The sequence below is a fragment of the Pantoea sp. CFCC18177 genome (genome assembly GCF_059412425.1).
The window spans coordinates 1-55,386 of record NZ_JBNBPL010000012.1 but is presented as its reverse complement, the minus strand read 5'-3'; the positions used below and the strand labels follow the sequence as shown (position 1 = coordinate 55,386).

General features: G+C 49.4%; 63 protein-coding genes and 1 pseudogene (1 of these 64 only partly in view). 36 read left to right on the top strand and 28 right to left on the bottom strand.

Annotated elements, in window-relative coordinates; genetic code table 11:
* On the bottom strand, positions 1-469 hold the start of the coding sequence (locus ACPUC8_RS14080; protein WP_494926573.1) for a glutathione-independent formaldehyde dehydrogenase. It extends 665 nt beyond the left edge of the window; the window shows 469 of its 1,134 coding nt (coding positions 1-469); the start codon lies at positions 467-469; the stop codon falls past the left edge of the window.
* Between the two features lie 209 nt (positions 470-678).
* Between ACPUC8_RS14080 and ACPUC8_RS14075 the strand changes: the two genes are divergently transcribed.
* From ACPUC8_RS14075 to ACPUC8_RS14065, 3 genes are all read left to right on the top strand, one after another.
* On the top strand, positions 679-849 hold the full coding sequence (locus ACPUC8_RS14075) for a con-10 family general stress protein (RefSeq protein WP_494926572.1): 171 nt from the start codon (positions 679-681) through the stop codon (positions 847-849).
* A 339-nt stretch (positions 850-1,188) separates the two neighbouring features.
* Positions 1,189-1,386, top strand: a complete 198-nt coding sequence (locus ACPUC8_RS14070; protein WP_494926571.1) for a hypothetical protein — start codon at positions 1,189-1,191, stop codon at positions 1,384-1,386.
* Complete coding sequence (locus ACPUC8_RS14065; protein WP_494926570.1) at positions 1,386-2,156, top strand: hypothetical protein; 771 nt, start codon at positions 1,386-1,388, stop codon at positions 2,154-2,156. The genes ACPUC8_RS14070 and ACPUC8_RS14065 overlap by 1 nt, the downstream gene beginning before the upstream one ends.
* Before the next feature lie 240 nt (positions 2,157-2,396).
* Here ACPUC8_RS14065 and ACPUC8_RS14060 read toward each other — a convergent pair whose 3' ends face one another.
* Together ACPUC8_RS14060 and ACPUC8_RS14055 are read right to left on the bottom strand one after the other, a co-directional pair.
* Positions 2,397-4,181 (bottom strand): thiamine pyrophosphate-requiring protein, encoded by a 1,785-nt coding sequence (locus tag ACPUC8_RS14060; RefSeq protein WP_494926569.1) that lies wholly within the window; start codon positions 4,179-4,181, stop codon positions 2,397-2,399.
* A 60-nt stretch (positions 4,182-4,241) separates the two neighbouring features.
* Positions 4,242-6,608 (bottom strand): phosphoketolase family protein, encoded by a 2,367-nt coding sequence (locus ACPUC8_RS14055; protein WP_494926568.1) that lies wholly within the window; start codon positions 6,606-6,608, stop codon positions 4,242-4,244.
* 441 nt (positions 6,609-7,049) lie between these two features.
* Here ACPUC8_RS14055 and ACPUC8_RS14050 point away from each other — a divergent pair, with 441 nt between their 5' ends.
* The 3 genes from ACPUC8_RS14050 to ACPUC8_RS14040 all read left to right on the top strand — a co-directional run bounded on the left by ACPUC8_RS14050 (position 7,050) and on the right by ACPUC8_RS14040 (position 9,741).
* Positions 7,050-7,232 carry a con-10 family general stress protein gene (locus tag ACPUC8_RS14050; protein WP_494926567.1) on the top strand — a complete coding sequence of 61 codons (183 nt, stop codon included), beginning with the start codon at positions 7,050-7,052 and terminating at the stop codon, positions 7,230-7,232.
* Between the two features lie 757 nt (positions 7,233-7,989).
* On the top strand, positions 7,990-9,375 hold the full coding sequence (locus tag ACPUC8_RS14045) for an MFS transporter (RefSeq protein WP_494926566.1): 1,386 nt from the start codon (positions 7,990-7,992) through the stop codon (positions 9,373-9,375).
* Positions 9,376-9,543: 168 nt separating this feature from the next.
* Complete coding sequence (locus ACPUC8_RS14040) at positions 9,544-9,741, top strand: hypothetical protein (RefSeq protein WP_494926565.1); 198 nt, start codon at positions 9,544-9,546, stop codon at positions 9,739-9,741.
* A gap of 120 nt (positions 9,742-9,861) precedes the next feature.
* Here the strand turns inward: ACPUC8_RS14040 and ACPUC8_RS14035 are convergent, their stop codons facing one another.
* Both ACPUC8_RS14035 and ACPUC8_RS14030 read right to left on the bottom strand, forming a co-directional pair.
* The gene (locus ACPUC8_RS14035; RefSeq protein ID WP_494926564.1) at positions 9,862-10,557 is read right to left on the bottom strand and encodes a pyrroline-5-carboxylate reductase family protein; all 696 of its coding nucleotides are present in this window, start codon (positions 10,555-10,557) and stop codon (positions 9,862-9,864) included.
* Between the two features lie 89 nt (positions 10,558-10,646).
* Positions 10,647-11,051, bottom strand: a complete 405-nt coding sequence (locus tag ACPUC8_RS14030) for a cupin domain-containing protein (protein WP_494926563.1) — start codon at positions 11,049-11,051, stop codon at positions 10,647-10,649.
* 246 nt (positions 11,052-11,297) lie between these two features.
* On the opposite strand from ACPUC8_RS14030, the pseudogene ACPUC8_RS14025 reads away from it, so the two are divergent.
* A pseudogene (locus ACPUC8_RS14025) lies at positions 11,298-11,630 on the top strand (glycine betaine/L-proline transporter ProP); the annotation flags it as partial.
* A 50-nt stretch (positions 11,631-11,680) separates the two neighbouring features.
* On the opposite strand, the gene ACPUC8_RS14020 reads toward ACPUC8_RS14025, so the two are convergent.
* The 7 genes from ACPUC8_RS14020 to ACPUC8_RS13990 all read right to left on the bottom strand — a co-directional run bounded on the left by ACPUC8_RS14020 (position 11,681) and on the right by ACPUC8_RS13990 (position 18,440).
* Positions 11,681-12,205 (bottom strand): type 1 glutamine amidotransferase domain-containing protein, encoded by a 525-nt coding sequence (locus tag ACPUC8_RS14020; RefSeq protein WP_436339581.1) that lies wholly within the window; start codon positions 12,203-12,205, stop codon positions 11,681-11,683.
* A gap of 827 nt (positions 12,206-13,032) precedes the next feature.
* Positions 13,033-13,293, bottom strand: coding sequence for a hypothetical protein (locus ACPUC8_RS14015; protein WP_436339580.1), 261 nt, complete (start codon positions 13,291-13,293; stop codon positions 13,033-13,035).
* Between the two features lie 141 nt (positions 13,294-13,434).
* Entirely contained in the window at positions 13,435-13,575 is a 141-nt protein-coding gene (locus tag ACPUC8_RS14010; protein WP_494926562.1) for a hypothetical protein, read from the bottom strand.
* Positions 13,576-13,632: 57 nt separating this feature from the next.
* Entirely contained in the window at positions 13,633-14,589 is a 957-nt protein-coding gene (locus ACPUC8_RS14005) for an L-dopachrome tautomerase-related protein (protein ID WP_494926561.1), read from the bottom strand.
* Positions 14,590-14,635: 46 nt separating this feature from the next.
* Positions 14,636-15,529 (bottom strand): SDR family oxidoreductase, encoded by an 894-nt coding sequence (locus ACPUC8_RS14000; protein WP_494926560.1) that lies wholly within the window; start codon positions 15,527-15,529, stop codon positions 14,636-14,638.
* A gap of 220 nt (positions 15,530-15,749) precedes the next feature.
* A complete protein-coding gene (locus ACPUC8_RS13995) occupies positions 15,750-16,910 on the bottom strand; it encodes a diguanylate phosphodiesterase (protein ID WP_436339572.1) in 1,161 nt (386 codons plus the stop codon).
* Positions 16,911-17,459: 549 nt separating this feature from the next.
* Entirely contained in the window at positions 17,460-18,440 is a 981-nt protein-coding gene (locus ACPUC8_RS13990) for a hypothetical protein (RefSeq protein ID WP_494926559.1), read from the bottom strand.
* Between the two features lie 522 nt (positions 18,441-18,962).
* On the opposite strand from ACPUC8_RS13990, the gene chaB reads away from it, so the two are divergent.
* On the top strand, positions 18,963-19,196 hold the full coding sequence (gene chaB, locus ACPUC8_RS13985) for a putative cation transport regulator ChaB (protein ID WP_494926558.1): 234 nt from the start codon (positions 18,963-18,965) through the stop codon (positions 19,194-19,196).
* Positions 19,197-19,319: 123 nt separating this feature from the next.
* Here chaB and ACPUC8_RS13980 read toward each other — a convergent pair whose 3' ends face one another.
* Positions 19,320-19,820, bottom strand: a complete 501-nt coding sequence (locus tag ACPUC8_RS13980) for an Lrp/AsnC family transcriptional regulator (protein WP_494926557.1) — start codon at positions 19,818-19,820, stop codon at positions 19,320-19,322.
* A gap of 83 nt (positions 19,821-19,903) precedes the next feature.
* On the opposite strand from ACPUC8_RS13980, the gene ACPUC8_RS13975 reads away from it, so the two are divergent.
* Both ACPUC8_RS13975 and ACPUC8_RS13970 read left to right on the top strand, forming a co-directional pair.
* Positions 19,904-21,079: an MFS transporter gene (locus tag ACPUC8_RS13975; protein WP_494926649.1), complete on the top strand. Its 1,176-nt coding sequence runs from the start codon at positions 19,904-19,906 to the stop codon at positions 21,077-21,079.
* Positions 21,080-21,439: 360 nt separating this feature from the next.
* Positions 21,440-21,649: a CsbD family protein gene (locus ACPUC8_RS13970; RefSeq protein WP_494926556.1), complete on the top strand. Its 210-nt coding sequence runs from the start codon at positions 21,440-21,442 to the stop codon at positions 21,647-21,649.
* Positions 21,650-21,807: 158 nt separating this feature from the next.
* Here ACPUC8_RS13970 and uraH read toward each other — a convergent pair whose 3' ends face one another.
* A complete protein-coding gene (uraH, locus tag ACPUC8_RS13965) occupies positions 21,808-22,221 on the bottom strand; it encodes a hydroxyisourate hydrolase (RefSeq protein ID WP_494926555.1) in 414 nt (137 codons plus the stop codon).
* 393 nt (positions 22,222-22,614) lie between these two features.
* A complete protein-coding gene (locus ACPUC8_RS13960; protein WP_494926554.1) occupies positions 22,615-23,565 on the bottom strand; it encodes a bifunctional helix-turn-helix transcriptional regulator/GNAT family N-acetyltransferase in 951 nt (316 codons plus the stop codon).
* A gap of 771 nt (positions 23,566-24,336) precedes the next feature.
* Between ACPUC8_RS13960 and ACPUC8_RS13955 the strand changes: the two genes are divergently transcribed.
* Complete coding sequence (locus ACPUC8_RS13955) at positions 24,337-24,519, top strand: con-10 family general stress protein (RefSeq protein WP_072034433.1); 183 nt, start codon at positions 24,337-24,339, stop codon at positions 24,517-24,519.
* A 202-nt stretch (positions 24,520-24,721) separates the two neighbouring features.
* On the opposite strand, the gene ACPUC8_RS13950 is transcribed toward ACPUC8_RS13955, so the two are convergent.
* A complete protein-coding gene (locus ACPUC8_RS13950) occupies positions 24,722-26,683 on the bottom strand; it encodes a DnaT-like ssDNA-binding domain-containing protein (protein WP_494926553.1) in 1,962 nt (653 codons plus the stop codon).
* Between the two features lie 88 nt (positions 26,684-26,771).
* A complete protein-coding gene (locus ACPUC8_RS13945; protein WP_494926552.1) occupies positions 26,772-27,110 on the bottom strand; it encodes a hypothetical protein in 339 nt (112 codons plus the stop codon).
* 422 nt (positions 27,111-27,532) lie between these two features.
* Between ACPUC8_RS13945 and ACPUC8_RS13940 the strand changes: the two genes are divergently transcribed.
* The 3 genes from ACPUC8_RS13940 to ACPUC8_RS13930 all read left to right on the top strand — a co-directional run bounded on the left by ACPUC8_RS13940 (position 27,533) and on the right by ACPUC8_RS13930 (position 29,329).
* Entirely contained in the window at positions 27,533-28,174 is a 642-nt protein-coding gene (locus tag ACPUC8_RS13940) for a LexA family protein (protein ID WP_494926551.1), read from the top strand.
* 344 nt (positions 28,175-28,518) lie between these two features.
* Positions 28,519-28,731, top strand: a complete 213-nt coding sequence (locus tag ACPUC8_RS13935) for a hypothetical protein (RefSeq protein ID WP_494926550.1) — start codon at positions 28,519-28,521, stop codon at positions 28,729-28,731.
* A 337-nt stretch (positions 28,732-29,068) separates the two neighbouring features.
* Positions 29,069-29,329, top strand: coding sequence for a hypothetical protein (locus ACPUC8_RS13930; protein WP_494926549.1), 261 nt, complete (start codon positions 29,069-29,071; stop codon positions 29,327-29,329).
* A 203-nt stretch (positions 29,330-29,532) separates the two neighbouring features.
* Here ACPUC8_RS13930 and ACPUC8_RS13925 read toward each other — a convergent pair whose 3' ends face one another.
* On the bottom strand, positions 29,533-29,844 hold the full coding sequence (locus tag ACPUC8_RS13925) for a hypothetical protein (RefSeq protein ID WP_494926548.1): 312 nt from the start codon (positions 29,842-29,844) through the stop codon (positions 29,533-29,535).
* Positions 29,845-30,187: 343 nt separating this feature from the next.
* On the opposite strand from ACPUC8_RS13925, the gene ACPUC8_RS13920 reads away from it, so the two are divergent.
* Together ACPUC8_RS13920 and ACPUC8_RS13915 are read left to right on the top strand one after the other, a co-directional pair.
* Entirely contained in the window at positions 30,188-30,523 is a 336-nt protein-coding gene (locus tag ACPUC8_RS13920; RefSeq protein ID WP_494926547.1) for a ParE family toxin-like protein, read from the top strand.
* A gap of 16 nt (positions 30,524-30,539) precedes the next feature.
* Entirely contained in the window at positions 30,540-31,187 is a 648-nt protein-coding gene (locus tag ACPUC8_RS13915; protein ID WP_494926546.1) for a pentapeptide repeat-containing protein, read from the top strand.
* Between the two features lie 54 nt (positions 31,188-31,241).
* Here ACPUC8_RS13915 and ACPUC8_RS13910 read toward each other — a convergent pair whose 3' ends face one another.
* A complete protein-coding gene (locus ACPUC8_RS13910; protein WP_494926545.1) occupies positions 31,242-31,565 on the bottom strand; it encodes a hypothetical protein in 324 nt (107 codons plus the stop codon).
* Between the two features lie 10 nt (positions 31,566-31,575).
* Here ACPUC8_RS13910 and ACPUC8_RS13905 point away from each other — a divergent pair, with 10 nt between their 5' ends.
* From ACPUC8_RS13905 to ACPUC8_RS13870, 8 genes are all read left to right on the top strand, one after another.
* Complete coding sequence (locus tag ACPUC8_RS13905) at positions 31,576-32,034, top strand: pentapeptide repeat-containing protein (protein ID WP_494926544.1); 459 nt, start codon at positions 31,576-31,578, stop codon at positions 32,032-32,034.
* 91 nt (positions 32,035-32,125) lie between these two features.
* Positions 32,126-32,311: a hypothetical protein gene (locus tag ACPUC8_RS13900; protein ID WP_494926543.1), complete on the top strand. Its 186-nt coding sequence runs from the start codon at positions 32,126-32,128 to the stop codon at positions 32,309-32,311.
* Positions 32,308-32,601 carry a host nuclease inhibitor GamL gene (gene gamL, locus ACPUC8_RS13895; RefSeq protein WP_494926542.1) on the top strand — a complete coding sequence of 98 codons (294 nt, stop codon included), beginning with the start codon at positions 32,308-32,310 and terminating at the stop codon, positions 32,599-32,601. The genes ACPUC8_RS13900 and gamL overlap by 4 nt, the downstream gene beginning before the upstream one ends.
* Complete coding sequence (locus ACPUC8_RS13890; protein ID WP_494926541.1) at positions 32,592-33,413, top strand: PD-(D/E)XK nuclease-like domain-containing protein; 822 nt, start codon at positions 32,592-32,594, stop codon at positions 33,411-33,413. The genes gamL and ACPUC8_RS13890 overlap by 10 nt, the downstream gene beginning before the upstream one ends.
* Positions 33,414-33,415: 2 nt before the next feature.
* Complete coding sequence (locus ACPUC8_RS13885) at positions 33,416-34,501, top strand: RecT family recombinase (protein WP_494926540.1); 1,086 nt, start codon at positions 33,416-33,418, stop codon at positions 34,499-34,501.
* A gap of 4 nt (positions 34,502-34,505) precedes the next feature.
* Positions 34,506-34,745 (top strand): ANR family transcriptional regulator, encoded by a 240-nt coding sequence (locus ACPUC8_RS13880; RefSeq protein ID WP_494926539.1) that lies wholly within the window; start codon positions 34,506-34,508, stop codon positions 34,743-34,745.
* Between the two features lie 202 nt (positions 34,746-34,947).
* Entirely contained in the window at positions 34,948-35,256 is a 309-nt protein-coding gene (locus ACPUC8_RS13875) for a hypothetical protein (protein ID WP_494926538.1), read from the top strand.
* Positions 35,257-35,472: 216 nt separating this feature from the next.
* Positions 35,473-36,162 carry a YadA-like family protein gene (locus ACPUC8_RS13870; protein ID WP_494926537.1) on the top strand — a complete coding sequence of 230 codons (690 nt, stop codon included), beginning with the start codon at positions 35,473-35,475 and terminating at the stop codon, positions 36,160-36,162.
* 278 nt (positions 36,163-36,440) lie between these two features.
* On the opposite strand, the gene ACPUC8_RS13865 is transcribed toward ACPUC8_RS13870, so the two are convergent.
* Both ACPUC8_RS13865 and ACPUC8_RS13860 read right to left on the bottom strand, forming a co-directional pair.
* A complete protein-coding gene (locus tag ACPUC8_RS13865; protein WP_494926536.1) occupies positions 36,441-36,635 on the bottom strand; it encodes a YrhK family protein in 195 nt (64 codons plus the stop codon).
* Positions 36,636-36,648: 13 nt separating this feature from the next.
* Complete coding sequence (locus ACPUC8_RS13860) at positions 36,649-37,323, bottom strand: SOS response-associated peptidase family protein (RefSeq protein WP_494926535.1); 675 nt, start codon at positions 37,321-37,323, stop codon at positions 36,649-36,651.
* A 309-nt stretch (positions 37,324-37,632) separates the two neighbouring features.
* On the opposite strand from ACPUC8_RS13860, the gene xisR reads away from it, so the two are divergent.
* The 3 genes from xisR to ydfG all read left to right on the top strand — a co-directional run bounded on the left by xisR (position 37,633) and on the right by ydfG (position 39,936).
* The gene (xisR, locus tag ACPUC8_RS13855; protein ID WP_494926534.1) at positions 37,633-37,848 is read left to right on the top strand and encodes an excisionase family protein; all 216 of its coding nucleotides are present in this window, start codon (positions 37,633-37,635) and stop codon (positions 37,846-37,848) included.
* A gap of 2 nt (positions 37,849-37,850) precedes the next feature.
* Positions 37,851-39,089, top strand: coding sequence for an Arm DNA-binding domain-containing protein (locus ACPUC8_RS13850; RefSeq protein ID WP_494926648.1), 1,239 nt, complete (start codon positions 37,851-37,853; stop codon positions 39,087-39,089).
* Between the two features lie 100 nt (positions 39,090-39,189).
* A complete protein-coding gene (ydfG, locus tag ACPUC8_RS13845) occupies positions 39,190-39,936 on the top strand; it encodes a bifunctional NADP-dependent 3-hydroxy acid dehydrogenase/3-hydroxypropionate dehydrogenase YdfG (protein ID WP_039336147.1) in 747 nt (248 codons plus the stop codon).
* Between the two features lie 30 nt (positions 39,937-39,966).
* On the opposite strand, the gene ACPUC8_RS13840 is transcribed toward ydfG, so the two are convergent.
* Complete coding sequence (locus ACPUC8_RS13840; protein ID WP_197063370.1) at positions 39,967-40,296, bottom strand: YnfA family protein; 330 nt, start codon at positions 40,294-40,296, stop codon at positions 39,967-39,969.
* A 130-nt stretch (positions 40,297-40,426) separates the two neighbouring features.
* Between ACPUC8_RS13840 and ACPUC8_RS13835 the strand changes: the two genes are divergently transcribed.
* Both ACPUC8_RS13835 and ACPUC8_RS13830 read left to right on the top strand, forming a co-directional pair.
* Positions 40,427-40,762: a DUF1283 family protein gene (locus ACPUC8_RS13835; RefSeq protein ID WP_494926533.1), complete on the top strand. Its 336-nt coding sequence runs from the start codon at positions 40,427-40,429 to the stop codon at positions 40,760-40,762.
* A gap of 52 nt (positions 40,763-40,814) precedes the next feature.
* Positions 40,815-41,111 carry a DUF1161 domain-containing protein gene (locus tag ACPUC8_RS13830; RefSeq protein ID WP_058973638.1) on the top strand — a complete coding sequence of 99 codons (297 nt, stop codon included), beginning with the start codon at positions 40,815-40,817 and terminating at the stop codon, positions 41,109-41,111.
* Between the two features lie 31 nt (positions 41,112-41,142).
* On the opposite strand, the gene ACPUC8_RS13825 is transcribed toward ACPUC8_RS13830, so the two are convergent.
* On the bottom strand, positions 41,143-42,603 hold the full coding sequence (locus tag ACPUC8_RS13825; RefSeq protein ID WP_058973639.1) for an MDR family MFS transporter: 1,461 nt from the start codon (positions 42,601-42,603) through the stop codon (positions 41,143-41,145).
* Positions 42,604-42,987: 384 nt separating this feature from the next.
* Between ACPUC8_RS13825 and ACPUC8_RS13820 the strand changes: the two genes are divergently transcribed.
* From ACPUC8_RS13820 to osmV, 4 genes are read left to right on the top strand one after another with little or no spacing between them, the layout of a single operon-like run.
* Complete coding sequence (locus ACPUC8_RS13820; RefSeq protein ID WP_039336141.1) at positions 42,988-43,704, top strand: ABC transporter permease; 717 nt, start codon at positions 42,988-42,990, stop codon at positions 43,702-43,704.
* Between the two features lie 25 nt (positions 43,705-43,729).
* Positions 43,730-44,647 carry a glycine betaine ABC transporter substrate-binding protein gene (locus ACPUC8_RS13815; RefSeq protein ID WP_197063371.1) on the top strand — a complete coding sequence of 306 codons (918 nt, stop codon included), beginning with the start codon at positions 43,730-43,732 and terminating at the stop codon, positions 44,645-44,647.
* Between the two features lie 9 nt (positions 44,648-44,656).
* Positions 44,657-45,304: an osmoprotectant ABC transporter permease OsmW gene (gene osmW, locus ACPUC8_RS13810; RefSeq protein WP_039336137.1), complete on the top strand. Its 648-nt coding sequence runs from the start codon at positions 44,657-44,659 to the stop codon at positions 45,302-45,304.
* The gene (osmV, locus tag ACPUC8_RS13805) at positions 45,304-46,449 is read left to right on the top strand and encodes an osmoprotectant ABC transporter ATP-binding protein OsmV (protein ID WP_039336135.1); all 1,146 of its coding nucleotides are present in this window, start codon (positions 45,304-45,306) and stop codon (positions 46,447-46,449) included. Before osmW ends, osmV begins: the two co-directional genes overlap by 1 nt.
* Before the next feature lie 92 nt (positions 46,450-46,541).
* On the opposite strand, the gene ACPUC8_RS13800 is transcribed toward osmV, so the two are convergent.
* From ACPUC8_RS13800 to ACPUC8_RS13785, 4 genes are all read right to left on the bottom strand, one after another.
* Positions 46,542-47,912, bottom strand: a complete 1,371-nt coding sequence (locus ACPUC8_RS13800) for a nucleobase:cation symporter-2 family protein (RefSeq protein WP_039336133.1) — start codon at positions 47,910-47,912, stop codon at positions 46,542-46,544.
* A gap of 175 nt (positions 47,913-48,087) precedes the next feature.
* Complete coding sequence (bioD, locus tag ACPUC8_RS13795) at positions 48,088-48,792, bottom strand: dethiobiotin synthase (RefSeq protein WP_039336131.1); 705 nt, start codon at positions 48,790-48,792, stop codon at positions 48,088-48,090.
* 105 nt (positions 48,793-48,897) lie between these two features.
* Positions 48,898-50,115: a sugar metabolism global transcriptional regulator Mlc gene (gene mlc, locus ACPUC8_RS13790; protein ID WP_039336129.1), complete on the bottom strand. Its 1,218-nt coding sequence runs from the start codon at positions 50,113-50,115 to the stop codon at positions 48,898-48,900.
* A gap of 135 nt (positions 50,116-50,250) precedes the next feature.
* Positions 50,251-51,147 (bottom strand): LysR family transcriptional regulator, encoded by an 897-nt coding sequence (locus tag ACPUC8_RS13785; protein ID WP_039336126.1) that lies wholly within the window; start codon positions 51,145-51,147, stop codon positions 50,251-50,253.
* A gap of 94 nt (positions 51,148-51,241) precedes the next feature.
* Here ACPUC8_RS13785 and ynfM point away from each other — a divergent pair, with 94 nt between their 5' ends.
* From ynfM to ACPUC8_RS13770, 3 genes are all read left to right on the top strand, one after another.
* Positions 51,242-52,498 carry a multidrug efflux MFS transporter YnfM/SxtP(Kp) gene (gene ynfM, locus ACPUC8_RS13780; protein ID WP_039336124.1) on the top strand — a complete coding sequence of 419 codons (1,257 nt, stop codon included), beginning with the start codon at positions 51,242-51,244 and terminating at the stop codon, positions 52,496-52,498.
* A gap of 166 nt (positions 52,499-52,664) precedes the next feature.
* Complete coding sequence (locus ACPUC8_RS13775; protein ID WP_039336122.1) at positions 52,665-52,922, top strand: hypothetical protein; 258 nt, start codon at positions 52,665-52,667, stop codon at positions 52,920-52,922.
* A gap of 456 nt (positions 52,923-53,378) precedes the next feature.
* A complete protein-coding gene (locus tag ACPUC8_RS13770) occupies positions 53,379-54,563 on the top strand; it encodes a sugar transporter (protein ID WP_039336120.1) in 1,185 nt (394 codons plus the stop codon).
* Positions 54,564-54,625: 62 nt separating this feature from the next.
* On the opposite strand, the gene bhsA is transcribed toward ACPUC8_RS13770, so the two are convergent.
* On the bottom strand, positions 54,626-54,883 hold the full coding sequence (bhsA, locus tag ACPUC8_RS13765) for a multiple stress resistance protein BhsA (protein WP_039336118.1): 258 nt from the start codon (positions 54,881-54,883) through the stop codon (positions 54,626-54,628).
* Positions 54,884-55,386: the final 503 nt, after the last annotated feature.

Here is a 55,386-nt window from a genome sequence, read left to right as displayed (position 1 = left end):
GCATGACGTAGTCTTCCTCTTTATCAAATGCGTCCTCAGGCAGCACCAGACAGTTGAAGTCAGCAAACGGCACCCGTAATAACTCTGCCTGCCCACCGTCCCACGGCCCCATTTCTGCAAAGCCATAAGCGGCACCCGCACTGCCGGGATTTGCCGTGAGACAGAACCCCGTCAGACCCCTCTCACAATTTTCACAAAACCCACACCCCACATTGAAGGGCATACAGACACGGTCCCCTACCTTGATGCGCTCAACGCCATTTCCCACCTCAATCACTTCGCCCAGATTTTCATGACCGAAAATACGGCCCTGCTCAAAGCTGGTCCGCCCTTCATACATATGTAAATCAGAGCCGCAGATATTGGTGGTTGTGATGCGAATAAGCGCATCCGTGGCACGTTCAATTTTCGCATCAGGCACATTTTTAACGGAGACATCAAAAGGCCCATTATAAACAATCGCTTTCATATTTAGATTCCTGTAAATAACCGAAGCATACTGACGCTTCGTTTTAATTAGGATAGCCAGAGAATTAAATATGGCACATTAAAGTACATCGCACAGAATATAACCGTCACGCTTGCATGCCCGCGAGGATATATTAATATTAATAACGCAACACGCACATGACGCGCACATCCCGTCATGTTATTTATCACTCATGAAGAGGCAGTATTATGGCTCAACATAGAGGCGGTTCAGGCAACTTTGCAGAAGATAAAGAAAGAGCTTCTGAAGCAGGAAAAAAAGGCGGGCAGCATAGCGGCGGTAATTTTAAAAATGACCGTAATAAAGCGTCCGAGTCCGGTAAAAAAGGTGGTCAAAACAGCCACCGCGGTTCTTCCTGAGTGGCAGCGAAGATAAATACCAAAGGGCACTTTACCTCCCCTCTTGTGTCAGTACACAGCAGAGAGCGTCGCTTCCTGCTTGCTCTGACTGAAGTTTCATGATGAATATCAACGTTCTGTTTTCTTCGCGTATAATTTGTCGGTAGACTAAGCGGTGCGACTGCTGCAAATCGCACCGTTTTTTTATTTCTGAACGCAATGCTGATCTTGATTAACGGTTTCGCTTGTTGTGTGGATTACTCTGAAAAAGCGCGTTTTTATCTTTTATCGCCCCCAGAAAGATCTAAACCTCTAATTATCTGCCATTATCCCCCATATGAATCCCCGCGGAGTCAGTTTATGTTTCGATTTTTATCTTCTCTGTTCAGCAGTCCGGAATCCCTTTTACAGGTCATAAGCCAACAGGATATGAAAGAGTCCATTGAAGAGGGAGACCGCATAATTATTGATGAAGATGGCAATGCGTCAGTCAATCCTTTAAGCCCAAAAGTGCAAAGAGATTTCAAAGAGCACATTAAAATGTTAAAGGATATTTAATGGGAACAGCAATCTTTATGGTATTGATGGTGTGCGGATACTGGTATACCAGCCGGGATATGTCGAGCCGGTTAAAAATAAAACGTTCGATCGGTTGGGATGTCTATTTTCTGATTGCGTTGTATGGTTGTATTTTTGTTCTGCAGGGCGTCCTTGCGACAGGCTTTGTCTGGCTGGTTCTTCTGGCGGCGTCGGCCGTGAACAACGCGTTTGGCCTGTCAGAAGTTATCCACGCGCGCTGGCATGTCGAATTTATGACATGGAGTTTTCTGGGTATTCAGGCGCCCGTCGTCATTATGCTGGCTTTCGCTGTCACGTTTTGCGTTTACCGATCTAACTGGGCTAACAGCGCTCGCCTGACCGCCAGCAGTCGTAAAGATCTCTATCAGCGCCTCTCACGCTCAAACGGTATCGAAGCGATGTTGCTGCAATGCATGGAAGAAGGCGAACTGGCATGGGTCACGCTTAAGTCCCGACGCATTTACATCGGCATGATCCATGCCGCCACATTTGAGTACGCCAGTACAGCCAATATTGTTCTCATCCCCATGCTCAGTGGTTATCGCGACGCCCGTACGCTTAACCTGGCGGTTGAGCACAACTACAGCCACTGGTACCACATGCACAACATTGATTTCACCTCAAAGCCGAAGTCCGCACTGGAGTTTCGTAAGGTCATCATGGTCGACCAGATTGAAAGTCTGTCATTGTTTGATCCGGCCAGCGCCAGCGCACTGGCCATGGATGCTGAGGGCGCTGATTCGGCCTGACCGCTTGGCTCTTAAACGTGTACTTAACTACACTCAGTACCCATCAAGCTAAAACGAAGAGAGCAATATGACCGACCGTCCCGTTAAAGGTGATAATCCCGATTACAATCCGCGGAAAAAAACACCCGATAAACAGCCCAAAGATGACGAAAGAAATGCGCCAGAGTCAGGCGATAAGCAGCCTGATTGATGACGTACTCAGGGTGTTCAGAGGACAATATTTCTGAACACCTTTAATTGTTAATTATGCTTTTTACTGAAAAACTGGCTGGCCGTATCCCGGATAACCTGTGATGTCCCCCGATCGCCTTTCACCATTGATGACATGAATGCCTTAGCCTGCTTAAGCGTGATATGTGGCGGTAAGGGTGCGACTTCAGGATCCGTTTTCACCTCAAGTAGCACCGGCCGGTCAGCGCTGAGTGCACGGTGCCATGCGCCTGCCAGTTGCTCAGGGTTATCAACATAAATGCCCACCAGCCCAAGCGATTCGGCAAATGCCGCATATTTTACGTCGGGCAGTTGCTGTGTGGCTTCAAAACGCGGATTGCCTTCCATCACGCGCTGCTCCCATGTAACCTGATTCAAATCCTGATTATTGAAAACGCAGACGATCAGCCGGCCATCAGTCCACTGCTGCCAGTACTTCTGAATGGTGATCAGTTCCGCCATGTTATTCATCTGCATTGCGCCATCACCGACAAGTGCGACAACCGGGCGTTCAGGATGAGCAAACTTGGCCGCAATCGCATACGGCACGGCCGCCCCCATACACGCCAGCCCGCCGGAGAGCGTCGCCCGTTGTCCCTGCTTAACGCGGTAATCTCGCGCAAACCAGTTAGCGCAGGAACCGGAATCCGACGTGACGATGGCGTTATCAGGCAGCTGCGGAGACATTTCCCAGACCACGCGCTGAGGGTTAACCGGGCTGGCAGGCGCCAGCGCACGCTCCTCCATCTGCTTCCACCAGTCCTGCACCTGCACGGCAATCTGTTCCTGCCAGCTGCGATCCTGTTTTTGTTCGATCAGTGGAAGAAGCGCACGCAGGGTTTCAGCGGCATCACCGTGCAGATTGACCTCACAGGGGTAACGCAGGCCGAGCATAGCGGGATCGATATCTATCTGCACGGCACGCGCCTGCCCCTCTTCAGGCAGAAACTCTGTCCACGGGAAACCACTGCCAATCATCAGCAACGTATCGCAGTTCTGCATCATTTCCCAGGAAGGTTTGGTACCCAGCAGACCAATTGAGCCCGTAACAAACGGGGCATCGTCCGGGAGTACATCTTTTCCCAGCAGGGCCTTAGCCACGCCAGCGCCCAGCTGATTCGCCGCCTGCACCACCTCTACTGCAGCACCACGTGCACCCGAGCCTATAAGGATCGCCACTTTTTTTCCGGCGTTCAGCACTTCTGCCGCACGCTGCAGGTCGGCCTCATAAGGAATTATTTTGGGACGCTGGTAGCCACTGCCAGAATGAGTGAACCCGTGCAGATGGGGAGGTGCCTGCCATTCCTCATCCTGGATATCTTTGGGGATAATGAGTACAGCCACCCCGTTTTGTGCTTTCGCGATGCGCACGCCGCGATCCACGAGGTGGCGTACCTGAGCCGGTGCCGCGGCCTCCTGCACAAAGTTAGCCACATCGGCAAACACCCGGTCGAGATTCATCTCCTGCTGATAGCTTGCGCCCCTGGCAGTAGCTTCTGCCTGTCCGGCAATGGCCAGCACAGGCGCATGATCCATTTTAGCATCGTAGAGACCGGTCAGGAGATGTGTCGCGCCCGGCCCGCCGGTTGATAAACACACGCCGAGTTCGCCCGTAAATTTTGCATGACCCGCCGCCATAAAGGCCGCCATCTCTTCGTGACGAACCTGAATAAATTCGATTCCGTCACCTTTCTCGTTAGCACGCTGTATTGCGCCCAGAACACCATTGATGCCATCACCTGGATAGCCATAGATGCGGGTTACGCCCCACTCTTTCAGGCGCTGGACAAAGAAATCACTGGTTTTTATGCTCATGGTTTCGTTTCCTTTCTGGGGTAAGGGGATTAGAAGACGCATTTCGTCTTCGCAGCGCTCTCAGTTGTTGCTGCCTTTGCCTGACCATTTCCATTCCCTGACTTCGGGCACGTCTTCCCCATGTTCGCGCACGTAGCGATGGTGTTCCGCAATCCGCTCATGTAAGTCATCCAGCAACTCAGGATGCCGTTCTGCCAGCCCCGGGACGTGGAGAATGGCCGACTGTGCCAGATGATAGCGGTCAAGCTCGTTCAGCACGGTCATGTCAAAAGGCGTTGTGGTCGTGCCTTCCTCATTGAAGCCATGCACGTGGAAATTACTGTGATTGTTTCGCTGGTAGGTCAGACGGTGAATGAGGCTCGGATAACCGTGGAAGGCAAAGATAACCGGTTTGTCACGCGTGAAGAGCGCATCAAACGCGGCTTCAGATTTTCCGTGAGGATGCTGCTCCTGCGTCTGCAGGGCGAGCAGATCGACCACATTGACGACCCGGATGCGCAGATTCGGTAAATAGCCACGCAGAAGATCCACCGCCGCCATCGTTTCCATAGTGGGCACATCCCCGGCACAAGCCATTACCACGTCAGGTTCCCCCGCATCACTCGCCCAGCCCCACTCACCCATCCCGGCTTCACAGTGGGCAATAGCGGCAGGCATATCGAGCCACTGCGGTGAGGGCTGCTTGCCGGCCACAATGACATTGATCCGGTCCCACGTATTGAGGCAGTGGTCGCCGACCCACAACAGCGTGTTGGCATCAGGTGGCAGATAGATGCGCACAATGTCAGCTTTCTTGTTGGCAACGTGATCGATAAATCCAGGATCCTGATGGCTGTAACCGTTATGGTCCTGGCGCCAGACGTGGGATGAGAGCAGGTAATTAAGCGATGAGACGGGCTTTCGCCAACCCAGTTTACGGGTGACCTTGAGCCATTTAGCGTGCTGATTAAACATCGAATCGATGATATGGATGAACGCTTCGTAGCAGTTGAACAGGCCATGCCGGCCTGTCAGCAGATACCCCTCCAGCCAGCCCTGACACTGATGCTCACTGAGAATTTCCATTACACGTCCGTCACGCGCCAGTTGTTCATCATAATCTTTGAGCTGGGCCATCCAGGTGCGGCTGGTGACATCAAAGACTGGAGATAACCGGTTTGATGCCGTTTCGTCCGGACCGAACAGGCGGAAATTGTCCTGATTAAGTCGGAATATTTCGGTCAGGTAGCGGGCGAACTGCTCGGTGGCTTCTCCGGTCCTGCTGCCGGGTGACCCCGTATCAAGTGCAAATTCGCGAATTTCCGGGGTGATCAGCTCTCGTCGGATTCGGCCGCCGTTGGCGTAAGGCGTCGCGCCCATTCGTTTGCTGCCTTCAGGTGCCAGCGCCCGCAGTTCTGGCATCAGTTTTCCGTTCTCGTCAAACAGCGTTTCTGGCTCATAGCTGCGCATCCAGTTTTCCAGGATCACCCGATGTTCATCATTCTCCCGGCAGGCGGAAACCGGCACCTGATGCGCTCGCCAGAAATCCTCAACTTTCTTTCCGTCCACTTCTTTCGGCCCGGTCCAGCCTTTTGGACTGCGCAGCACTATCATCGGCCAGCGTGGTATCGTCTCTGACGCTATGCCGTTGCGGGCTTCCTGCTGATAGTCCTGAATTTTACTGAAGGCATTGTCGAGCACTGCGGCCATTTGCTTATGCATATCCACTGGTTCATGACCACTGACAAAGAGTGGTTCGTACCCGTAACCGCTGAAGAGCTGCTCCAAATCCTCGTCGCTGCTGCGGCCCAACAGCGTCGGGTTGGCAATCTTGTAGCCGTTGAGGTGCAGGATCGGCAGTACCGCGCCATCTCGCTGGGCATTGAGGAACTTGATACCGTGCCAGCTGGCAGCCAGTGGCCCCGTCTCCGCTTCACCATCGCCAATGACACAAGGCACAATTAATTCGGGATGGTCGAAGACGGCGCCAAAAGCATGTGACAGTGAATAGCCCAGTTCGCCCCCTTCATTTATCGACCCTGGCGTTTCAGGTGCGGCGTGGCTGGGGATACCACCAGGAAAAGAGAACTGCCTGAACAGGCGCTGCATTCCTTCCGCATCGTCCGAGATATGCGGATAGATTTCGCTGTAGCTGCCCTCAAGCCAGGTGTTGGCCACCATGCCCGGCCCACCATGACCGGGCCCACAGACATACAGTAAATTTAGGTCGCGCTGGCGAATGATCCGGTTGAGGTGGGCATAAATAAAATTCAGGCCCGGCGTAGTACCCCAGTGCCCCAGTAAGCGAGGCTTGATGTGTTCTGGTTTAAGAGGTTCGCGAAGAAGCGCATTCTCCATCAGGTATATCTGCCCGACAGAAAGATAGTTAGCAGCACGCCAGTATTTATCCAACAGTGCATATTCACTGGATGCGTTATTTTCACTCATCAGATTTCCTCTGTAATTCTGACATCAGTTAACCCTAATAGAGGAATGATGATGGCGCGAGCCAGACGGTGGAATGATGATTCAGCGCAAAAATGATATTGGGGTGATTGATTAAACACGCCTTTCCCAAACATGCGTAACCGAAGCCGGGGGAATTGGGGTGAAAAAAAACCCGCCGAAGAGGGTGTCATATGGTAGTGACCACACCAGGGAAAAGCGATTTGACAACACATAACTGAAACACCAGTAATGCATTACATAAAAGTTTAGCACTTCTCATGAATAATGAAGCGTAATGTTGAGTAAACGACTATCCGTATTGCCATTTCCTCCAGTAATCATCGGTATTTTTGAATAAATTCGAGATTAATCTCAAAAAACAATTATTCTTTGCACACTAATATTTAAGCTTCGATTGTTAATTATTGGAAGAGAGCAACCATGAAAAATCTTACGTTACGTGGTGGATCAGGAAACTTTGCAGCGGATAGAACACGTGCTGCAGAGGCTGGCAGTAAAGGCGGTAAGGCCAGTAGCGGTAACTTTCGAAACGATCCGGAAAGAGCCAGAGAGGCAGGTCGTAAAGGAGGGAAAGCTACCCGTGTGGCCAATAATGATACTTGATATGATTTATTAAGACGCTTTTGATTTCAGTCGTGTTCAGTAGCAAAATGCGGCTGCTTTATACGTGAAAGTAGGTAAGCTTGAATAATGATCGGTACCGCATATTTGAATGTGTATCGCCACCCCAAGACTTTTCCATGCAGGTAAGGCTTCTGCAGGTTCGCAAGGCATCCAAAGTGCGTTGTCAACGATGTGATCAGCCGTAAAAGGTATGTGGAATAAATCCAATGAGGAACTGTTTTCTCGTATACCTCACGCTTGGTTTCACGTTATACAAACTGATGAATAATTAAGTCATATGACCAGTAACTAAATATTTCTGTAATATGTAAATGCCACACTTGTGGTCGCTTCATTCAGCACGCGTTACATACGAGATTAACAAGCAGCCCTTCTGCTACGCCCGCAAAAAAAGCGGGCTTTTTTTTATCTTTACATCCAATCGTATAATCCTGATTTTCAGATTTGCATTACTTTTTATGTTTAATTCAACCTCAAAATCCCCTCAGACTCGCCCACCTACAGAACAGGTGTTGCCTCCCGTTTAGTCAGAAATATGAATGCGTGTTCATGTTTAATTTATCCATCATTGTAGTGACTTCCCTCAGTTCAACCTGAAATAAACGTCTCAGCATTACGTCATCCATTGATGGTTGATTGAAAAATGCATGAGCATTAATTGATACGTTATCACATGACATATTTTAAGCGCAGTAAAACTGGCGGCGCACCATATTCTTAGTCAAATGGAGCCTGTATGTATATAAAACAGGAGGTTCAGACCACCAGGATCCTGGCTGTGATAGCCGTATCCCTGAGTATTGTTATCTCCATGCTGGACAGCACGATTGCTAATGTCGCCCTGCCGGTTATTGCCAAGGATTTTCAGGTTAGCGCGTCGGCATCAATAGTCATCATTAACGCATACCAGTTTGCAGTTGTTGCAGCGCTACTCCCTCTGGCTGCGCTCGGAAAGAAACTGGGCAATAAGGGTGTTTTTGAGACTGGTGTGCTGCTGTTCGCGATATCTTCGTTAGGCTGTGCCATTTCAGATACACTCAACATGCTGACGATATTTCGCGTGATACAGGGATTTGGAGCAGCGGCCATTCTCAGTGTTAATGCTGCACTGATAAAAGAGATTTACCCGGAGAAATTACTTGGCAGAGGCCTGGCCATTAACGTGATGATAGTGTCCGTCTCAGCTGCAGCGGGTCCATCCATCGCCGCCGCCATCATGTCCGTAGCCAGCTGGAATTGCCTCTTCACCATTAACGTGCCAATAGCAATTTTGTCCCTGTTACTGAGCATGTTGTACCTGAACAAACAACCGTTTCAGAGAACGAAATTCGACATCTCAGGTGCAATGCTGGTTTTCACTCTGACACTTTTCCTTGCGTGTTTTGTTCTGGGTATGACCAGAGAAAATATCCTTATGGCCCTCTGCGGTACTGGCGGGTCGGTCATCATGCTTTTGTGGCTGATCGACAACCAGAGACGAAAGATGAATCAGGCTCTGATTCCCTTATCCATATTTGCAAACAGGACGTTTTCACTTTCTTTGACGATGTCCACCCTCTCCTACAGCACACAGCTACTGGCCTATGTCTCGCTGCCTTTTTACTTCCACAACATCCTGCATAGGGACGTGGTTCAGGTTGGCCTCTTGCTGACAGCTTGGCCACTTGCGACAACCATTACCTCTCTGGTAGCGGGAGAGTTGCTTAAACGGCATAACCCTAATGTGATTGCTTCAATGGGGCTTGGCATGCTGGTCTGTGGGATGATCCTGATGACAGTGCTACCGGATTCACCAGATGATATTGACATCATATGGCGGGTAGCACTTTGTGGCGCGGGTTTTGGGCTGTTCCAGTCACCTAATAACTACCTGATAATGACATCTGTAAGCGATGAAAACACCAGCGTCGCCAGCGGCCTGCTGGGAAGCTCACGACTTCTCGGACAGATAATGGGGTCAGCGATGGTCGCAATTTATTTCAATATTATCGAAGCGCAGGCGATAGAGTTCAGCCTGTTGAGTGGTGCGGGGTTTTGCCTTTTATCTCTAATAGTCAGCCTTTTACGCTTCTTTCAATCTTTAAAAAATCGGGTCATTATTCCTGACGATAAAACGCAGTGATATATTATTTAGCACCATTAATTTTTAGTGGTACATTGAGCATATTTTTAATCGAATATTTTTTAGATGGGTTTTGCTTGCAGATATCAGATATTCAACCAGGCTTTACTTTTCATCCAGCGTGAAGCATTAATGATAAGCGGAACGTGAATATCGGGAGTGAATAATATGGTGTGTGATTTAGATAACGAGATCAGCGTTGAAAATAGGTCTGAACCTCCGGCTCAAAACTTTTCTCCATCTGAGCGTCAGCAAATGGAGGTCGAGTTCTGGCAGTTGCTGGGCATGCTTGAGACAGAAAGCGACATGAGTGGCAAGCAGAAAATCAGAGATGATATATGGAGAAAACTGGGCAAGGGTCAGTGAACACATTCCCTGCCTGTTTCGTTATACTACTTTAGTGTTTTTATTTCTCGTCTGCCTGATTCAACGAGTCATAAACTGCATCAGCTGCTTTTTCCCATGGGGTAAATGCCTGATTGGCATTCAATATTGTCTGCCCCTGACAGGTGAAGGTCCCCGGCGTAGCGATAGATTTCGCAATGTCGAATAAAGATTTATCAGAGCAATAACTGCCATATTCTGCGCAATCACGCATTGCTCCCAACACAAGGCGTCTTGCGTCTTCAGGTCCATGCCTTTTTCAATTATCCAGTTCTGTAACTGCCCCGCAAATTCGTAGAACCAGCCATTCATACACATGCCTACGGTAGACAGCTCAAAGTTATGCTCTTCAGAGATCATGATGACTTCACCGAGACAGGAAAAATAGTGTTCGGTGCTGGCGTTTTCTGGAGTTAACACGACTGTCGTTCGGTTAATTTTAGCCGCGTAGGTCAACATCATCCGGGCAACATTTGGATGGTTGAACACGCGTTGCAACTGCTCACGTTTTACCCCCGCAACGATCGAAATCAGCAGTTGATCTGGCCGCAAACTGACCTCCTCTGCCAGCTGTTGAAGTGAGTCCGGGCGTACACCGATAATGACGATATCAGCCTGATTAACCACGTCCTGGTTACTTTTTCCCGCGCTGCATTCTGTGTTATGTAATAGAAGATTTACGCGATCCGAACTGCGAGGAGATAAAACGATCTTTTGCTCAGGAGTTCCTTTTATCAGTCCCATGACTAACTTCTCTGTTAACTCACCTACGCCAAGTATTCCAATTGTTTTCTTCATCGATATCGTTCAGTCAAAAAGTGAATTATTAGTGTGTGTGCCCTAACACAGACAAAAGCAATTGATCGATTATCGGCATTCCACATTATTCAAAATTCAGGCTCCTCTCCCGGTAACGGTTCGCTTAGTTCCTGCCCTTCCACACCGGCATAAAATATGACCAGCTCAGTGGCCTTATCCGTTGTATAACCGCGATGCACACTGTCAACAGTCTCATTCAAAGCTTCACCGGCCTCAAAACAGTGAGTCTGGCCGGTTTCTTTATCTTCAATCGTTAGCTGGCCAGACAGAATATAAGCAGTATTAGGCATAGGATGAGTGTGCCATGGCAACTCACTATGTGGAGGCAGTGTCATGCGCATCACCGAAATCTGTGGCTTACCTGCAGGATATTCTTCATATACCTGGCCGTTCCACGCACAACCGCTCTGAAGTATCAAATCATGTTCAACTGAATGTTGATTTTCCTTAGATTCATTCTTTGTATTTGCCATCTGGCCTCCTGTCTCAATATCGATTAGATATTATAGATGAAGTCCGGAATCATGCTTATGGAGTTCGATTTTCATAAAAATAAAGTGGTAACACTAAACTGAATACCTAGAACACGCACCTATTTAAAAATATTAACACCGCCAGACTGCATGAATATACCGCATGCTTCGTTTACTTCCCTCCACCGCTTATTTTTCAGACAGCGTTCATTCAATCCATTATCACTTTTTAACGTGCTTTGGGGGAGTACCTATAACATCTCTATTCTGGTTGCGGGCGTCACGCCTACACTGACTGCGTGGCTGGTTGAAGAAACCGGCAACCTTTATATGTCTGAATGGTATCTGATGGGTGTAGGGGTAATTGGGGTTGTAACCGGCTTCACTGTAAGAGAAACGGCGAACAAACCTCTCTATGGCGATACCCCTGCGGCCTCATCACTTGGAGAGGTTGAAGAGTTACTGCAGGAACATCACAATGGTATTGAGCAACGCATCTAAGACATAGATGAAAGAATTGAGGAACTGAAGAAAAAACGCCGCAATTTAGTTGATCAGCATCCCGTAATCACCCAGTGACATGTGCCCGCCATCTGAGGATGGCGGGTTTTGCGAAGACAAGTAGCTAATTAACTAGAGACATTCAAAATACGCAGTGCTTCACGGTTGAACGACGGTAAATCATCCGGTGTGCGGCTGGTGACCAGTTTATCATCATCCACCACGACCTCTTTGTCATAGAAGTCTGCGCCTGCATTCCGTAGGTCTATTGCTATGGCTTTGACACAAGTCATCTTCCGGCCTCGCACGCCGTTTGCGCTTATCAGTAGCTGAGGTCCGTGGCAAATGGCGAATATGGGTTTGCCGCTGGCGACAAACTCTTTGGTAAAATTCACAAAACGATCGTCACCGCGCAGGGCGTCAGGTGAATGGCCGCCTGGCAGAAGTAATGCGTCGAACTCTGCAGGACTGACGTGATCAATATCCCTGTCGATTTTGACTTCTGCTTTACCCTGCTTACCTTTGACCGTTTTCCCCGCTCGCATCTCAATGGTCACCACCTCGTGTCCTGCTTTGGTATAAGCATCGGCGGGTGAGGTGAATTCGGAGTCCTCAAATTCATCGGTGATCAGTACCGCTATTTTCTTACCCATCTGTCTCTCCTTGCTTTGAAAGCGCTTTGCGTATGTGGATCGGTTAACCCATAAAGCCTGGTCGCCATAACGCAAAAGACAAGCCAGCCGGTGGCAGTGGAGCAGATGAACCTGTGAAAGTTAAAAACAACTGGCTGCCGAGAAAGCGACAGAACTATTTCATAACCTTCTGTTTAAGCGAGTTTATTTAAAGGGCTTTGATGTTTAGCACGACATTATGTGCAGTTTTTTTCTTATTTTGATGACTAAAACGTGAGTGCCCCCCCATAAAGTGCCGATTAAATTTGTCGGAAAATTAGTCATTCAAATGGGTTCATTGCAAAAACTGGCCGTCGTGTGGATATGTGGGTAAAGCGCACATGAAAAATGGATAGTTGATACTCAGGCGCTATATTAAAAAAGTGCCCCATGTTCGACTGTAAGGGTAATCAAGTAAAAGGAATTCCCGCTCTGCTTCTTCCCGCTTCGACGGGATTTTTTGTTTAGGTTTCAACACGTTGAGGATTAATACCCGCCTCGTTTAATCCAGGAAAGCAACTAAAATAAAAATGGTGTCCATGTTATTTAATGACCGCACTGAACTATAACATCTGTTTAGTTCTTTCGGATGATTATCACAAATGAACGGAAGAGCATGGCCGATCATCAACACAATTCTGTTCGGGGGCAGTAGCGCGTTTTTTTACGCTTTTAGCAATGTGGTCTTCCCGATGATGAATGCACTCTGCAACTAAAACGATGGAGGAGAAATCATGAGAACGCTGGGTAACGCAACCGCAGCTCGCTCTACCCGTATCTTCTTGATGATGCCCCCTTCGTTACACCGTTTATTCCGGATTCGATAACAGGGCTAAAACTCTTTTTCTGATATCGTCAGCATTGTCTTCTTGACCAGGGTGATTGAACTTCACCAGGGGGGCCGAACTTTTCTCTGGTTCGTATGAATTGGTTAGCAAGCCGGGCTCACCACCCATTTTTTCTATCACTGAGGACAAAACAGTTATGGCGACCTTAGATATATAAAGGTCGAGCTGTAGGTCATTGATAGTCTGCTCGAGGATTCCAATGCGTTCATTTATGTCAGCCATTTGATCTCCTGATAGTCTGGGTAAGTCGATTTTCAGTTTGAAAGCGTAAACATCTTTTAATTCTAGCTCATACAGAAAAAGAGGCTCTCATGGTCCTGCATCAACCCCATCGGAGTAAAAAGAAATCAGGCGAAACATATATTAAGGAGTAAATGCGAAGCGGTAAATTTTCCAGGGTCCAAGCGTTTTATCTTTACCTTTATTGTTGTCTGCCAGGTATTCAATCTGGGGAGCGGGCACATAAATCCAGCCTTCAGCAATGACCAGAGCATCGGGTGTCATCAGCTTCTCATCCTGAACAAGCGTCTCCAGCCTGCCATCAGGCAGCAGTATATCGACCTAACGTTTCTCCACATTTGAGAGATAAATATTTCCCGCAGCATCGATGGCGGACCCACCGACTGAAGGAATATCCGCTACTTTTTCGATACGCCGCTCCAGTGCATCGTTATTCAACCCGGTATCGTGTAGTGATGCGGTGGGGATTCTATAGAGCGGCCCCGTCGGCGTCGCATAGTAAAGCCACTTGACGTCAGGACTGACTTCAATAACATCACTGTGTACGCTGGGCCGTTTTCCGTTTTTATCTTCAAGAATTCGCCCCCTGTAACCTTTCTGGTCGATTGATTCTGGTTTGCGTAGCAGTCTATTTTCAGACAGCCTTCGTATTGTTTTACCAGAAATTAAGTCGTGAATTAGCAAACCACCCAATCCCGAATCTGTGACGTATACCGAACTCCCGTGTATACGCAGGTCGTTCAGTGCCCCGCCTGCAGGTAACGCTTTTTCATCAAATCGGATGACTTTTACCGTTTCGCCCGAAGATGCGTCAAACGCAACAAGCTTCGCCGCCCCGGGTGATGGCTTTTCGCCCTGAGGTGCGCCCTGATCGACCACCCATAGTAAATTGTCACCAAAGTGATGGCAGGCGTTAACATTCACAAGGGTGTCATGGCCGTCGTTTCCCGGTTTCCACCCATTCCAGTTGCCACCCGGGAAAGGTATTAATCCGGATGGGGTCACGCGTGCGAGCGAAGGCGAATTCTGATGTCCTTTGAAGCGAGGAAAATTAAGAAACAACGCTCCCCCGGTTGTTACGGCAACACCATTGGCAATCCAGGGTGAAGTCGCCGCAACCTGCAGTTGCGGTTTAACGATGGACTCTGCCACAGCAAAAGCTTTGTGAGACAGGCATAATGTTGCTATCCCGCCGGCAATGAATTCACGTCTTTGCATCCTCAGATCGGCGAATGTAATACCTGATTGTTCATGGGTCTTCCCTGCTTGCTGAGACAACAACGTGGCCGCTAGCGGCCACGAACTTCACCAATACTTCAGAGAATCAGACGGTGCCCGTGCCGCCATCAGAGCACCACACCTGACCGGAAGTGAAGCTGTTGGTGGTCTCAGCAAAGGTGACATAGAGCGGGGCAATTTCTGCTGGCTGGCCGGGTCGACCTAACGGAGCGGTAGCACCGAACTCCTCGATTTTTTCCTGAGGCTGACCTCCGCAGACCTGAAGCGCAGTCCAGTACGGTCCGGGTGCGACAGCGTTAACGCGGATCTGTTGCTCACCCAACTGTTTCGCGAGTGCTTTTGTGAAAGCCGCGATTGCTGCTTTTGTCTGGGCATAATCCAGTAAAATAGCGCTCGGTTTATATGCCTGAACTGACGTAGTATTGATTATTGATGAACCGGCTGGCAGATATTCCAGCGCCGCTTTGGTTATCCAGAACATGGCATAAACGTTGGTCTTAAAGGTCGCGTCAAAATCTTCAGTGGAAAGCGTGCGAATGGATTCATTGAATTGCTGACGACCGGCGTTATTCACAAGAATATCCAGACCGTCTAATTTTGTTGCAGCTTCTTTTACAAGTTGCTGGCAAAACGCTTCTGAGCGAATATCACCCGGTATAGCGACAGCTTTACGCCCTTCCGCTTCGATTAATTGCACGACTTCTGACGCATCCTGCTCCTCTTCCGGCAGATAATTAATGGCAACATCTGCTCCTTCACGAGCATATGCTATGGCGACAGCACGTCCTATACCGGAATCTCCTCCGGTAATCAGTGCTTTACGACCGGTCAGACGTCCGGTACCGCGATAACTTGTTTCACCATGGTCGGGACGAGGTTCCATTTCACTTGCCAGCCCGGGAATCGGCTGATGCTGTTTTTTAAAAGGAGGTTTAGGATATTGCTGGGTAATAAGTGTTTTGTTAGTAAATGAACTCATATCTCATTATCTCCTTGTCAGTGCGATAATTAAGCCTGGCAAAAATGTGATATTTGTCACGTAAAATCCAAAAAATAATATTTATGTATAAGCGAAACGTTCCTCATACTAAATATCCAACTGTTATTTGAAAGCAAGTATCGAGATATAATCTAAATTTTTGAAGCTAACAGGCGTGATCGGGATTTCTCCCGAACCGCCTTAAATCAAATTACCGTGCTCAGACAGCTTCGCGGGTTTCAGGCCATGCCACAGCGCTACCTTCATGAGTAAACAGGTTACCCTGAAAATCAATGACCCCGGCAGCTTCAAGCCACATCCACTCTTCAGGACGCTCTATACCCGCTGCAATGACGTTGATTTCCAGTGCAGAACAGCACCGAATCACCGCCTGAACCACTGCCTGTTTTGGGCCGCTGCGATGTATGTCGCGAATGATCCCGGCACCAATACGCACACGATCAGGCTGAACGTGTGCCAGCAGCGAAAGCCCGGCTGAGCCATCGCCGAAATTATCAATCGAGAGGCTGATGCCTGCCTGTTTGAGCTGGCGCACCGATGCCGAAAAAGCATCGAGCTGTGAAATCACCTCCGTTTCGCTGACGCCCAGTATGACCTGCTGTGGCACAAGTTCAGCCTCTTTGATAGCATGCACAATCTGGTCGACAGCCCCATCGACAGAAACCAGCGTCATCGGCAAAATGCTGATGTACAGTGTCATCCCATCCGGACACGAACTGCCAGCCTTTCGTAATGCCTGGGTCACCGCACGCAGGTTGTGTGCATAACGTTGAGCATCCGTCAGCACTTCCAGTGCCTCTCCAGGTATTGCCTCAAGTGCCGTGACTTCGCGTCCCAGTGGATCCACAACGGGACGAAATGTTACACCTGGCGCTGTTGCTGGCGTTTCATTATCCGCCGGGATAAACTCCCAGTAGTCTGCAGGCAGCACTTCGAAATAATTCTCTTTCTCTCGAGCCTCAACAAAGGTCCGGAGAAATTGCAAACCCCGATCAGCATAGGTCAGTCTGTATTTTGACGTCCCCCGGTCAAGCACGGCCTGCAACACGCTGCCAGAGTCATGCTCGCGCAAATCAAACAATTCCATACCGTGGTTGCCGAAGCGACGGGAGGGGGAATAGTCACGCATCAGCTCAACAACATTATGATGTCGTTTGTCAGCACAAATCCGTCCATAAATATCCAGAACGCCCTCTTCCGGCCCTTCAAGGATCTGGAAGAAATGTGTCCCGTTAAAAAGCAGAATGCCCGTCACCTGATGACAGGCATTTCGCCGGGTTGCTTTATCTACCATTCCAGGCAGTATGTTGACAGGGACATCATCCGAGAGATGGCTTCGATAAATTATTGTTGTATGCATTTCACGCTCCAGTAAATCGCAGATTGTCACCAACACATTATCAGGCTAGCTCGCTTTATGAAACCGAACCGGTATCAAGCGAAGCGTGCTAAAAACTGTATTAATTCAATCATCAGCGCAATAAGCCAAGCGAGTAACATCCAGTAATTACTTATGCCTTTTTAATGAAAATAAATCTGAAGTGAGCACAATGCGAACACATTATTGAGCTTATTCAGGAGAGCAGGAGTGTCTGAAAAGGAGATGCTGTAAAGTTCTCACCATAAAATCATTTCATAACCACATGCTAACAAACTATAAAGCCACCTGACCTTTATGAATAACCCTAACGACTTTAATCCTTGCTGCTCCATCATGGGCGTGAGAGAAATAAATGCCCTTTCGGGCATTTATTTATTTCATACCTCTGTCCAGCCCTGACGGGTTAATGTCTGTCTATCCAATCCACATCAATGAACAAAAAGTGCAATCAGGATAATGATTGGAATTGGCACACCTAAAAAGAACAGTAGTAATGAGCGCATTTTAAACCTCTCATAAAATTAAGAATTATAAATCACGTTGACGGCCACCAAAGGTCGCACACAGGCTGGCTACAAAGGCACCCGCAAGCAGAGAAATGAATATCCAGAGCATAAGATAGCTCGTGGCTTTACGCGCGGTGTCCGCTGCTTGCTGCGCTTTATCCTTCGCATCTTTTAATTTAGCCTGTGCTTTGTCATAGGAGCTCTGAACCCGCTTTTCAGCCTCTTGCTGGCTGATACCTGTATGTTGAGCAATCAACCCGGCGACATACTGACGGTCTTCCTGCGGTAAGGCTCCGGTGGTAATGCTGTTAACAAATATTCCGGACACTTCTCCTAACTGCGCAGGAGAAACCTCTTGATGAGAGGTCGATGGCGTTGCAGGAGCAGTTGACGAAGCGGGATTAGCTGCGTTATCCGGAGAAGTGGCATGATTGTTCTCCCTGAACATCGAATTAATAAAGTAATCCATTGACGAACCCAGCGATCCAGACGACCCGCTCGCCATATCAGCGGCACCTGCTGCCGTGGTTGCTGCTGCACCCCCCGCAACGGTACCGACAATTTTAGCCCCTCCTCCAACAATGGATCCCACTGTGCTGGTTAACAGCGCAGCTGATATGATTGCTGCAACCGCCCAGGCCAAAAAACCATGTGCGGTATCACGGAAGTAAATTTCATCAGTGTGCGTATCAACCCATTTCGTGCGCAGCCGCCCAGATAAGTAACCTCCCATACCTGAGGCAATAACCTGAGTAAAGGTCAGCCAGGCAATGGCGGTAATGCCTACCGTACCTGCGTCAAGTCCACGACCTTCCCAGGGTGAAACGGAAGTCAGACCTAAACCGGCACCGAGCATTATCAAAATCAAAGAAAGGGATGCCGCAGCTGTCGCGCCGGCAAAGATGGCACCCCATGATACAGCGCTGGTATTCGAGGAGCGCGGGGGCAGACGAGTATCGGGATACGTACTGTTAACAGTAGATTCTTCGTGAATGTGAGTCATAGCTGTTTTCCTTAGATTAATTTTTTGTATTCATAACCAGGAACTGCCCGAAGAAACAGGAAACATAACCACTTACAACGTTAAGACTCTTAAGTAATCAGATGAAACCCTATATAAAAGGGAAGCGGTAAGACACAGAAAAATAAAACCATCTGTAGAAATGAAGATTAATTCCACTTACCTAGAATGGTAGATGGTTTTTTTCAAAATGCTTTTTTGAATTTTAAATTTGATAACCATTTAACATGGTGAATGTTTATGGCGGCGCATCTATACCGCTTGGGCTAGAGTGAATCTCAACAAAAATACGGTAAGTCAGTACCCTTTCTGAGTATCTGAACTGACCAGTAGCGTGAAGATATCTTTAAAACTCGATTAGAAGCGCAGACGAGCTTAATCTGTGGGTTGAAGAAGTCTCATCGATGCATCATTAATACTAACATTCTTTATGTACCCTGAAATACACGTTGAAAATTATCACAAGTGAACCAGGCTTAATTCACTAATCAGAGTGAGGTAAATATGCCCTATAAATCACGAGATTCCCTGCCAGACAGCGTCAGGCATGTCCTTCCTGCACATGCGCAGGACATTTACCTTGAGGCATTTAACAGTGCCTGGAACGAGTACAAAGACAAAAAAGACCGCAAGGATGACAGTTCTCGTGAGGAAGTATCACATAAAGTGGCCTGGGCAGCAGTCAAGCATACCTATGAAAAAGGGAGCGACGACAAGTGGCATAAAAAGAAATCCTGATCACATGCCTGAAGGCTATGTATCGCACAGCCATTAATAAGGGCGGGTGTCACCCGAAATCTTAGTTTAGTACTAAAAAAGGGTGAAAGACCGCTTACTGACACTTGCCCTGAACCTTTCTCCTCAGTCAGGAGAAGGGCCTCTTTCGAGAAATGTGGATAGTGCAATATAACTTCGCACCGATCTCACTCCGTCGACACTCTGGATTTCCATTAAAAAGTTTTCCAGCGACTCGGTATCAGCAGCACGCACCTTTATCAGAACGCAACCGTCACCCGCGACGGTATGCAGTTCTTCAACCTCCCTTCGACTGGTAAACTGCAGAAGTGCTCGTGTCGCCTGGTAACTGCTGGTATCCACGACAAGAAACGTCAATAGCGTCCTGCCAAGCTTACAACCATCAAGTATCGCTACCGTCCCCTTAATCACCCCATCACGTTTCAACCGCTTGACCCGATCATGAACTGCCGGCGCCGATAGATTCACGATTTCGCTTAACTCGGTATAACTGCGGCCAGCATCCTCTGCCAGCGCGCTTAATATTTTTCGGTCAATTGCATCCAGATCTGCAGGTTTATGCTTTACCTGCCGAATACCATCTGTTTCTTTATCAAATGCGCTCATAGGGGTCCCAGTGCTGAATGAAGATATGAATATAATTGAATTTACCTAATGATATTCAGTTAAGCACACAATTTGGAGTTTCAATGCCCATCGCATTATTAGCACTCGCCATCGGCGCATTTGGTATAGGTCTGACAGAGTTCGTGATTGCCGGAATTCTTCCACAGATAGCGACGGACTTTGGCGTAAGTATCCCTTCAGCCGGGACTATGGCCACATCCTACGCACTGGGTGTTTTTATAGGCGCACCACTGATGACAGTGCTGGGGTCGAGGATACCCCGTAAGGCCATGCTGGTAGCGCTGGCCGTCATTTTTACCCTTGGCAACGTTATTACCGCTTTAGCACCTACACTGCCTGTGGCCATCGTGGGTCGTGTCATTACTTCCTTCAATCATGGTGCTTTCTTCGGTATAGGGTCGATCATTGCAGCTTCACTGGTTGCTCCGGATCGTCAGGCAAGCGCCATTGCTTTTATGTTTTCAGGTCTGACCGTGGCTAATCTGGTTGGCGTACCGCTGGGGACCTGGCTCGCTCAGGCGTTCGACTGGCGTCTGGTCTTCTGGGTTATTGCAGGCATAGGTCTGCTTACAGTCGCGGCTATCGCCTCGCTCGTTCCCCATCTTGAAAAGGGCAAGCCTATCGCTTTAAGGACCGAAATGCGTGCCTTTGTCGATCCCCAGGTTTTGCTGGTAATGGGAATTACGGTCTTCGGTCCGGCTGCCTTTTTTACATCAATCACCTATATCGCACCCATGATGACCGGGGTTGCGGGTTTCTCTGACACTGGTGTGGCGTGGCTTATGGTTTTATTCGGGTTGGGGCTGGCCGTGGGAAACTGGATGGGGGGGCGTTTTGCCGATCGTTCGCTTTTTGGCACGCTTTTTGTGACATTGGCTGCTCAGGGGATAGTGCTACTCATTTTCTGGATTGACGTAGAAAATAAGCTGGTCGCCGGTGCATCCGTCTTCCTCATGGCTGCGTTTGGTTTTGCGACTGTCTCTCCCATTCAAAAACTGGTTATGGATCGTGCCAGCCATGCCGGTGCGCCAACAATGGCAGCTTCCGTAAATATTGGCATGTTTAATCTCGGTAATGCGCTCGGTGCATGGGTAGGAGGAGCCACCATAGCAGCCGGATTGGGACTCGTTTCGCCAAACTGGTCCGGAGCCCTTCTGTCATTTATCGCGCTCGGTTTTGCTTATCTCGCATGGTTGAATGCTCGTAAGGAATTTGCTCTGCGTGCAAGCTCATATTGAACAGAGTTTGCAATAACAGATTAAGAAACTCTCAATGAATTGGACGTCTCAATCTATAACTGGACGTCCGTTCATCGCTGATAGCTGCCTGTCAACTTATCAGGTTTTTTGATGCACTTTTGTTGAATATGACTATGAAAACTGGAATAGGGAAGTCGAGTAAACTGCCAACATGATAGTCAAGTAAGAGCAAATACCTCAGTAAGACCATTCCGCCGTTTGGGTTAACCACCCTTCAGGAAAAATCCGTAAGTGTGACGTTGTGCAGGAAAAATCAGGTATATGAGCCATACTGATTAGCATAAAGTTCTGTAAGGAGGTTGCCCGGCGGCAGCCTTTCAGTTAACCAAGGAGACCGATATGAACGAAGATCGCATCAGCGGAAACTGGAAGCAGTTCAAAGGTAAAGTGAAGGAACAATGGGGCAAGCTCACCGATGACGACATGGACGTAGCGGAAGGGAAGCGCGACCAGTTGGTCGGTCGTATTCAGGAGCGCTACGGTTACGGTAAGGAACAAGCTGAAAAAGAGCTCAAGGACTGGGAAGATTCTAATAAGTACAAATGGTAAACAACAGTTATCTGGATAAAACCGGCGTTAAGCCGGTTTTTTTATGGGAGGGCCCCGCTGGGTTGGTAGCTTTTTCCCCTCCCCGGCTGGACGGTATGGCGACTCTCAGAAGCTATAACCCTGATCAGACTCTGTGTAACTAACAGCGGGGTCTGCTCTCAGTTTCCCCGATAAGTCGAGTACCCGTACTGACTGAGCAGCAGCGGGATATGATAGTGCTGATCGGTTCTGGCCAGACTGAACATCACCGGGATCTCAGGGAAAAAGGTCGGTTGATCGTGTTTTTTGTAATAGTCACCGGTTTTGAAAACCACGCGGTATATGCCTGTCTGTACCTTCTGATCCGCAGGATAGAGTGAGGAAATGCGACCCTCTCCGTCAGTGGTTCCACCGCCCTGCCTGATCCATTCTTCTCCCTGCTTTTTATCCAGTTCTACCTCAATACCGGCAGTCGGAACGCCGGTCTGCAGATTCAGCACGTGCACGCTCAACGGATTTTTCATCTCCGCAGCATAGCCGGTCGCGCTGAAGATACCCAGCGCGCCGCCCAATAAGTAATGCTCCAATTTCATCTTATCTTCCTTCTGGTTTATGGACCCGGGAAGGATAAGCGTGACGGGATTAAAATGGATATATCCTGCTTAAGGATCTGAAATTTCCCAGATTAGCGCAGTCATTCTCGGGCTGAAGTTCTCTCAGGCGCCTATCTAAAAAAGGCGTCTGTTTCATTCCCGGCTGGTTATTATCCTTCACTTGATTACCTATTTGCATTTTACTTGGCAACCGCTTGTAAGTTACTTGACCATTGCCAACTAAAATTGGCCTATAGCTTACATATTATGAAGAAGCCCGAACTGAACGGCAGCAGTGTGCCAGAAGCAGACATTGCTAATCAGGGACAGAAAGATTGAACAATCTAAGCACTGAAAAACTTTCTGTCCTTCAAGGGGAATTAGTTAGCGATTTTAAGATGATTTGCGAGAGAACTGCTGCTCAGTAATAATACTGCCCCATTGGTCGCCTTCCCATTCTTTCGCTAACTCAAATCCGAATGATTCGTACAATCGTCTTGCCGCGGTCAGTTTATTGAATGTCCATAATTGTACAGAAGAGAAGTTCTGCTCATTACAGAATCTCATCGCTTCTCCAATGAGTTTTCTACCCAGTCCGCTGCCACGACAACCATCGTCAAGGATGAACCAGCGCAGATGTGCCTCATTATTACCCAGGTCCTCGCCGTCTATTGCAACTGAGCCGACTATGCGCTCATTCACCATTGCCAGCCAAATCTGATTGCATGGCTTATCCAGGCGAGCTGAAAAATCTGCAAGGCCTGCGGCAACCTTAGCTTCAAAAAAATGGCCGAAATTATGCTCTCTGGCGTAATAGCCTCCATGCATTTCGGTAATGCGGCCAATCATACCCGCATGATAGCCCGCCACTATTTTGAAGTTGCTTTGCAATTTCCCTTCGGTGTTTTCGCGACTGGATTTCAGTGCACTGGAATATGAAGAAAGACTATGTGATACAGTCTCTTGCGTAAAGGGATCGAGCTTATCTAAAGCTGCCGCGACCCGCTGATCAGCGTAAGCATTGATACTCTGTACTGTCTTTTTACCCTTCCCAGTGAGGCTTAAAAGCTTCGCCCTCGCATCATCAGCAGACGTGTTTTCTTCAAGTTCTCCGGCTTCGATGAGCTTAGCAAGCATGCGGCTGACGCTGGACTTCTCAAGCTCTAAAATTTGCACCAGTTGAGCGGCGGTTACTGACCCATGCGTTTCAACTTCAAGTAATGCGTGAACGGCAGAGGGAGGATAATCTGTTGCAGCCAGATTTTGGTTCATGAAGCCCAACTCTCTCACCATTAAACGTGATGCAGCACGGATGTTTTTTATGTTCTGACGCTCTGAAATCATTATGATTGCCTTGTGATAATAGTTGCATTATACAACCATTATCGCAGAATGCTTGTCAATCTCTTACTTAATGTCCGTTCCTCGCTCGCAACTGCCTTTTAAGCCTGGCCTACAACAGCCGCGTTCCTTCGCTGAAGTTGCATAAAGCAGCCTGTATGGGTCAATAGAAGGCAGGTCATTGGATTTTTTTTTGGGGGGGCTGGAGATTGCGAAAATACCTTCGGTTTAGGCAAAATGGTGTATTATCGTCTGGCTTAATCCGTTCTCACTGAGCAGAAATCCAATCGCGCTCAGATAAGAACTGCTTTAGCAGAACTCGCTGCCGGACAGGGCAGCAGGTTCACACCGTCATCGTTAACAGAGAAATAAACTGAACGTTAATTACCTCTTCCTGTCGGAATAGGTATGGAGACTATTCTCTGTAACGAATTTCACCCGCCATGAGCGGGTATTTTTTTGCCTTGCACCCTGTAATTAATCCTGGGATTCAGGCAAAAAAAATCCCGCCGGAGCGGGTGTCATATGGTAGTGACCACACCAGGGAAAAGCGTTTTTGACTACACCACACTGAAGCTACAGTGGCTACTCATCAATTAAACTTTAGCAGTGTTTATGTTTTTACGCCTTTATCCAGAACCAATTTATAGTAAAAAGATACGTAAGTGGCTGTTATGTAGAACTTCGACTTTCTAAAAATCGTTAGCCTGATCCCTGCCAGTTCTGATTAGCCTGCTATATTTAAAGCTTCGCTTATCGCTAACAGGGGGCGTCATGACATCACAAATTTTACGCGGTGGTCTGGGCAACTTTGCACATAATCGTGAACGCGCTGCAGAAGCAGGCAGTAAAGGGGGTAAGGCTAGCGGAGGAAATTTCCGAAACGATCCGGACCGTGCCCGCGAAGCGGGCCGTAAAGGTGGTAAGGTAAGCCGGAGAGGACCTGAAAAGGAATAGTCGTCACAGATGAGGTACAGTTATTCCCCCTTCAAATCCCTGCCGCCTGTCTAGAGCACCGTTCAAGGCGGTTTTGGGGATATTATAGATTGTCTCCCCCTATGCATCTGAATTCATGCTTAGCAATGTCCGTTCCTCGCTCTAAGCAGCCCTCCAAGCTCCCATGTTCACTAAGGGAGCTGTTTTATTCATGGTTGTCTTATCAGCCCCCATGGAACCCATCCGGGATTGCATAATCCATGCTTGTTGGAATTGTGAAGTCCTGGCGCCCTGAAGCGCGCTTAGCCTCCCTCTTACGCCCCTTCCCGATAAATCGTGCCAGCTTCATCTCCCACTGCTTCTGGGTGTGCTGTACGCCCTCTTCCGACCAGTAATTAATAAATTCCGCCACCTCGTAATCGGTAGCTTCGTGTAACAGCGTCACGCCGATGTGTTGGGCGTGTGCCAGGAAGTCTGCAGTTGGTGACCATTCGGAAAACAGCCTGAATTTACCCGGCTCGCTCATCGTTTTTTCAGGCAATGGGGTCGGTTCGGCATGTCGGGTGTGTTGGGTCACACAGGCCGCGCTCTGGTCGTTTCGCCAGAGCGTAAAACTCTGAGTCACGTTGAGCAGCGGGTCGAATGTCTTGGGATGATTTCGTGGTTTTGACAGGCCCATCGGAATTTGTTCGTGTTGACCAAAGCGCGCTGGCCATGTGGGGTTTTGACTCATGGCAGTTTTGGTTTTGAATCTCATCGCCGCCATGAAAATTTTCTCGCGCGCGCTGTGTGTTGTTTTATGTTTTGATCTTAGTGTTTTAGATCTTAAAAAACTAAAACGGGTGTGCGCGCGCGAAGGTATAACACGCGAGAGGCGTCGAGGAGCGTGATTCGTGAAGCTCTGCGTAACGCCAAAATCACCGAACGTAACGCTTTCCGCGACTCGCGGAGTAACGTCTGAAGCACCGACCGTAACGCTTTCCGCAGCACCCGGAGTGACGCTTGAAGCACCGTGCGTAACGCTTTCCGCAACACCCGGAGTGACGCCCGGAGTGACGCCAGAATCATCGTGCGTAACGCTTTCCGCAACACCCGGAGTGACGCCTGAAGCACCGTGCGTAACGCTTTCCGCGACTCGCGGAGTAACGTCTGAGGCACCGACCGTAACGCGTTCCGTAACGCCCGGAGTGACGCCAGAATCATCGTGCGTAACGCTTTCCGCAACACCTGGTGTGTCGCCTGAAGCACCCTGCGTAACGCTTTTCATGACGCCCGAAGTGACGCCAGAATCATCGTGCGTAACGCTTTTCATGACGCCCGAAGTGACGCAAAAATCGCCGACCGTATCGCTGTTCGTGACGTCCGGAGTGTCGCCATAATCACCATGCGTAACGCTGTTCGCATTGCCCGGAGTGACGCCTGAATTACAGAGCGTAACGCTTTTTGCAAAACCAGGAGTGACACAAGAATCACTTACTTTAACGCTGTCCGTAACGCTACAAGTGACCCCTGAATTGCCGACCGTTTTATTAGATGCCCAGGGAGAGCTGCCATGCCGGTCTCTTACACGGTGTCGGGGAGAACTGAAAAAGACCTGCATCTCGTTTCCATTCATGATGACCGAGCCTAGTCTGGTCATTCTGCCCTGTTCATCATAGACAACATCATTGTTTATAACGGCTTTCTCATTTTTAAAACGCGAGCAATTAGCAAGTACAGCAGCAGCCTTTCTTCCTTCAATAATCCAGTTCCTGACCTTAAGCTTCGTCCGGTGACGCTTTTGCCTCAATGCAGCCTGCGCCTTTTTGGCTTCCGCCTTCAGTTGTTCCCTTTTCATTGCTGGTATCAGCAAGCAGTTCTTCTTTTTGTCATATTTAATCCATCCCACCTTCTGCATGGCCTGACCGAAACCGGGATAGTCCACGATGTAATCGACATATGAGAGATCAGCATCAGGTATCACGCCCTTTCGGACATGATGTTTGGCAGCAGACCAAAACTTCACCAGCCCGGTTACAGTGTTATCTTGATGGTCACGAACTGCTTCCTGTTTTAAACGCTTTTGCATGGCCGGGTCATATTCTTCACCTTCTTCACAAATCAGAGCCGGAAGATGCTGCGCCAACAAATGCGCCTTTGAACGGGAAGATGGGGGTGCTGGTGTGTTCTTTTTTTCAGCGTTCATTTCCTGGTCCTAAACTCAAATTGCAGCCGTTTACTTACGCGGCTGCTGCTGACATAATTGAGATGGTTTCTAGCGAAACTGTTCTGCATTAAACCCCGGTACTGTTGACGCAGTCCGGGGTTTTCTCATTTGTGCGCTCCAGTTCGAACTCGGCAAATTGTATGGCCACGGTGAGCAACCACCGATACTGATCCAGTGGCACTTTCATCTCCCCCCTTAACACAAAATCCTCTACCCCACTTGCTGCCAGCGTTTCCATGATTTCTGGGTATTTTTCTGTTCTACGGAGAATGGTGGAGTCGGCCACGTTCAGTCGGCGGGCAACTTCAGTTTGGCGGGTTTTGAGTAAAGCCTTATGGGCAGAAGCCAGCAAATGCCTTCCCTGGCAGGCGTAACTCTGGCTTTTGCTTGGATTTGCATTGCGCATGAATTTAACTCCTGTAACGGGTGGGATTAGGAGCATTCAAACAACGTCCCGTGAGAATGCTCAGGTAACGATAGTTGCTTTTACATCTTAAAGTTAATTACTGAACTACCTCTGAAGTGGGTGGATAGATGTCATCAATTGAGCAAGGGCACCCCAGACTTTTTAAACCCATCACTATCTTCCTGCAGTCCTCCAGACCTGGCGTGCGGAGGTTATTCTCGTAATTTGATAAACGTTAAGGGATCCAGCCAATTGCTTTGGCGAGACAAGCCTGGGAAACCCCGATTTGCTTTCTTAATGTGGCTATCTGGTTCATAGAGCGCTCCCGCGTACTTAAGTCAAATATTATTAGACACAATTTGTGGGGCGAGGTCAATTACCGTGTATAATGCATTCACGTTGTGTGAAAATGAGCGATAATTATGCCAAGTAAAATTGGAGAAAGGATTAAAAAACAGAGGGATAGCTTAGGCTTAAGCCAGGCTGAACTCGCTAAAGTTTGCGGCTGGCCTACTGCTTCAAGGCTGGGAAACTATGAACTTGAGGTCAGGAAATTAAGCGCAGATGATGCCGAAATACTGGCAAGAGCATTGAATGTAACCCCGGCATTTCTGCTGTTTGGTGATGAAGCTATCAACGTTCTTAACGAGTTTAATTATCCAGTCTTGCAGGCAGAAAAGCTTCTAAAACAGAACCTTGATGAACTTTTAGCAGACGAGGAAATACTCACTGCTCCATCTGGTACCAAGGCAGGAGACCGGGCATTCTGGTATGAAGTAGTGGGCCATTCAATGACAGCACCGTTAGGAATGAGACCAAGCTTTCCTGAAGGAATTTTGGTTCTTTGCGATCCTGATCACACCCCTGACCCAGGTGATTTCTGCCTGGTAAAACTGATTTCAGAAAATGAGATCGCATTCAAAAAATTTGTTAAAGAGGATGGCCGGGGCTGGCTTGAACCTCTGAACACTGCAACCCGTTACCAAACTATTCCTCAAAATGACTCTGCCGTAATTATTGGCAAGATTGTTGCTGCTGCCTGGCCAGATACTCTTTTCGGATGAATCCTCCAGTTAACTTTGGCTCGATGCTGGGCCAAAGTTTTTTCTGATCAAATTCAACAACCTAGATCTATTTCAGCGAATGATCACAAAATGAGGTTGATCACACGAGTATATAGGTTTAAGTTTGAATTAAGGGCATACATGACACACTACGTGAACTCATGAATGCATATTTGGTAGTCTGGTTTTCAAAAGAGTTGACCGCCAAAGCAGTCTGTACGGCTCAGTAAAGTCGGGCGGGAGGAGCACAGGAGTGCGATATCCCGAAGAGGCAAAACCCACCCTATCTCGCAACAAAAGACATGGCATTGCCCAGTGTCATGTCCTTTGTTGGAGAAGGAAGCATGAAACGCACTACCGCTGTATGCCCGCTTTGTAACAGACGCTTCGACCCACGAGCTCCCCTGACTCATATCAAGACTTATCACCGCAATGCCAGTGATTTTGATCTGGCCAGGATTCGTGATGCTCGGCGCGACTGTTTTGGACAAAGCAAACCTCAAAAACAAAAATCGCCCTGCTTATCCATTTTTTTAATGAAAACAAGCAAGGCCTGACGTTTAATCCTCAACCTATAAAAAAATTTCAGAGGTGAAATGAGCGAAAAGATGAATTTATTCAGAAAAATGCACAACGATTAGATTATAAATTCTTCGTCAGGAAGTAATTCTGACTCCTCGTCTAGTAATATCGCGTAGCGATTTAGCCCAACTTGCCGGGCGTACGGTATCAGGCCGTCCACCTGCATACCTGAAATACTTTCCCGCCTCGTGCGGGATTTTTTTTTGCCAAAACAGCTGACAAGTTAGTCGGAAATCTACCAGCAGCATATACCTGTTTTGTTACCCCCCTTCAAACTAGCCTTTAAAGGCTTAATCAATCCAGGAGCACCTTGTGAAAAATCGCGAAGTAGCAGTCAGCGTTAAACAATCGGTATTAATGGTTGTGCGTGAACTGAGTATCTCAGTCGGTAATATTTATGAGTATGAATCTGAGGGAAAAGTAACTCAGGAGGAGTCAGAGGGGTACATGGAGAAAGTGCAGATCTCCCTCGATAATATAATCAGTGAAATTCTGGAGCCCCTGTATGCGGTACATCCAGACTTACGTCCCAAATGCTGCGGGTGTGAACAGCAGCATGAATCTGAGCAATAGTAGCAATAGTTATTTATGCAGGTTAATGAATGTCGTTACCCGTTATAAATAACGCGTTATATATCTCGCCTGACACCACACAATCTGAAAGTATAATAAACACCATTCAGCCTCATTGTCTGGTGAAAGATAGTCCTGAACAATATTATCCTGGCTATGCTGGGATTTTTTCGGCTAAACATCTTCTTCCGCATCAGTCGTATTTAATGCGGAAAGGGTCTGACAGTCTGAGGTAACTCACGAAAAGGAACCTTCTGCATTCTGTATTCGTTTTTGCATTGAGGGCAGTAATGAATAAAAAAACCGGCATGCTGGCTGCGTTCAGGCTTAGGCTGAAGGATCGCTATCCTGCTCTCACTGTAGCAATGGGCGCAAAGATAGTGATACTGGAAGTTCTCAGCTTCCGTTTTCTTTAACCGGTATACCGTAGAACCGCCATCGGTTGTATGAAGTTCGTAATTGCCGCCCTGCACTGCAAAAATCTCGATTTTTCTCTTTTGCTCGCGAAGTTCCATAGTGACCTGTCTCTCTGCCTGATATAGGCAAACAACTCTGCATTCAGCATCTGCAACTCCGTAATCTTCTCGGATAACTCACCGGCTGCCTCGCGTATAAGCGACTCATCCCGGCCATCCTTGATGACTTTAAGTAACTCGAATGCTTGTCTGGCAATGTTGAAGCCTGTGATCACATCCATTGTACGTCTCGGTGCTGTAGGGGTACGGGGATGCTACCACCAATTCTCGCTGTAGGGGTACACGGGAACCACCTCGCCTGATGTGGTTAAAAGCAGGCATTAATAACCTTCCAGTAGATCTCTCACTCATCAGGAGTAAACAATGATCTATCGATACCGATATGGCTGGCACATTTTTACCGCCAGTTCTCTCAGACGCACGAAAGTCTTTGCCAGGTTCAGAGAAGGCGTTCGCTGGGTGTTCATTCAGAAACTTGCAGCGGCATGCGCAGAGGCCTTGGTGGTCAACCATGAATAAACACAAAGCACCTCAGCGGGTGTACATCCGGGCGCGCTGTCTCCTCAGGCAATGGCGTCTGGGACAAATAAAACCGCGGCGATCTATCCGGCATGGCTATCTTTCCATCTGTGTAACTCCCTCCTGGCGTCTTCTTTCCAAAAACGGAGGGAGAAAGTGGGTATTACTCAGTCATGCCGATTATGACAAAGAACTCTGAACAGGAATAAAGAAATATGTTTGACCTTTCAATCTTAAATAATTCAAATGCAACTGCTGAGAATGTAATTAACGAGGATGAGTTATCGGCGTTACTACAGGAACATCATGTCTGGCTGGCATCAGCCGGTGAAGAAGGAACAAGACTGGTTCTTAATTACAGAAATTTATCCAACCACTGTTTCTATAACACAAACCTGGAGAAATCAATTTTCACTCAATGTGATCTGAGCGGCTGTGATTTTAGTCGCGCGAAATTGCGCCATGCTGCGTTAAATGGATGCGACATGAAAAAAACGAACTTCTCACATGTGAAATTCGAATATGCATCACTGAGTTACTCTAAGTTCTTCTGCACAGATTTTTATGATGCCAATCTGCGTCTCGCTGATTTAACAGGCACTAACCTTAAAGGCGCTCATTTATTCGGTACGCGGTTACCTGCTGACACCTGGCTTATTCTCGGTGAGGAGTACAGCATTCAAATTATGCATGGCGTAACGTTAAGTGCAGGTTGTCAGGTTCATAAAATTGAAGACTGGCGACGCTTCAGACAAAGCGACATTGAATCTATGGATGGTGAACGTGCAATAAAATTTTACCCCAGACTGCTCGATATTATGGACTTATATACAGGAAAAGGAGGAAGACCCGACTGGCTTTGAGTAAATGCCTATTTCTACTAAATATAGATTATGGAGATTCACGTTGAAAATCACTTATATCACAAATGGTGAGGAATCGATGCTCATCATTAAGACCTGCATTCTTAACTTGTTGAAACATGCCCGTGTTGCAAATGCTGCATTAAATGCAGCACCACAATCAACAGTTACGACGTCGGGTGTCTTCTGCATCCGGACAGTCATTTCTGGCAAAGCTTCATCCATTTTCACTGCACGTGCAGCAGCAAGAAGCGAAGAGTTAAGATGAGTAGTTCGTTCTGGTGACTGATATTTTTCGCCTTGTTCATTATGAAGAAAATTATGAAACCTAATTTGAAAAACATTTTGCTTAGAACCAATAGTGGAAAACCGCCACACGGTTTCCCCTATGCAATTACTTTCCATTTATGACTGGAGTAATATTATGACTCGCTCTCAATTTGAAACTGTTTTATGCGCACATAAAGTGTGGTTACGCTCTTCTGGGCGCGAAGGTAAACGCGCCGATTTTAGTTTTATGGATTTAAGAGGGGCACCGCTTGATGATATAGATTTGACCCGCGTCATCATGATTGGGACAAATTTGCAGGGGGCCTGTCTGAACAACACTCTCCTGTGCAGCGCGTTTATGCCTTTTACCAACCTCTCCGGCGCCAGTATGAACAACACCGACTTCAGCCGCGCACGTCTGATGGCTGCGAATCTGCGTAATGTAGATATGCGCACAGCCAGACTTGCAGATGCAGATTTGCAGGGTGCTCTGACCGAAGGTGCCCGCTTACCGGATAACAGCGCAAATGCTCGTCTGAATATGATCGCGATTGAAATCATCGTTATCAGGCGCTGAGTTAATTCCAGAACTGCCCCCTTTAATCTCACTTGGCCCCTTTTCTTCACAGCAATAGCCCTGACCCAACCCACTAACAGGAACCTTACCCATGATGAATCATCGCATCAGGGGCGATGCCGCCTGCGCACGTCCTTTTCATCCCATTCGCTCTGTCGAGTTCAGCCGTAAAAACATTCTGAACAGTGACAGCTTTTGTCGTAAACCGCCTAAACCGTTACTGCAGGTTCTGACCGATCGACTGACCGAAATGATTCTTCAGGAGGGGCAGCCATGATGCCCTATATCCAGCTCGAACGCCGTAAGGAACAACTCGATGCAGCAGAGCAGGCAGCCATTGAGAAAGAACAGTGGATAGATGACGAAGCTGCCCGCATCCTGAAGTGCTTTCCAGACAGACTCAGTGAATTCCGTTCTGTTCAGCTTCATCCTCAGGTCAGTCGGTGCTGCAGCGGTACCAGTGCAAACGCTGAGTATCATGATTTCATACTCAATCTCGCTTACCTGCAGGCAAATGAAAATTATGACCTGCAGGTGTTACTGAAATGGGAGGAACCATGCCAGTAAAACCCGGTGTGTATCACGACATCAGCAACGCGGACTATCACGCAGGGCCAGGCGTCAGTAAGTCACAGCTTGATGATGTAGCGCTTAACCCTGCCATCTATAAATGGCGTAAAGATGCCCCTGTCGATACGGAAAAAACAGCAGCTCTGGAGATGGGCAGTGCCCTACATTGCATGTTGCTGGAACCTGATGAGTTTGACAGGCGGTATGTTGTCGCGCCTTCATTTAACCGTCGCACCACCAAGGGAAAAGAGGAAGAACAGGTTTTTCTGGATGACAGTAGCCGGATGGGTATGACCGTTCTCGATGCAGAACAGGGGCGCAAGCTTCTTCTCATGCGTGACAGTGCGATGGCTCACCATGCAGCAAAATTTCTCCTTAAAGAAAACGGGCATTGCGAATCGTCGGTTTACTGGCGGGACAGTGAAACAGACGAGCTTTGTAGAATTCGACCGGATAAATACCTGTCCGACCGCCCTGTCATTATTGATGTAAAAAAAGTTGCAGACATGTCCCGCTTCTCACGTCACATCGAGGAGTTCCGCTACCACGTGCAGGCCGCGATGTACTGTGAAGGTTTTAACAGTTGCTTCGGCGAATACCCTCAGTTTGTTTTTATCGCCGTCAGCGAATCGATCGACTGCGGCCGTTACCCCGTCAGGGTTTTTGAGCTGGATGACGAAGACATGCATTCAGGTAAAAAACTCTTCCGCCAGAATCTCAACACCTACCACCACTGCCGCCTTCACGATCACTGGGGTGGCATTGAGACAATCCAACGCCCGGCCTGGGCACGCAGACAGGAGTATTAATTATGGAGACCCAAGTGATGGAGTCTACGTCAGAAAATACCAGCACAGCTGCCACCATTTTCAGCCCCGATGCTCTGGATAAGTTGGTGCATTTTGCCGGAATCATGGCCGGCAGCCGGGTAACGGTACCAGCACACCTTGTAGGTAATGCGTCAGACTGCCTCGCCGTCACCATGCAGGCGTTGCAGTGGCGCATGAACCCTTTTGCTGTTGCACAGAAAACCTTCATCGTTAACGGCGTTCTGGGTTATGAAGCTCAGCTTGTTAATGCCGTCATCACCACCATGGCCCCCACACGCGATCGCATTCAGTACACATGGTTTGGCCCGTGGGAGAATGTTATCGGCAAATTTGTTGAAAAAACCTCGTCAAAGGGAAATAAATACGTTGCCCCTGGATGGACGCACCTAGATGAAACCGGCTGTGGAGTGCGGGTCTGGGCAACAATGAAGAATGAGGAAGAGCCACGCGAGCTGGAAATCCTGTTAACACAGGCGCAGGTGCGCAACTCAACGCTGTGGGCAAGCGACCCCAAACAACAGCTGGCGTATCTTGCGGTCAAACGCTGGGCGCGACTGCATTGTCCGGACGTTATTTTGGGCGTTTACACACCAGACGAAATCGACACTGCCCCGCCTGTTGAACGTGATATTACCCCGGTCAAATCTGCCGATTTAAACGCACTGATTAATCGGTCCAGGCAGGAAGCCGAAGCGGTGATTGAACATGGTAAGGCTGAAACTCAAGCATCGAGTGATGAACAAAGCGTATCCGATACGCCAGCTCCGGCCCCACCGCCAAATCCACCATCACCTCAACCTGTCGTTCCTGTGCCAAAACCCACTCCACGTCCAGTAAGGACATCAAAAGCCAAACAGACAGATGAGGATAATCAGGAACGGACCCCTGATAAATTGTTGGCCGATTTTTGTGAGGCTGCGATGAACGCGGAAACCGTCAGCGCGGTGGCCCGGTGCTATGCATACGCATCAAAGGTTCTGGCTGCTACGCCAGAATTGCTTGAAAGGGCAACCGATGTCTTCCTGGTCAGAAAAGCTGAAATCGAAGAAGCAGCCAGTCTGAAATAATGTAGTGAATACAGGTGTAAAAATGTGCCAGGGAATGAGTGTGAGAAGAACTGTTCGTAACAACCGGTATTACCATGCCGCTGAAGCAGCTGCTATTTCAGAAGGTTTAGGTGAATACGAAAAAGCCGGAGCTCTCTGGTTAAAAGCCATGAAACTGGCAAGGAGGCAGGTTAATGCTGAATGGTCAGAACATCGCAGCCAGTATTGTCAGAGTGTTTTACGTAATGGATGGTCTCAAAAATAGTCTTATATTTCACTTTGCCAACACCAAACTTTTAGATACAGAGGCGAAACATTCACTTTTATGACTTCATCCAACTAAATATGGGTGATAAATTCTTCTCAATCAAGAATGTGGTGAAGTCGATTAATCAGCGTCTCATCAAGAATTTCGCCAAATCAAAATAAAACAGGGATACTTCCGTTTTCAAAACTGAGAGGCATTCATGAACAAAAAGCTATTAAACTATATAGATTGTCATTTAAACAATTCCACCTCAGAGCATATGGAACAACTGGTTTATATCATCGCTAAGCTTTCACTGATATCAACACCAGCTGCATGGATCGTAAAACTCCCCGGAGAGGCCCAGGACAAGCTTTTCCTGAGCCATGCAGATGCATCTAATTACATTGATTTGAAAGGGCGTCCTGTTGATTATATTGCGCCCCTTTATACAACGATAAACGTGGACGTGGCGGCCTCAGACATTAGTCGCCTTGTCTCTAAAAAAACTCACTCCAGAAAGGATTAAATAAAAATCACTTATCTAACTTAAATGTATTTAAACCAACTCATACTATTTTAGTACATCCTAAAGAGGGGGCACCTAGAGCTGACAATCAAATACAAGCATTGAACATCAACTAACAGACAAACTATTTTCAGGTTTCGCACGAATGTTTTACTAAGGCACAATAAAACACCAAAGCCTAATAAATAAACTCAGGTGAACTTTAGAGAGGGAGCAATGAGAAACAGAATATTTACGGCCATGTTGATAGCTAGTGTTACTTTCCCTATACCATCACATGCGAAATTCTGTATACTTGAGAAGTGTTACAATGACTTTTCTGATATTAAAAAAAATATTATTGCAATACAAAAGACCATCATAAAAACTCATGCAGATGTTCTGAATCACAATGAGCAGATCCCCGTCATAAAAAAAGATATAGAAAACATTGATTCTGACATGCAAAAAATCAAAGATGATAGTATCAAAAAGACAATATCAATTAATGACAATAAAAGTGATATTGTTATTAACAAAAAAGGGATAGCGAAGAATAAAGTAAAGCTCCAAGAGGTTGATATCACCACAAAAAATAACTCAACTTCAATCTCTCATCTGTCAGAGGACATGAAACAGTTCGAAACGATGACGAACAACCGATTTCAGAAACTTAATCAAACTGTTTCTAAAAATCATAAAAAGGCTATGGCAGGGATCAGTGCAGCGATGGCCATGAATGCTATTCCCTTCATTGAAGGTAAGACGGTAGGCATGGGCCTCGGCGGCGGTTCATATGGTGGCCAGAGTGCGGTGGCTTTTGGCTCTCATTTCAAATTAGGGAACAGTGCCCGGGCCAGTACCTTTATGAGCTATGACACAAGTAAAAATATGGGGGTGGCAGCGGGCATTTCGATTGGCTGGTAATTTCCCTCTAAACAATAGCCCCATCCAGAGGACGGGGCTACGGCCTGACAAGCGAGATGAATGATTGGACGGTTAAACATGACCTGTCAGGCGATAATATTTTTAATATTATCGGATAGAAACGTCAAGAGCCATAACGCCGGCAACTTAGGACATTCGCACAATGATTTCAGGCGAGTGAAATGAATTCTTTAATTATCGGGTGACATGGCTTACTCGTGCGCTTAGTTTGCACGCATGTGTTACATGTATGAGTTCACAAAGTGTTATCAACGGCCTCAGAGCAGTTGCAGGCGGCCTGCCACAAATAACCCCGCTCCATCCTTCATCCGCTTATCGTATAAAAAGAAAATGCTGCCCACCATAAACCATACCGAAATGAGCAAATCGTTGAATGCACCCAGCGCACAATAACCCCTCTCGATGAAAAGGTGTTCGGCACCGGTGTTGAGTTCCGCATCCCGGTTTGGCATTTAGCCTCCCTGCTTATTCAGTTTTGATTTCCTCAATAAGGCTAGCACCCTGGTTATGGATGTTGCCTACTTTGATTGTTACTGGATGCCAGGTGAAATCCCTCTCTGGTACAACGGCGTCATGAGCAATCTCCTGCGCGCGTTCCGGGCTGGTTTCGCCACTTATCCATTCGCGCACAGCATTAGCACTCAAAACTAGTGGGCGGCGATCATGGATATCGACCATGCCTCTGTTGCTCGCTGCCGTTACAATAACAAAGCCTTCACGGCCATGGTCTTTATCGTAAGGTGCTTTACCAATTGCCGCGAAGAACAAAGGTTCTTTGTTCTTGTGATAAATCAGGTATGGCTGTTTTTTCTCGCCATCTCGTTTCCATTCATACCAGGCATCAGCAGGGATGATCGCCCTGCCATGACTCCAGAGGGGTTTAAACATGCGGCCAGTCGCAGCTGTTTCACCTCGTGCATTGATGAGTGGCTGCTTATCCCACCAGTCCGGTCCATAGCCCCAGTAGACAGGGTCAAAGTGCAACTCCTCATCCCGCTCGTTCAGCAACAACACTTTGGTGCCGGGAGCGACGTTAAAACGCCCTATCGGCTCCGGGTCATAAAGAATTTCGTCAGGCTTGAGCCCGAGTGATTCAAAGTATTCGTCCCTGCTGCTGTACTGCGCGAATCGACCACACATAGGCACCTCCTGTTTTAAGAATAGCGTGCATTCTTCACAGGAGATTATCTTCAATTTATTCAGTTTTCAGTCAGCATGCCCCAAGGCGGAAACGACCGATTCCATGTCGGTTTGCCATAGCTAAAGTTGAACACAACGAATGCAGCTGTATGACCGACATACGAGGAAGGATTTCTCTCGTGGCTGAGGTCAGCTGGCTTTTAATAGAGCTGTCCATTCCTTCCCCCTCATAACAGTTCATTACCCGACTTATTTCCTTTTAAGTTTTAATGAAATATTCATTATTCGAAAATCCGATCGAGATACCGTATGGCTCAAATCATTTTTAATGAAGAATGGATTGTTCAGTCTAAGCTCATGCAACGTACTGGCCTGAATGAGAACCAGATTGAGAATTACAGAATTAACTGCTGGATTGAAGGGGTCCATTTTAAGCGTGTATCACCTAAAGGGAATCGTAACAGCAAAAGAGGCACGACCTGGTACAACTATCCAAGGATTAACAAATTCATTCAGGATTCATGATGATGGCTGCATTACCAACGGGTGTGGAAATCAGAAACAAGAGCATCTGCATCTGGTTTATGTACCGCGGTAAGAGATGCCGTGAAACGCTCAAAGGCTGGATTAACACGCCAGCCAATATAAAAAAAGCGGGCAGCTTACGCACAATTATTGTCAGTGAAATTAACCTGGGTGAATTCAACTACCATGAACGCTTTCCTGGCTCATCCCGCCTGTTGCAATTCGATACAACCCAAAAAATTGAAACCTTTGGCGAATTGATACACATGTGGATGGAGGGTATAAAGCCCGAAGTTTCAGCAAACACGTTTAAAGGTTACATTGCCACCGCAAGAGTAGTCCGACGAATTGTTGGTGACGGCACCCCGATTAAGAATATCCGGCATAACGATATTCTTTTTTATCGCAGCGAATTTCTGAATGGCATGACATTGTATGCGCACGGTTCGAAGCAGAACAGGAAAGGCCGTAAGGTGCGTACTGTGCAGTCATACATGCAGATGTTAGGTCGGGTTATGGATTTCGCCTGTCGCTGCGGTTTTATCGAAGATAAACCGCATGAGGGTATCAAGCCGTTAAAACGTATAAAGGGCAAACCCGATCCCCTACTCAAGTACGAGTTAAAGCAACTGATTATTGCATCACGCGGTCAGGCTAAGAACCTATGGCCATTTGCTGTGTACTCAGGTCTACGCCACGGAGAGCTTGCAGCGCTTGCATGGGAAGATGTCGAACTTGATAAAGGCGTGATCCACGTCAGGCGCAATCTTACCAGCGTTAAGCAGTTCGGACCGCCAAAGACTAACGCCGGCATTCGCACTGTGCACCTTCTTAAACCGGCCATAGCAGCTCTTCGTGCTCAGCTGGAGCTGACCGGGCACAAGCCTGCTGTAAAAATCACGTTTCATCCTCGTGAGTATGGGAAAACTGAGGAGCAGAATGTTCGATTTGTGTTTGTACCAAATCGCTTGGAACAGGAAGATAAGCCCTGGTTTTCGACAAGCGGGATCAGCAGCCGGTGGGATGCAGCAATCAAACGTGCGGGAATACGGCGCAGAACGCCTTACCAGACAAGACACACCTACGCATGCTGGATGTTGTCAGCCGGAGCCAATCCAACGTTCATCGCCACCCAGATGGGTCATGAGAATGCACAGATGGTTTATGATGTGTATGGTTCCTGGATTGGAGAGTTAAGCGGCAGTCAGGTTGACATGCTCAACACTGTGCTGGCAATTTAGTGTCATGCCCCCTGTATGCCCCTTTTTACTTTCGTGATTGGTTTTCATACTTAAAATCAATTGGTTAACATTGAAGTACAATTGTTTAAGGAACAGTGAGATGATTATTTTTGTTACCGGCGCTACTGCTGGTTTTGGTCAAAGTATCACCCGCCGCTTCATTGCTACAGGTCACAAGGTGATCGCCAGCGGACGCCGCGCTGAGCGTTTAAAAGAGCTGAAAGATGAGCTTGGCGACAATCTGTATACCGTTCAGTTGGATGTGCGCAATCGTGCTGCTATCGATGAAGCCATTGCAGCTCTGCCCGCTGAGTGGCGCGATATTGATGTGCTGGTGAACAACGCTGGCCTGGCGTTGGGTGTTGAACCGGCGCACAAAGCCAATATCGAAGACTGGGAAAATATGATCGACACCAACAACAAAGGCTTGGTGTACATGACTCGCGCGGTACTGCCTGCCATGGTGGAGCGCAATGTTGGTCATATCGTCAACATTGGCTCCATCGCGGGGAGCTGGCCTTACCTGGGCGGTAACGTGTATGGCGCAACCAAGGCCTTCGTCCGTCAGTTCAGCCTCAACCTGCGCACTGATTTACACGGCACGGCGCTGCGTGTTACCGATATTGAGCCTGGTTTAGTAGGTGGCACCGAGTTCTCCAACGTGCGTTTCAAAGGTGACGATGGTCGCGCCGATGCGGTTTACGAAGGCACTACCGCACTGACCGCGGAAGACGTGACTGAAGCCGTTTACTGGGTAACCACCCTGCCTAAACACGTTAACATCAATACATTAGAGATTATGCCCGTGGCCCAGACCCTCGCGGGTTTGAAAGTGCATAAAGGCTAAACGATGCCCAAGGGCGCACTGCCGTGTGCCCTATGCGCGACCCCATCCCGTGACGATAATCAGCATCCCGCAGAATGCCACCAGCGCGCCAACCCAATCCCAGGTACTGAGCTTTACGCCATCCACCACGCGCAGCCAGATGAGTGCTGTCATCACGTAGACACCGCCGTAGGCCGCGTACACACGTCCACTGGCGGCCGGGTGCAACGTCAGCAGCCAGACAAACAGGGCGAGGCTCGCAGCAGCAGGGATCAATAACCATGCTGTCATGCCTTTCTTCAACCACAGCCACGGCAAGAAACAGCCAACAATTTCGGCAATCGCAGTGATAAAAAACAGCAACGTGGTTTTCACCAGCATAAAAATGTTCACTCCAGGTTAAACAAACGGCTCACCGCTGGTGAGTAAAGAAGCAGCGATGATATACTAACGCCCATGGTTGTGACAGCCGACCAAGCGGCTGTGCTGGTGTTAACTTAAGGAAATGACAATGAAAAATCTGTTTTCTGCCCTGCTGGCTGCCGTATTGACTTCCAGCGTGCTGCTGACCGCGCCATTGGCTGTGGCTAAAACTGACCGCGTGATCATTGAAGATGGTAACAGTGCTGCCAGCAATGAAGCGGCACGTCAAAGCCAGGAACAATGGAATGACACGAAAAATCTGCGCGGTAAGGTCAATACGCGCGTGGAGAAAGAGTTTGATAAAGCGGACAAAGCTTTTGATACCCGTGACGCCTGTGAAAAGAGCTACAACGTGAACGCCTATTGGGAACCCAATACCCTGCGTTGCCTTGATCGCCGCACTGGGCGTACTGTCGCACCTTAATTCGCTGTTGCTGCTATAGTTTTCATGGGAATTCAGAACCAAGGAGAGTGTGATGAAAAAACGTAATGCCGTTGTGTTGATGGCGATGCTGGCTCTGCCAGTATTGGCCCAAGCATCCTGTGAAAGCGTTAAAGCCGATATTAGTAAGAAGATCGTCAATAATGGCGTGGCCGAATCGGACTTCTCGCTGGATATCGTCCCCAATGACCAGGCCGATCAGGCTGGCGGTCAGGTGGTGGGCCACTGCGAGAATGATACTCAGAAAATCGTCTACAAGAAGAATGGCCGTGATGCGGAAAGCAATGTTCCGGCCAGCGCAGGCAGCTCACAAGATACCCCTGCACAGTAATGCTTACCGGGCGGCACTCAGCCGCCCTTTTCTATTCGGCTTCCGGCCTTTGGCGTGGCATCAGCCATGCAATCCACAGTGTCAGCATGGCAATCAGCAGCGCGACCACAAACACCCAATGCAGTGACGTGGCAATCTGACCAATCCAGTTATGCAGCGTGCCTTCCGGCAGTGCCTGACGGCTCTCATGCGACATGATTTTTTGCATCGGATCGTCGGCCTGCGGCAGACGCAGTGCAAGGTTGAAATTCAGCACCGCTCCCATCAGCGCCGTGCCCACCGCCGAACCCAGCATGCGGCTAAACATGATTGATGCAGTACAGATGCCGCGAATTTCGTAGTGCGCATGGTTCTGCACCGAGACCAGGAAAGTGGTGCTGGTCATACCCATGCCAGTGCCAATCACAAATGCCGTGAACCCCGCCTGCATAATTGAGCTGTCGGCGCGTAACAACAGCAACAGTGCACTGCCCGCGATGAGTAAAAAGGCCCCCAGTTGAGCAGTGAAGCGATACGAGGTGACCAGCATTAATCTGCCACTGAGGGTACTCGCCAGCGGCCAGCCAATGGACATCATCGCCAGCGCACTTCCCGCCTGCAACGGCGTGCCACCGTTAATTCCTTGGATCCACGTTGGCAGAAAAGCGCTGATGCCCATCATGGTGGCGCCAATAATCAGATTTCCGGCATTGCCCGCCACAATCAATCGGCTACGCCAGATGGCCAAGGGAAACAGCGGCGCGGCAGCACGCTGTTCGTGCTGCTTCAATTGCCAGCCGGCCAACAGCGCTAATAGCAGAAATGCCAACAGCCAGTAACCCAGTGCATCCGCTTGTAACAGCGCCACCAACAGTGCCGTGACGCAGATCATCAGCCAGCAGCTGCCGGTGAGATTGAGCTTCGCGCCTGTGTGATGTTCGCGCGCGGGCAGGAATTTTGCCAACAGAAAGATGGAGAACAAACCGATCGGCACATTTATCCAGAAAATGACTGACCAATTAAAATGCTGTACCAGCCAGGCACCACTTAAGGGTCCGATGATGGCCGCCACGCCCCACACGCTTGAAAGCCAACCCTGCACGCTGGCGCGTTCGCGGGGTGAGTAGATATCGGCCACGATGGTGGTGGTGAGCGGCATAATCGCCCCGGCACCCAGGCCCTGAAACGCACGGAACAGAATCAGCCACGTCATGGTATGCGCAAACCCGCACAGCACCGAACCGATGAGAAACAGCGAGACACCAATGAAAAATAACCGTTTCCGCCCCCACATATCCGCCAGTCGACCGTATAAAGGTACGCTCACGGCCTGAGTCAGCAGATAGATAGAGAATACCCAGCCGAACTGCGAAAAACCGCCAAGTTCAGCAATGATCGTAGGCATAGCGGTAGCAACGATGGTGACTTCGATCGCCGCCATAAACATGGCTAACATGCAGGCGATGAGGATCCAGTGGCGATGTTCCGTATTCAATTGTGCAGTTTCAGTCATACGTCTCCCTTTTTTACCTTCAAGGCTAGCTGATTTTCCACCAGATGAGTTTCCTCTGCGTGCTTCCATTTGTGACAACGTCACCCATATCGATGAATTTTTTTTATTGTTGGATGATGCCTTATTTCATGCGGGTTCACCGCATTTTCGCCTCTTTTCTATCTGCCTGATTTTAACGTAAAAACTGGCGCATTACGGTAAGCATTGCTATAGCTTTTAAAGCCTCTTTCCAGTTATTCACTGAGAAAGAAGTCTGGAAGAGTCATTTTATCTGCATTTTGACAGGGTGAAGGATTTTCGTACGCAACGTCTTAGGCGTTACGCTGACATCCTGAGAATGGCACCACCATATCAAACGAATTTTTGAATCAGGGAGACACTTGCATGCAAAATGCATCGCTCGTCCGCCGAACCGGGCTGGCACTGCTGGCCATTGTTGCGGTGATTGCGCTGCTGGTTTGGGGCATCGGACTCAATACCCTGCGTGACCGTAAAGAAGACCTGATTTACCTGGGTCAGCAGCATCTGTTTTTGGTTTTCTGGTCGATGTTCTTCGCACTGCTGGTCGGCATTCCCAGCGGGATCTTACTGAGTCGCCCCTTTGCTCGCCGTTGGGCTGAGTATGTGATGCAGATTTTCAATGTCGGTAATACCCTGCCTCCGCTTGCCGTATTGGCGCTGGCGATGGTGATTGTCGGCATTGGTGATCGTCCGGCATTGATCGCCCTGTTCCTCGCTTCATTACTACCGATTGTGCGCAATACCTATGCCGGCTTAAGCGCGGTGCCGCCGTCGCTGATTGAAGCCGCCAACGGTATCGGCATGACCAAATTCCAACGTTTGATGCAGGTGGAAATCCCCAATGCCTTGCCGGTCATTCTGGCTGGTGTGCGTATCGCCACAGCGATTAACGTGGGTACTGCGCCGCTGGCATTTCTGATTGGTGCCAGCAGCTATGGCGAACTGATTTTCCCTGGCATCTATCTCAATGACTTCCCAACCCTGATCCTCGGTGCAGTGGCAACAGCGCTGTTTGCCCTGATCCTCGATATGCTGCTGGCAGCATTGGGACATTTCCTCAGCCCGCACTCTGCGGCTTAACACAAGGAGCTAAGTGATGGGTAAGATGCATTGTTTAACACGCTGGGCCAGGCACACTGCGCTGGCACTGGCCGCCACACTGGCTATCAGCCAGACCGCTGCGGCAGCCACACCGATTGTCATGGCCACCAAGAGCTTTACCGAACAGCACATTCTTTCCGCGATGACGGTAATGTGGCTACAGAAGAAGGGTTTTCAGGTGGTGCCGAAAACCAATATCGCCACCACCATTGGTCGCAATGCGATGATCAATAAACAGATTGATATGACCTGGGAGTACACCGGTACGTCTCTGATCATCTTTAATCACATCAATAAACCGATGTCCTCTGAAGAAGCCTATAAAACGGTGAAACAGCTTGATGCCAAACTCGGTTTAATCTGGCTCGATCCTGCGCCCATGAACAACACCTACGCTTTTGCTATGACGCGTGCCCGCGCTGACAAAGAAGGTATCAGCACCATGTCGCAGCTGGTGGCGAAGCTGGAAGAGATACGCAAGAACGATCCCGATCATAACTGGAAGCTGGGGCTGGATTTGGAGTTCTCTGGACGTTCGGATGGCCTGAAACCGCTGCAGAAAGCCTACAACATGCCGCTGGATCGCCCGCAAATTCGTCAGATGGACCCCGGCCTGGTCTATAACGCTGTGCGTGATGGTTTTGTCGATGCGGGTTTGATTTACACCACCGATGGCCGCGTAAAAGGCTTTGAACTCAAAGTTCTGGAAGATGACAAACACTTCTTCCCAAGTTACAACGTCACGCCAGTGGTGCGCCAAGACGTACTCGACAGCCATCCCGGCCTGGAAGCGGCACTGAATCAACTCTCGCCTTTAATCACTGATGAAGCGATTACCGAGATGAACAAACGTGTCGATATTGATCACCAGTCCCCTGAGCAGGTGGCGCGTGATTTCCTGAAATCTAAAAACCTGCTGTAAGGAGGCATCATGGATACTTTGCATTACATGATGGGCAATTGGCATACCTTGATGGCTCTGACCTGGCAGCATACCTGGTTGGTGCTGGTGGCGGTCGGATGCGCCATCATCGTTGGCGTCCCTCTGGGCATTTTGATTGTGCGATTTAAATGGCTGGCTACCCCGATTCTTGGCATTGCCACTATTGTGCTCACCATTCCTACCATCGCCCTGTTTGGCCTGATGATCCCCCTGTTCTCGATGATCGGTCAGGGCATTGGTGCACTTCCCGCTATTTGTGCGGTGTTCCTCTACTCATTACTGCCGATTGTGCGCAACACCCACACAGCACTGGAGAATTTGTCGCCGGGTTTGCGCGAAGCAGGTCGCGGCATTGGCATGACCTTCTGGCAGCGCTTGCGCTGGGTGGAGATTCCGATGGCATTGCCAGTGATTTTTGGCGGTATTCGTACTGCGGTGGTGATGAACGTTGGCGTAATGGCGATCGCCGCCGTGATTGGCGCGGGCGGTCTGGGTCTGCAACTGCTTGATGGCATTAGCGGCAGCGACGTGCGCATGTTAATTGCGGGCGCACTGATGATTTGTTTGTTAGCAATTGTACTTGATTGGCTACTGCACCGTTTGCAGTCGGCGCTGACTCCTAAGGGGATTCGATAATGATAAAGCTGGAAAACCTGACGAAAACCTTTACGCAGAAGAACGGCACGTCCTTTAACGCCGTCGATAACGTTAGCCTGGAAGTGCCCGCCGGTGAGATGTGTGTGCTACTCGGCCCTTCTGGCTGTGGCAAAACCACCACCTTAAAAATGATTAACCGTTTGATCCCAGCCAGCAGCGGCAAGATTTTGATTAACGGTGAAGATACCAGCGGACAAGATACCGTGACGCTGCGTCGTAATATTGGCTACGTCATCCAACAGATTGGTCTGTTCCCGAACATGACCATTGAAGAGAACATTACGGTAGTACCGCGCATGCTGGGCTGGGATAAGAAGCGCTGCCGTGAGCGTGCGACCGAGTTGATGAGCATGGTGGCACTGGACCCAACAAAATTTCTCCACCGCTATCCGCGTGAGATGTCGGGTGGACAACAGCAGCGTATTGGCGTGATCCGCGCATTGGCCGCTGATCCACCGGTGTTGCTGATGGATGAGCCTTTTGGTGCCGTCGACCCGATTAACCGTGAAGTGATTCAGAATGAATTTCTGGAGATGCAGCGTCAGTTGAAAAAGACCGTGATGCTGGTGAGCCATGATATTGATGAAGCACTTAAACTGGGTGACCGTATTGCGGTATTTGGTCAGGGTAAGATTGTGCAGTGCGCGAGCCCAGATGAATTACTGGCAAAACCGGCCAATGATTTTGTTGGTTCGTTTGTCGGACAGGACCGTACCCTGAAGCGCCTGCTGTTAGTCCAGGCGGGAGATGTTACCGATCAGCAGCCGACCATTACCGTGCAGCGCAGCACCCCACTGCTCGATGCTTTTGCCACCATGGATGACAATGATATGCGTTCTGTCACTGTGGTTGATGAAGACGGTAAGCCACTGGGCTTTGTGAAACGCCGCGAAGCACGAGGTGCAACCGGCCGCTGCGAGGAGATGCTGCATACCTTTAAGGTGACAGGGAAAGCGGAGGAGAATCTGCGTGTGGTACTCTCCAAGTTGTATGAGCACAACACCGTGTGGATGCCGATCGTCGACGAGGAAGGTCGTTACAGTGGTGAGATTTCACAGGACTATATCGCGGATTATCTGAGTTCCGGACGCACGCGCCGCCGATTGAATCCTCAAGTTCCATAAGTCCAGGTGCGCATTAATGCGCACCCTACAAAAACCTCACCCGCTCGTCGTAGGGTCGCCATTTATGGCGACCACTAACGATTCATCCTCAATCAATGAGACTCCTCCACCGCCTCCACCGCTAACTCATCCCCTCGCTCTGAAGGCAGTACCACGTTCAGTACAATCGCCAGAATGCCACCGGTGGTCACCGCATGGCCAAACAGATTACTCACCAACAGCGGGAACTGTTTCAGTACATCGGGTACCGCTTCTACGCCTAAACCAATGCCAAAGGAGACCGCAACGATCAGCATTTCACGCCGCTCCAGCGGGGATTGCGTCATCACACGGATACCTGCGGCAACGACACTGCCAAACATCACCAGTGTGGCTCCGCCCAAGACCGGCGGCGGTATCTGTTGCAACAGATTGCCAATCACCGGGAATACGCCGAGCAGGAGCAGCATCACGCCAATCACCATCCCCACATAGCGGCTGGCGACGCCGGTCATCTGAATCACACCATTATTCTGCGCAAAGGTGGTGTTGGGGAAAGCAGAGAAGATGGATGCCAGCAAGCAGCTCACGCCGTCGGCCAGGATGCCGCCCTGCAAACGCCGCTGGAAACTTTCTCCTTCAATCGGCTGCTGTGAGATCAGACAGTTCGCGGTCAAATCCCCTACCGCCTCAATCACACAGATCACTGAAACCAGCGCAATCGGCACAAAGATCGTCCAGTCAAAGCTGAAGCCAAAGTGGAAGAAGGATGGCAATACCAGCCAGTGATCCCCAGACATCGGTTTGATCGGCATATGCCCGGTCAACGCAGCGGCCAGGCAGCCCACGGCAATTCCTGCTACTACCGCCACCAGACGTGTCCAGCGATTGCGCGAACGGTTGAGTACAATAATCACCAGCAGCGTCAGTGCACCCAACGCCAGATTACCCGGCGCGCCGAAGTCGGTGGCGCTGTGCCCGCCAGCCCAATCGGTGATACTCACCTTAATCAGGCTGATACCGATCAAGGTAATCACGGTTCCGGTCACAACCGGAGTCAGTACTTTTCTCAATGTGGTCGCACAGCGGCTGATCAACATCGGGATAAACGCGGAGACGAAGTTGCACCCCATGATCATTGCCATAATATCCTCCGGCGATCCACCGCGCGCCTTCACCATCAAGCCACCGGATAAAATCACGCCGAGAAACGCAAAACTGGTGCCTTGCAGGCAAATCATCCCGGCGCCAATGCCCATAAAGCGGCGCGCCTGCAGAAAGGTGCCTAATCCTGAAACCAGTAAGGACATGCTGATCAAATAAGGAATGTAGCTTTGCAACCCGAGCACGGAGCCGATAATCAGTGGGGGCGTAATAATTCCTACCACGCTGGCCAACACGTGCTGCAGTGCCGCAAAGAAAGCGGGGGCAAGACCAATACGGGCGTCTAACCCATACAACAAACCTTTTTGAGAATGCGACATAAGGGTGCTCCGGCAGAATATTCATCAGCATTGCTGATGCATGAATCACGCCATCGCCACCTGACAGGCAGAAAATTTTTCTAACGATTTGAATAAAAACAGATTAAATCAATGATGAAGCTAAGCTGAACCAGAAACCTTAGATTCAACTTAGCGCCATTTGCATCACTTAGTTTCACGCCTCAGCCGTCATTGCACTACCAAGGTGCGATTGTGCAGGCTGTAAAAGTGAAATATCCAGGTACCCAGACAACTCACGTTGTTCGGCACGCGGTAAGTAAGGAAGTTCACCCAAAAGGGGCGCGCCAAGTTTTTCGCGCAGAACGTCAATGATCTCAGCGTAATGGGCAAGGCCTGGGTTAATACGGTTCGCCACCCATCCGATTAACGGCAAACCATCGCGCGCAATGGTTTCTGCGGTCAGTAAAGTATGGCTAATACAGCCCTCTTTAATCCCCACCACTAACACCACGGGTAACTGTTCCTGCTGCACCCAATTTGACAGCGGTTGCAAATCATTCATCAGGCTCCGCCAGCCGCCCGTTCCCTCAACCACCACTCTCGCTGCACGCTGTTGTAATTCCGCCAGACTACGGCTCAACAGCGCATAATCAATGCGTTGTGCCGGGCTGGTGCTGATTTCGTCTTCTGCCAGAGTAATGGGGTTCACCGCACTGTAGGGGAGTTCAAGGCCTGACGCTTGCTGCAGCAGCAGTGCATCTTTATTACGCAACCCGTCAGGGGTGTGCTGCGCGCTCTTAGCGACAGGTTTGTAACCTGCCGCGCAAAGTTCCGCTTTGGCAAAACACTGTAACAGCGCGCGTGACACGACGGTTTTACCCACCGCCGTGTCGGTACCGGTGACAAAGATGGTGCTCATCTTTTTCCTCCTTCATTGAAGCGATGTGTAACTTGCGAAGGAGGCAGTGTAAGGAATTGCGGTGAGCGGCAGATTGCGTTAGCGCAAACTAAAGGCGAGCTGAGGTTAACCTTGCAACAGTTTCACCAATAAATGACCGCTGTAGAGCGAATCCTTGATAAGCGCAGCCGCGCCATGCGTGCCGGGATCAGTGAAACTGGTGGGCGCAAGCTGGATATCCCGGCTGTATGCGGGCAACGCCTGTTGGCGGATAGTACTGCTCACCGCGGGAAACAGCACATCGGCAGCCTGATTCAGCGGAGAACCAATAAGGATTTGTTGTGGATTGAAGATATTAACCATCATCGCCAACATGCGTCCGATGTGATGCCCCACACCGGCGATAACATCCCGGGCCAGCCGATCCCCCTGCTGCGCGGCCTCACACAACGAGGAGATGGTCAGGGGGGTGTTGTGCAACACCGTATCCGGCTGCGTGGCCATGCGCTGCGCCGCCAGCTGCAGTAAGCTGCCCGTGCTGGCAACCGTTTCCAGACAGCCGTGATTGCCGCAATAGCATTGCTGGCCGTAAGGGTCGATCTGCGTATGACCGATTTCGACCAGCGCTTTCCCGCGCTTATGCAGTAGCTGACCACCACTGATCACGCCAGCACCGACCGTTTCATCAATCACAATCTGAATCACATCCTGTGCCCCACGCGAGGCACCAAACAGCGCCTCCGCTAACGTCCAGGCTGAAATATCGTGCTGTACAAACACCGGTAAGCCCGTCAGCGTGGCGAGTGTCTCTCCGAGTGGCATCTCCTGCACATCATATCCCGGCATGCGATGTACCACGCCGGTGGCCGCGTTAATTAAACCCGGCAAGGTGATGGCAATGGCGGTTAAACGCTCAAGTTTGTGCTGGTGGCGAACGAAAAAATCATTCACCTGATTCTGCAAGGTTTGCAATAGAGGTTGCCCGGCCTGATTGGGCAGCGGTAAACGATCTTCCTGCAACGCCCGACTACTGAGGTCGCGAAGTGTCAATGTGATATGTCCCGGCTGAATGCGCACCGCAAGGTAGTGCCAGGCAAAGGTATCAAGAATTAGGCCGATTGCCGGGCGTCCACGACTGCCGGGTTCCTGAAATTCGGTTTCCTGTACCAGATGCGCATCGAGCATTTCACGCACGATTTTGGTGATACTGGCGGGTGCCAGCTGGGCACGTTTAGAAAGCTCAATACGAGAAATCGGGCCGTAATGGTCAATCAGTCGGTAAACCACACCTGCGTTGGTCTGTTTAATTTGATCAATGTGGCCAGGCTGACTGTCCAGATTCACGCCCTGCTCCCGGATATTTTCGCGCTTCTAAATAAACAGCAGCTATGGTGATGCAGATTGGCAGGCAGCGTCAAATATTTGATTAGAAATGTGATTTATCGCACATAAAGACTGGGCCATTATTCACCAGACGGTTCAAATTTCCGCGTTGTGCAGCATTAGCGCCATCATATTACGCATCTGAGCGCTGGGTTCACGCGTGGCTGACCAGACCAACCAAACCTCTGAAATCGCATCGGCCTCCTGCAACGGAATCCAAACCACATCGGCGAGACGCGCACGACGAAACGAAGCGGGCAAGATCGATACCCCTAAACCCGTCGCCACCAGGCCGAGGATCGTCATCGCTTCCCCCACTTCCTGCGTAATAAAGGGTTTTATTTGGTAACGATGAAGCAGTGCCAGGGTTTCGCCATACAGTGCGGTACCGCCCTGTGGATCAAAAAAGACAAAGGGTTCAGTGGCCAGCGCCTGAATCGAGATCGATTCGGCATCGGCAAGTGGATGGGCCCAGTGCACCAGCGCGCAAAGCGGTTCGCGTAGCAGTACCCGATGTTGCAGATCATTCGGCAGTGGCGTATTGCGCATCACGCCAAGATCAAGCCGCCCCTCATGCAGCGGCGCTAACTGCTGTCGCGTATTGTTTTCTTGCATCTGGATGTGCACTTCCGGCCAGCGCTGGCGAAACTGATAAAGCGCATCTGAAACCAGACCGGTAAAAGGTGCAGATGAGGTAAAGCCAATCCTTAACTCTCCCTCTTGCCCACTGTGGATACGCGCCGCACGACTCGCCGCTTGCTCAATCTGTAATAGTATCGCACGGGCGTCCTGCAAGAAGAGTTCCCCAGCAGGGGTAAGCTGCACGCTTCGATTGGTGCGGGTAAAAAGTTGCGCATCCATTTCCCGCTCCAGCTGCTGTATCTGCTGGCTGAGCGGCGGTTGAGAGATATTTAATCGCTGAGCGGCGCGTCCAAAATGCAGCTCTTCTGCTACGGCAATGAAATACCGCAGATGTCGCAGCTCGACATTCATATTTACAACGTCTCATTTGAGATTATTAATATATTGTACAACCTATTACGGCTTTTCTACAGTATTCAGACTGTTTCTAAACCGAGGATTTTCCGTGAGTCGCTCTCCCCAGGCAGTGACACTCGATGAAGACGAGCTGTCCGTTAAGCCTGTTTCCGCCACACCCCCTTCAGAATGGATAGAACGCGGATCGCCGCAGTTTATGCGCGTCACGCTGGCCCTGTTTTCTGCCGGACTGGCCACCTTTGCGTTGCTGTACTGTGTCCAGCCAATTCTTCCAGTATTGTCGCAACAGTTTGGCGTGTCTCCTGCTGAAAGTAGTATCTCGTTATCCCTGTCCACCGGATTAATGGCTCTGGGTTTGCTGTTCACCGGCCCTATTTCTGATGCCGTTGGCCGAAAATCCGTGATGGTGACGGCATTAATGCTGGCAGCCATCTGCACGTTGATCTCCGCCACCATGACCAGCTGGCAAGGGATTCTGCTGATGCGTGCGCTGATTGGCTTGTCACTGAGCGGAGTCGCGGCGGTCGGTATGACCTATCTGAGTGAAGAGATCCATCCACGAGTCATCGCCTTCTCCATGGGGCTGTATATTAGTGGTAACTCGATTGGTGGGATGAGCGGACGCCTGTTGACCGGTGTGCTGACTGATTTCTTTTCATGGCGTGTTGCCGTTGGTGTGATTGGCTGTTTCTCACTGGCCGGTGCACTGATGTTCTGGAAGATCTTGCCTGCATCACGTCATTTCCGCCCCGCGTCACTGCGACCGCGTAGTTTGCTGATCAATTTTCGTCTGCACTGGCGAGATAAAGGGCTGCCCTTCCTGTTTGCCGAAGGTTTTTTGTTGATGGGCGCGTTTGTCACGCTCTTTAACTACATTGGCTATCGGTTGTTGAGTGCGCCCTGGTCACTCAGTCAGGCAGTAGTCGGTCTGTTGTCAGTGGTCTATCTGACCGGCTCATGGAGTTCACCTAAAGCCGGTGCCATGACCAGCCGTTTTGGCCGCGGTCCGGTGATGATTGGCGCAACCGCCATTATGCTGGCAGGACTGTTGCTTACCGCATTCAACTCACTCTGGGTCATTTTACCCGGCATGATGCTGTTCACCGCTGGGTTCTTTGCCGCGCACTCTGTCGCCAGTGGCTGGATTGGCCCGCGCGCGCGCCGCGCGAAAGGCCAGGCCTCTTCACTCTACTTGTTCAGTTATTACGTGGGTTCCAGCGTGGCAGGAACTTTAGGCGGCGTGTTCTGGCACAATTATGGCTGGATGGGTGTGACCGCCTTTATCAGCGTGCTACTGCTCCTGGCGCTCTTCGTCGGCTGGCGCTTACAGTGCCGTAAACTTTAATACCCTTCATCCTTTATTCGGGGCCGCAGGGCCCCGTTTCTCACCGCAGCCCATAAAAACCGGCGATCAAACAGTCCCACATAAAACAAAGCGTCTATTCATCGCTATAATTCATTTTATTCCAACAATAGTTAGACTTTTTTTTTCACAGCAATGAGGACGTTCGATGGAGCTTTACTATTACGTCGATAAGCACGCAGGCTATAACGACAATCATGTGGTGCACGCAACGGGATGCCCCTTCCTGCCATCCGATGGCGCACGGCGTTTTCTCGGCACTTTCTACACCGCGACCGCCGCGATCCAGCAAGCAAGAAAGTTTTACGCCAGCGCGATGGGGTGTGAACACTGCTGCCCGGTGGCGGTAAAAAAAAACCTGACCACTCAACATAGCGTGGCGCTAAAACATATGGTGAGACTCTGATAATAGTGGTTTGACAATGGCATAGCGCTTATAGGGTTTTGTTAAGCACGGCTGTCACATCGTTCTAATACAGAAACAGTCGGCTTAATTTTCCGTGGCTCTTATATACCCAAAATAATTCGAATTGCAGTATGGCGGCAAGTGGGTGAATCCCCAAGAGCTTACATCAGTAAGTGACTGGGGTGAGCACGCGCAGCCAACGCAGCTGCGGTTTGAAGTATGACGGGTAGAGCGCTATGCGTTGCCATCGGTTGCAATTGTGTGGTAACCGCAAGAATTGATAATAACCTCAGGCTATTAACTCCGGCTTTAGAGATAAAAAATATTCAGTAATAAAAACCCTGCCAACGGTTTTCATCCGCTCATTAATGCTCCACAATAGCGTCAGTTTGTGACTTAGGTCACTTAATCGGGTGCGTTTCACCCCCTCACTCGCTGTTGACCGATTTGAACTCCATGCAATCAACTACCGTCTCACGTAAAACAGCCTGGCTACGTGTCGTGCTGCTGGCTATTGCCGCTTTTGTGTTTAACACCACTGAATTTGTCCCGGTTGGCCTGCTGTCGGATATCGCCGCCAGTTACGCCATGAAGACCGCCGACGTTGGTATCATGCTGACGATTTACGCCTGGGTCGTTGCGCTACTCTCCCTGCCGTTGATGCTGTTAACGCGCAACATTGAGCGTCGTTTGCTACTGGCGGTGCTGTTTATTCTGTTCATCGCCAGCCATGTCCTCTCTTCCGTGGCCTGGGACTTCACTTCACTGGTGATTTCACGCATCGGTATTGCCCTGGCGCATGCGGTGTTTTGGTCGATTACCGCTTCATTGGCGATTCGCGTCGCCCCAGCCGGTAAGAAAACGCAAGCCTTGAGCATGCTGGCAACGGGTACTGCGCTGGCGATGGTGCTGGGTGTACCGATTGGTCGTATCGTTGGGCAGTATCTAGGCTGGCGCACCACCTTCGGCATGATTGGTTTGTCAGCGCTGGTACTGTTGATCCTGCTGGTGCGCATTCTGCCACGCCTGCCGAGTGAGCATACGGGTTCCCTGAGTAGTGTGCCGATGCTGTTCCGTCGCCCGGCGCTGGTGGCCATGTACCTGCTCGTGACCTTGGTGGTCACGGCGCACTACACCGCTTACAGTTACATCGAGCCATTTATGCAGGTGGTTGCCAATGCCGATGAGAACTTCACCACCCTGCTGTTACTGCTGTTTGGTACGGCAGGCATTATCGGCAGTGTGTTATTCAGCACCCTGGGTAATAAATTCCCCTCTGGATTATTACTGGCTGCGATCGCCATTATCACATTGAGCATGGGTTTACTGGTGTTCGCCGCCGTTCGCCCAGCCGCAATTACCCTGGTCTGTATTTTCTGGGGTATGGCGATGATGATGATTGGTCTGGCGATGCAAGTGCGCGTGCTGTCGCTGGCCCCTGATGCAACGGATGTGGCAATGTCACTGTTCTCTGGCATTTATAACATTGGGATTGGCGCGGGTGCCCTGCTGGGTAATCAGGTCAGCCTGCATATGAAGATGTCGGACGTGGGTAATGTGGGCGGGGTCATTGGCCTGGTGGCTTTAATCTGGTGTATCACCATTTTCCGTCGTTATCCGCAGTTGCGTTCAAACGGTTAACACTGAAAAAAACCAGGGGCACACACTGTGCGCCCCTGCGCCTTTCACTGCGCATCGGTTAATTAATTATAAATGACTGCTGTGCCATTTAGCTTGTTGTTGCCAGAGGTCGAAGTGATGCGGAACGACTTTGCTCCGGCAGCATTCGCCTTCTCCGATAGCTGATTCTCAAGTGAAGTCAGATTGGTGCTACCCGACGCGCTAATCACGCCAACTTGTTGCTGGTTTAAAGGTGCTTCGTTCACTAACTCAGCAGCCATGCTACCAAACGCGATTGAAGACAGGGCTACAGCGGCTAATGTCATTTTGATGCTTTTCATGATCGTCTCTCTTATGCAGATGAAATGGGTGGGTTGAATTTACTTAACAACTGTTAAGTAAATGCTAACGCCGGAGTCGCACCGGCGTCAATCATTTTATTAACGACCATTATTTTAACGGGGAGTGGCGTGATTATGGGCTTCGCAGCCCTTTTTCACTTATCCGTATGAGGGGTGGCAAACCGAAAAAGCACAAACGGGCAAAGTCCAGTACTGCTAAAAACTGCGGCGCTTGCATAATCCTTGTCTGTTAAGAACTCAGGCTGCTTATTAATAAGTGGCCTGTCTTGTCAGTGCGGGCTCTGCCGCCACTACTGCCCCCTCTGGGCCGTCCTCGCGCCGCTGACGCGGTACCTTCGACTTCCACGTCGTGCCGGACGGACCGTTCGCGGATGACCATCCTGTAGTGGTCTAATCATTTCGGACACCGCCAGAGGTTTTTCTGCGTTTGCCTCTCTTTTTCAGCCGGCGACAGTCCGCCGTTGAATTTGTGTGGTCGTACC

Coding starts and splice junctions, on each gene's coding strand:
- ACPUC8_RS14045 (WP_494926566.1), top strand. CDS start 7,990: ATGTATATAAAACAGGAGGTTCAGACCACCAGGATCCTGGCTGTGATA.
- ACPUC8_RS13915 (WP_494926546.1), top strand. CDS start 30,540: ATGTTTGACCTTTCAATCTTAAATAATTCAAATGCAACTGCTGAGAAT.
- ACPUC8_RS14040 (WP_494926565.1), top strand. CDS start 9,544: ATGGTGTGTGATTTAGATAACGAGATCAGCGTTGAAAATAGGTCTGAA.
- ACPUC8_RS13995 (WP_436339572.1), bottom strand. CDS start 16,910: ATGCATACAACAATAATTTATCGAAGCCATCTCTCGGATGATGTCCCT.
- ACPUC8_RS13800 (WP_039336133.1), bottom strand. CDS start 47,912: ATGTCGCATTCTCAAAAAGGTTTGTTGTATGGGTTAGACGCCCGTATT.
- ACPUC8_RS13900 (WP_494926543.1), top strand. CDS start 32,126: ATGATGAATCATCGCATCAGGGGCGATGCCGCCTGCGCACGTCCTTTT.
- ACPUC8_RS14000 (WP_494926560.1), bottom strand. CDS start 15,529: ATGAGTTCATTTACTAACAAAACACTTATTACCCAGCAATATCCTAAA.
- ACPUC8_RS13840 (WP_197063370.1), bottom strand. CDS start 40,296: ATGCTGGTGAAAACCACGTTGCTGTTTTTTATCACTGCGATTGCCGAA.
- ACPUC8_RS13820 (WP_039336141.1), top strand. CDS start 42,988: ATGCAAAATGCATCGCTCGTCCGCCGAACCGGGCTGGCACTGCTGGCC.
- ACPUC8_RS14050 (WP_494926567.1), top strand. CDS start 7,050: ATGAAAAATCTTACGTTACGTGGTGGATCAGGAAACTTTGCAGCGGAT.
- ACPUC8_RS14060 (WP_494926569.1), bottom strand. CDS start 4,181: ATGAGCATAAAAACCAGTGATTTCTTTGTCCAGCGCCTGAAAGAGTGG.
- ACPUC8_RS13770 (WP_039336120.1), top strand. CDS start 53,379: ATGCAATCAACTACCGTCTCACGTAAAACAGCCTGGCTACGTGTCGTG.
- ACPUC8_RS13955 (WP_072034433.1), top strand. CDS start 24,337: ATGACATCACAAATTTTACGCGGTGGTCTGGGCAACTTTGCACATAAT.
- ACPUC8_RS14015 (WP_436339580.1), bottom strand. CDS start 13,293: ATGGCTGACATAAATGAACGCATTGGAATCCTCGAGCAGACTATCAAT.
- osmW (WP_039336137.1), top strand. CDS start 44,657: ATGGATACTTTGCATTACATGATGGGCAATTGGCATACCTTGATGGCT.
- ACPUC8_RS14030 (WP_494926563.1), bottom strand. CDS start 11,051: ATGGCAAATACAAAGAATGAATCTAAGGAAAATCAACATTCAGTTGAA.
- ACPUC8_RS13990 (WP_494926559.1), bottom strand. CDS start 18,440: ATGACTCACATTCACGAAGAATCTACTGTTAACAGTACGTATCCCGAT.
- ACPUC8_RS13785 (WP_039336126.1), bottom strand. CDS start 51,147: ATGAATGTCGAGCTGCGACATCTGCGGTATTTCATTGCCGTAGCAGAA.
- ACPUC8_RS13960 (WP_494926554.1), bottom strand. CDS start 23,565: ATGATTTCAGAGCGTCAGAACATAAAAAACATCCGTGCTGCATCACGT.
- ACPUC8_RS13975 (WP_494926649.1), top strand. CDS start 19,904: ATGCCCATCGCATTATTAGCACTCGCCATCGGCGCATTTGGTATAGGT.
- ACPUC8_RS13825 (WP_058973639.1), bottom strand. CDS start 42,603: ATGACTGAAACTGCACAATTGAATACGGAACATCGCCACTGGATCCTC.
- bioD (WP_039336131.1), bottom strand. CDS start 48,792: ATGAGCACCATCTTTGTCACCGGTACCGACACGGCGGTGGGTAAAACC.
- ACPUC8_RS14010 (WP_494926562.1), bottom strand. CDS start 13,575: ATGACACCCGATGCTCTGGTCATTGCTGAAGGCTGGATTTATGTGCCC.
- ACPUC8_RS13830 (WP_058973638.1), top strand. CDS start 40,815: ATGAAAAAACGTAATGCCGTTGTGTTGATGGCGATGCTGGCTCTGCCA.
- ACPUC8_RS13775 (WP_039336122.1), top strand. CDS start 52,665: ATGGAGCTTTACTATTACGTCGATAAGCACGCAGGCTATAACGACAAT.
- ACPUC8_RS14035 (WP_494926564.1), bottom strand. CDS start 10,557: ATGAAGAAAACAATTGGAATACTTGGCGTAGGTGAGTTAACAGAGAAG.
- ACPUC8_RS13905 (WP_494926544.1), top strand. CDS start 31,576: ATGCAATTACTTTCCATTTATGACTGGAGTAATATTATGACTCGCTCT.
- ACPUC8_RS13865 (WP_494926536.1), bottom strand. CDS start 36,635: ATGCCAAACCGGGATGCGGAACTCAACACCGGTGCCGAACACCTTTTC.
- ACPUC8_RS13850 (WP_494926648.1), top strand. CDS start 37,851: ATGGCTGCATTACCAACGGGTGTGGAAATCAGAAACAAGAGCATCTGC.
- chaB (WP_494926558.1), top strand. CDS start 18,963: ATGCCCTATAAATCACGAGATTCCCTGCCAGACAGCGTCAGGCATGTC.
- ACPUC8_RS13920 (WP_494926547.1), top strand. CDS start 30,188: ATGGCTGGCACATTTTTACCGCCAGTTCTCTCAGACGCACGAAAGTCT.
- uraH (WP_494926555.1), bottom strand. CDS start 22,221: ATGAAATTGGAGCATTACTTATTGGGCGGCGCGCTGGGTATCTTCAGC.
- ACPUC8_RS13890 (WP_494926541.1), top strand. CDS start 32,592: ATGCCAGTAAAACCCGGTGTGTATCACGACATCAGCAACGCGGACTAT.
- ACPUC8_RS13940 (WP_494926551.1), top strand. CDS start 27,533: ATGCCAAGTAAAATTGGAGAAAGGATTAAAAAACAGAGGGATAGCTTA.
- ACPUC8_RS14070 (WP_494926571.1), top strand. CDS start 1,189: ATGTTTCGATTTTTATCTTCTCTGTTCAGCAGTCCGGAATCCCTTTTA.
- ACPUC8_RS14055 (WP_494926568.1), bottom strand. CDS start 6,608: ATGAGTGAAAATAACGCATCCAGTGAATATGCACTGTTGGATAAATAC.
- ACPUC8_RS13980 (WP_494926557.1), bottom strand. CDS start 19,820: ATGAGCGCATTTGATAAAGAAACAGATGGTATTCGGCAGGTAAAGCAT.
- ACPUC8_RS13925 (WP_494926548.1), bottom strand. CDS start 29,844: ATGGAACTTCGCGAGCAAAAGAGAAAAATCGAGATTTTTGCAGTGCAG.
- ACPUC8_RS13870 (WP_494926537.1), top strand. CDS start 35,473: ATGAGAAACAGAATATTTACGGCCATGTTGATAGCTAGTGTTACTTTC.
- ACPUC8_RS13935 (WP_494926550.1), top strand. CDS start 28,519: ATGAAACGCACTACCGCTGTATGCCCGCTTTGTAACAGACGCTTCGAC.
- osmV (WP_039336135.1), top strand. CDS start 45,304: ATGATAAAGCTGGAAAACCTGACGAAAACCTTTACGCAGAAGAACGGC.
- gamL (WP_494926542.1), top strand. CDS start 32,308: ATGATGCCCTATATCCAGCTCGAACGCCGTAAGGAACAACTCGATGCA.
- ACPUC8_RS13860 (WP_494926535.1), bottom strand. CDS start 37,323: ATGTGTGGTCGATTCGCGCAGTACAGCAGCAGGGACGAATACTTTGAA.
- xisR (WP_494926534.1), top strand. CDS start 37,633: ATGGCTCAAATCATTTTTAATGAAGAATGGATTGTTCAGTCTAAGCTC.
- ACPUC8_RS13950 (WP_494926553.1), bottom strand. CDS start 26,683: ATGAACGCTGAAAAAAAGAACACACCAGCACCCCCATCTTCCCGTTCA.
- ACPUC8_RS13885 (WP_494926540.1), top strand. CDS start 33,416: ATGGAGACCCAAGTGATGGAGTCTACGTCAGAAAATACCAGCACAGCT.
- ACPUC8_RS13835 (WP_494926533.1), top strand. CDS start 40,427: ATGAAAAATCTGTTTTCTGCCCTGCTGGCTGCCGTATTGACTTCCAGC.
- ACPUC8_RS13815 (WP_197063371.1), top strand. CDS start 43,730: ATGCATTGTTTAACACGCTGGGCCAGGCACACTGCGCTGGCACTGGCC.
- ACPUC8_RS13875 (WP_494926538.1), top strand. CDS start 34,948: ATGAACAAAAAGCTATTAAACTATATAGATTGTCATTTAAACAATTCC.
- ACPUC8_RS13970 (WP_494926556.1), top strand. CDS start 21,440: ATGAACGAAGATCGCATCAGCGGAAACTGGAAGCAGTTCAAAGGTAAA.
- ACPUC8_RS14065 (WP_494926570.1), top strand. CDS start 1,386: ATGGGAACAGCAATCTTTATGGTATTGATGGTGTGCGGATACTGGTAT.
- ACPUC8_RS14075 (WP_494926572.1), top strand. CDS start 679: ATGGCTCAACATAGAGGCGGTTCAGGCAACTTTGCAGAAGATAAAGAA.
- ydfG (WP_039336147.1), top strand. CDS start 39,190: ATGATTATTTTTGTTACCGGCGCTACTGCTGGTTTTGGTCAAAGTATC.
- ACPUC8_RS13945 (WP_494926552.1), bottom strand. CDS start 27,110: ATGCGCAATGCAAATCCAAGCAAAAGCCAGAGTTACGCCTGCCAGGGA.
- ACPUC8_RS14020 (WP_436339581.1), bottom strand. CDS start 12,205: ATGGGTAAGAAAATAGCGGTACTGATCACCGATGAATTTGAGGACTCC.
- bhsA (WP_039336118.1), bottom strand. CDS start 54,883: ATGAAAAGCATCAAAATGACATTAGCCGCTGTAGCCCTGTCTTCAATC.